The following is a 57,432-nucleotide window of genomic DNA, read 5'->3' on the forward strand; positions in this document are numbered from 1 at the left end:
GATTGATCCACAACGTGAAGTCGCAATAGCCAGCGTGTTGGTTGACGCAGCGATGCCGTTCAAGCCGAACCAGGGACTTCACAACCTGGATGCATTGTTGGGACATCCGGGCGAAGCATCACCCTGGCTGGCGATCGCCGCCGCAACGCAGAATCTTCAACGCGGCACTGGGCCGCAATTCATTTTCAGTGGTGGCAGCTGCGCAGAGGCAGGGCTCTGGAGCACGGTATTAACGCCTGTGCCAGCGCTTTCGAAGTAGGAAATTCGAATGTAATAATATTATTGTCGGGGTGATAAAACCTTCAAATTGTGCAGCGCCAGAACCGGCGCCCACACGGGTGGTACTCGATCAGGAAACCGGGGCGCTGCGGGTTCGGTCGGTATAGAGGTATTTACGCTCCGTTAGGAATTTCAACCGGCTAAGATCGATCACCGATACATCGGTGACGACCGAACTATAGTCCAGCCACTCACCCAATAGTCGCCGCTTTTACACCTTGAAATACGAGCCACTGCGGATGCCAGCAATGGCGATTTACCCGCCTTAGCCAACCCCCACCTGATTCCGCCCACTGTTCTTCGCCGAATACAGCCCCTTGTCCGCCGCCGAAATCAGATCGCGACAGTTGCTACCCTGCTGCGGTATCACCATGGACACCCCAATGCTGACCGTCAGCACCGAACCCTCGCCCGGCATATTGTGCGGGATCTTCAACCCCGCCACGGTCTGTCGCAGTTTTTCCGCCACCAGCCGCGCACCGCCTTGCGAAGTGTTCGGCAACACCAACGCAAACTCTTCGCCGCCATAACGCGCCGGCAGGTCCGAAGGCCGGCTGCTGGCCTCGCGGATTGTCTGCGCCACCTTGCGCAGAGCTTCATCGCCCTCCAGATGACCAAAGCTGTCATTGAAGGCTTTGAAATAGTCCACGTCGATCATCAGCAGCGACATCTGCGTCTGCTCGCGCTGCGCCCTCCTCCACTCCAACTCCAGGTACTCGTCGAAGTGCCGGCGGTTGGACAACCCGGTCAAACCATCGGAGTTCATCAAGCGCTGCAGCACCAGGTTGGTGTCGAGCAATTGCTGCTGACTGACCCGCAACGCCCGATACGCCGCATCACGCTGCAACAAGGTCATGTAGGAGCGCGAGTGATAACGAATACGCGCCACCAACTCGATATTGTCCGGCAACTTGACCAGGTAATCGTTGGCCCCGGCGGCAAACGCCGCGCTCTTGATCAGCGGGTCTTCCTTGGTCGAGAGCACGATGATCGGGATGTCCTTGGTCGCCGGGTGATTGCGGTACTCGCGCACCAGGCTCAGGCCATCGAGCCCGGGCATCACCAGGTCCTGCAGGATCACCGTCGGCTTGATGCGGATCGCCTGGGCAATCGCCTGGTGCGGATCGGCACAGAAATGGAAATCGATATTGCTCTCAGTGGCCAGCCCGCGCCGCACCGCCTCGCCGATCATGGCCTGATCGTCAACCAGCAACACCATCGCGGCGTTTTCGTCGGTGGTCTTGAAATCATACAGCTGTAAATCATTCATACGCGGTCACCTGAAGTACTGCTTTCAAACCAGGATTGCTGACGATAGGACTCATGTCGGAAATATCTCCAGCAAGCGTGGTGCGATTTTGTTCAGTGGGCGAATTTCGACAGCGGCATCGATAGCCGCCGCTGCCTTGGGCATGCCGTACACGGCACTGCTCAGTTGGTCCTGGGCGATGGTCAGGTAGCCGCGCTCGCGCATCAGCTTCAATCCCTGGGCACCGTCGCGCCCCATGCCCGTCAACAGAACGCCCACCGCATCGCCATTCCAGTAACTGGCGACACTCTCGAAAAACACATCGATGGAAGGCCGATAGATCTCGTTCACGGGCTCGGCGGTGTAGGCCAGGGTGCCGTTTTTCAACAAGCGGATATGGTGGTTGGTCCCCGCCAGCAGCACGGTACCGCGCTGCGGCGCTTCACCATCGCGGGCCAGGCGCACCGGCAGGCAGCAGGCGCTGCTCAACCATTCGGCCATGCCGGCGGCAAATACCTGGTCGACATGCTGGACCAGGACAATCGCGGCCGGAAAATGAGCAGGCAAACCTTTCAACAAGGTTTCCAATGCCGCCGGCCCCCCGGCCGAAGAGCCGATGGCCACCAGTTTCTGCCGTGGACTGTCGTCCCGAGCCGGCGCGGCCACGCTGCGCACCCGGCTGCCACGCTGGCCGATCAGCCAGCCGATATTGAGGATTTTGCGCAACAACGGCGCCGCGGCTTCCTTCGGGTTGCCAGCGCCGATGGCCGGGGTGTCGACCACATCCAGAGCGCCGTGGCCCATGGCCTCGAAAACCCGGTGGACGTTCTGCTGCCGGTCGACGGTGACAATCACAATGGCACACGGCGACTCGGCCATGATCCGCCGGGTGGCTTCGACCCCATCCATCACCGGCATGATCAGGTCCATCAGGATCAGGTCCGGGGTGTCCTCGGCGCAATGCTTCACCGCTTCGGCGCCATTGCCGGCGACCCAGATCACTTGGTGGGCCGGCTCGAACGCCAGGGCACGACGCAACGCTTCCACCGCCATGGGCATGTCGTTGACGATAGCAATCCTCATCCCTGGGCGCCCCCGATCAACTCGACCACGGCATCCAGCAAGGCATCATCATGAAAACTGGCCTTGGCCAGATAATAGTCGGCTCCGGCGTCCAGTCCACGCCGACGATCCTCTTCACGATCCTTGTAGGACACCACCATGACCGGCAGCGACTGCAAGCGCGTGTCTTTACGCAAGAGTGTGACCAATTCAATCCCGTCCATTCGTGGCATGTCGATATCGGTGATCAGCAGGTCGAAGTCTTCGGCGCGCAGGGCGTTCCAACCGTCCATGCCATCCACCGCGACCGCCACCTCATAACCCCGGTTGAGCAGCAGTTTGCGTTGCAGTTCGCGCACGGTGAGGGAGTCGTCGACCACCAGCACGCGCTTGCGCACGGCCTCGCTGGCATGACGATTGCGCCGGTCGATACGCTCCAGGCGACCGGTGTTTAGCAGCTTGTCCACCGAGCGCAGCATGTCCTCGACATCGACGATCAACACCGCCGAACCGTCGTCGAGCAAGGCCCCCGCGGAAATATCCTGGACCTTGCCCAGCCGTGGGTCCAGCGGTAATACCACCAGGGTGCGCTCGCCGACAAAACGCTCCACCTCGATACCATAGACCGCCTCGCGCTCGCGGATCACCACGACCTTGAGGTTGCCATCATGGTGTTCGCTGGCCGGGCGCTGCAACAGCTGGCTGGCCGCAACCAACCCGACATGCCGGCCTTCATGCCAGAAGTGCTGCCGCCCCTCGAGTTGCACAATGTCCTCGGGCGCCAGGTCGCACATGCGTTCGATGTGGGCCAGGGGAAAGGCGTAGGCCTCGCCGCCGACTTCCACCACCAGGCTGCGTACCACCGACAAGGTCAGCGGCACCTCCAGGTGGAAACGGCTGCCCTGCCCCGCCGCCTGCTCCAGCACCACGGCACCGCGCAACTGACGGACCATGTGCTGTACCGCGTCGAGGCCGACCCCGCGCCCGGACACTTCGGTGACCTTGTCCCGCAAGCTGAACCCCGGCAGAAAGAGGAAGCTCAGCAACTCCTCTTCGCTCAGTTGCGCAGCGGTCTCGACCGGGGACAACTGGCGCTCGATCACGCTGCGACGGACCCGCTCCAGATCCACGCCGGCGCCATCGTCGCTCAATTGCAGTACCAGCAGCCCGGCCTGGTGCGAGGCCCGCAGGCGAATCCGGCCTTCCGCCGGCTTGCCGGCCAGCACCCGCAGTTCCGGGCTTTCGATGCCATGGTCGACGGCATTGCGCAGCAAGTGGGTCAACGGCGCTTCGAGCTTTTCCAGCACATCGCGGTCGACCTGGGTTTTCTCCCCTTCGATTTCCAACCGCACCTGCTTGCCCAGGCTGCGGCCCAGGTCACGGACCATCCGCACCTGGCCGTTGAGGACATCGGCAAAGGGCCGCATGCGACAGGCCAGCGCGGTGTCATACAGTACCTGGGCACGCTGGCTGGCCTGCCAGCCGAACTCATCCAGCTCCAGGGTTTGCGCTGTCAGCATCAGTTGGGACTCGGCCAGCAGGCGTCGGGCATCAGCCAGCGCCTCCTCGGCCTCGAGGCTCAAGCCGACGCTCTTCAAGTGATCGCCGAGTTGGTCCAGGGCGCGCAGGCCTTTGTTCTGTATCCGCCGCGCCCGCTGCATGCTCGCCAGATAAGGCTTGATGCGCTGGGTTTCCACCAGGGATTTGCTCGACAGGTCGAGCAGGCTGTTCAAGCGTTCGGCGGTGACCCGCAACACCCGTTCACCGCCTTCGGCGACCCGGCGGCCTGGGGGCGTCAGCTCCGGTGACGGTGTTTGCGCCGGCACGGTTTCAGGAGACGGCATTTCAAGATCAAGGGCCAGAGGCGGCGCGAACGCGACTTGCGCCGGCTCAGCCGTCACGGGCGCCGTCAGCATCAGCCGGGCAGTAGCCGCCGCGGGATCGAGCAGGGCCTGCAACCGCAGGACATAGGCCTCGATCTCCTCCACCCCGACCTTGGCGCTGGGCGTGGCGATGCGCATCAGCAGGTCAGTGCCGTGCAGCAAGGCGTCGATATGTTCCGCTTGCAGGTACAGCCGACCTTCCTGGGCGCTGACCAGGCAATCTTCCATCACATGGGCGACGCTGACCCCGGCATCCACTCCGACAATCCGCGCCGCGCCCTTGAGGGAGTGGGCGGCACGCATACAGGCCTCGAGTTGATCGGCCTGGGTCGGATTGCGCTCCAGGGCCAGGAGGCCGGCGCTGAGCACCTGGGTCTGGGCCTCGGCCTCCAGGCTGAACAACTCCAGCAGCGACGAGTCGCGCATTTGATCGGGGGTCATGTGAAGCTCCGGGTCACGGCCGACAGCAATTGCTCTTCATCCAGCCAACGCAGGCTGCGCCCCCTGAACGGCAGTACACCACGGGTAAACCGCGCGCTGGCCTGGGGCCCGGCGGCGCTGGCGGTATCGAGCAGGCGCTGGTCGATGGCATGGATACCGTCGACCTCGTCCACCGGCAGCACCACCGGGCCGCCCTGGGCGCCGACGATCAGCATGCGCGGCATGACCCGGGCGCCCGGCGTGGCCGTGATCGAGGCGTCCAGCCCGAGCAACTCCACCAGCGACAGGCAGGCCACCAAGGCACCGCGCACATTGGCCACGCCGAGCAAGGCCCGCGAACGCTGATGTGGCAGGGAGTGAATCGGCTGCAACGGCGCGATTTCCACCAGGCAACGGGTGGCCAGGCCCAGCCATTCCTCGCCGACGCGGAACATCAGCAGCGAACGGGTGACCACGTCACTGTCAGCCTCGACCGCCGCGCCCTGCTCGGGACGTTCCTGTTGCAACGAGTAACGGTCCAGCAGGCGCGTGGCGGCCGCGGAATACACCGCACAGTTACGGCAATGGATATGTTCGACCAGCAGCGGGCAGGACTTGTCGCCGTGGATGCCGATGCGGTTCCAGCAATCGTCGATTTTCTCGGCGTCGTGGAGGGTCAGGTTCAAGTCTGTCAAACCGCTCATCGTTTACGCTCACTGTCAGCGGTACGCTCGTTACGGGCGGCGCGCTCCTGCAATCGCCGGGCGCCTGCCGCATCCCCCTGGGAGGCCAGCAACGCCGCCAGGTGGATGAGGGCCTCGGGGTGTTGCGGTTCCAGGTACAAGGCCTTGCGATAAAAGCCCTGGGCCTCCAGCGCACTGCCGGCCACGTCGCTCAACAGGCCCAGCCAGTAGAAGACCTGGGCCACCGGTTCGTGTTGTCGCAGGTAGGTTTCGCAGGCCTCACGCGCCTGGGCGCCATTGCCTGCGTTGGCCAGCGTGGCAATCCGTGCCAGCAGGCTGGCGGCGGCGTCCGGCGCCGCGGGTCTCGGCGTGGCTGCTGGCGCGCGGGGCACGAAGGCAGCGCGGGTGCTGAATGGTCGACGCAGGGGCAGCACCGACGCGCTGGCGGGTTGCGGCACACGCAGCGGCAAAGGCGGCGGCACGAACACCGGCAAGGGGGCGGGCTCCACGTCCGTCTGGCGGCGAAAAGCGAAGGACTGCGCCGCGCCGATGGAGCACATGCCCATCCGCCCCAGCAGGTTGCCCTCGGCCGGACCGATGAACAGCACGCCGTCCACATGGGTAAGACGCTTGAGAATGTCGAAGACCTGGCGTTGCGTCGCCAGGTCGAAATAGATCAACAGGTTGCGGCAAAACACGAAGTCATAGACCTCGCCGACCCGCAACTCGGGATCGAGCAGGTTACCGCTCTGCAAACGCACCTGTTCACGAACCCGCTCGCTGAGCCGGTAACCGTCCGCCAGCACGGTGAAGTGCCGCTCGCGAAACTCCAGCCCCTGCCCGCGAAAGGAGTTCTTGCCGTACACCGCGCGCCTGGCCCTTTCCACCGACAATGGGCTGACATCGATGCCGTCCACCTTGAACTGGTGCGGCGCCAGGCCCGCATCGAGCAGCGCCATGGCGATCGAATAGGGCTCTTCGCCGGTGGAACAGGGCAGGCTGAGGATCTTCAAGGCGCGCATGCCCTTGATCTGTGCCAACCGCTCGCTGGCCAGGCGCGCCAGGGTCGAAAATGACTCCGGGTAACGGAAGAACCAGGTTTCCGGGACGATCACCGCCTCGATCAACGCTTGCTGCTCGTCGCCGCTGGCCTGCAACCGGGTCCAGTAGTGATCCGCCGAAGGCATTTGCAACTGGGTGCAACGCTGACGCACGGCACGCTCGATAATCGCCGCGCCGACCGAGGCCACATCGAGGCCGATACGGTGCTTGAGGAAGTCGAAGAAGCGCTGGTCGTCACTCATGACAGCCCCTCGTCGGCCGCCGGAAACAGCAGCGCGCGCGCCTCGGCGTTGAGCAGGTCGTTGACCCGGATGCGTTGCAGCAGGCCCTGGGCATCTTCGCGTACCGGCCCCAGGTAGGGCGCCTCGCGGTTGTCCAGGCCATAGGGCTGGAAGTCCGCCGGGTTGCAGCGCAGGGTATCGGTAGCCTGTTCGAGAATCAGCCCGAGCAGCCGCCCGGGCACTTCGCCCGCGGGACGGTAGTGCACCAGCACCAGCCGCGTACTGGTACGGGCCGCCGCCGGCTGGCCGAAGGTCATGGCGCTGACGTCGATCACCGGCACCATCGCGCCACGGTGGGCCAACACGCCCGCGACCCAGGCCGGTGCCCGGGCAATCGGTTTGAGTTGCAGGCGCGGCAGCACTTCAGCCACCTCCACGGCATCCAGGGCATAGCGTTCGCCGTTGATGCGAAAGACCAGGAACAGGCTGCTCCTGGGCTGCGCGCTGGCGATGCGTTTAGCCACCCACTCGCTCATCAGACTTTGAAACGCGAGACGCCGCTGCGCAGGCCCACCGCGACCTGGCTCAGCTCGTCGATGGCGAAACTGGCCTGGCGCAAGGACTCGACGGTCTGGCTGCTGGCGTCGCCCAGTTGCACCAGGGCGAGGTTGATCTGTTCGGCACCGGTGGCCTGGGCCTGCATGCCTTCGTTGACCATCAGCACCCGCGGTGCCAGGGCCTGGACCTGATGGATGATCTGCGACAGTTGCTCACCGACCTGCTGCACTTCGAACATGCCACGGCGCACTTCCTCGGAGAACTTGTCCATGCCCATGACCCCGGCGGAGACCGCCGACTGGATCTCACGGACCATCTGCTCGATGTCGTAGGTGGCGACGGCGGTCTGGTCCGCCAGGCGCCGCACTTCGGTGGCGACCACGGCAAAACCGCGACCGTACTCGCCGGCCTTTTCCGCTTCGATGGCGGCATTGAGGGACAACAGGTTGGTCTGGTCGGCGACCTTGACGATGGTCACCACCACCTGGTTGATATTGCCGGCCTTCTCGTTGAGGATCGCCAGCTTGGAGTTCACCAGATCGGCGGCCCCCATCACCGAGTGCATGGTTTCTTCCATGCGCGCCAGCCCTTGCTGACCGGAACCGGCCAGCACCGAGGCCTGGTCGGCGGCGGTGGAGACTTCGGTCATGGTCCGCACCAGGTCGCGGGAGGTCGCGGCGATTTCCCGCGAGGTCGCGCCAATCTCGGTAGTGGTCGCGGCGGTCTCGGTGGCCGTGGCCTGCTGTTGCTTGGAGGTCGCGGCGATTTCCGTGACCGAGGTGGTGACCTGCACCGAGGAACGCTGGGCCTGGGAAACCAGGGCCGTGAGTTCGGTCATCATATCGTTGAAGCCGGTTTCCACCGCGCCGAACTCGTCCTTGCGTTCCAGGTTCAGGCGGCTGCTAAGGTCACCGGTGCGCATGATTTCGAGGATTTCGACAATTCGCTGCATCGGCGCCATGATCGCGCGCATCAACAGCAGACCGCAGAGGCCGGCAGCCACCAGCGCGATCAGCAAGGAAATGCCCATGCTGAGTTTCGCCGCGGACACGGCGGCGGAAATCGAGGCGGTGTCCTGGTCGGCGACATCCTTGTTCTGGTTGATGATGTCATTGAGTTGATTGCGACCGGAGGCCCAGGCAGGCGCCAGTTGCTCGTTGAACATCCGGATGGCCTGGTCGTTCTGCTTGTGCTGGTAGAGATCCAGCACGCTGGTCAGCAGCTTGTCGTAAGCCGCGTGATCACGCTTGAATACATCGAAGGCCGCTTGGTCTTCCTGGGTGAAAATGGTTTTCTGGTAGTTGTCGATCTGCGCGCTCAGACGGTTTTCAAAGTCCTTGAGCTGCGCCTGGTCGGCGGCACTGATGTTGCCGTCAGCGTTGAACCCCAGCAGCTGCTGGGTCAGCACATAGCTGTCAACCCAGGCGCTGCGGATCATGGTGCTGTAGTAAACCCCGGGAAGGGCGTCGGTGCGCACACTCTCCTCGCTGGACTCGATCGACAGCAGCCGGGAATACGAAGCGACGACCATCAGCAGCATGATCGCGATGATGACGGCAAAGCTTGCCAGTATTCGTTGGCGCAACGTCCAGTTCTTCACTCGCAGTCCTCTAGAGCCATTCAAATGAGGGGCAGTATAGCCGAGCGTGTGTCATCCTTGAGCCATCCATTCCAGGAACCTTGTTCATGCCCGCTCTGCCCAGCCTGCGCAGCCGTTTTGCGTTGATGATTGCCTTGTTGGTCGGCTTGCTGAGCTGGTTGCTGGGTTCGTTGATCAGCCACGACTCAAGTTCCCGGATGATTCGCGAAATTGGCCAGGATCTGGCCGAAAATGCCTACCAGATGTCCGATCGACTGGACCGCGACATGGCCAGCCGGATTCATCTGCTGAGCGTCATCAGTCGGCTCCAGGTCATCCAGCAAGCCTCGGACACCCGGCAGATCCGGCACCTGCTCGACCATTTACAGGCGCAGTTCCCGAGCCTCGCCTGGGTCGGTTTCGTCGCGCCCGACGGTGTGGTCAAGGCGGCGACCCAAGGCATTCTCGAACAGGCCGATATTGGCGAACGCCCGGTATTCAGCCAGGGCCGGGAGCAGTTGTTCGTCGGTGATGTGCATGACGCCAAGTTATTATCCAAACTGCTGCCCAACCCCAGTGGCGAGGCCATGAAGTTCGTGGACATCAGCTTGCCGGTGTTCAGCGACAAACTCAGTAACACATCATCACAAAATAAAGTCGGGGTCCTCGCGGCACACCTTTCCTGGGGCTGGGCCGAAGAGCTGCGTCAATCCTTGTTCGAACCTCAGCAGATCCGGCGTAAAGCGGAGTTTTTCGTGCTGGCCGCCAACCATCAGCTCATCCTCGGTCCCAAGGAGTCGATCGGCCAGGCATTGCCCCTGCCCTTGCTCGATGACCTCGGCGGCCAACAGACCCGCTGGGGTGTCCAGCGCTGGCCGGACGGCAAGGACTACCTTACGGGTATTGCCGTGAGTCGTGGCTACGGCAGCTATAGCGGGCTGGGCTGGACCGTGGTGGCGCGCCAGACGCTCGACGAGGCCTACGCTCCGGCCAAGGAGTTGCAGCGCGACATCCTGGTCTGGGGCATCGCCCTGGCGGTGGTTATCGCCTTTGTCGGCTGGTTGCTGGCGACCTGGTTTACCCGGCCGCTGCAGGCCATCGCCCGGGCCGCCGACCGTTTGAGCCTGGGTGAGTCCATGGAAATTCCCGAGGTCAGGGGCACCCGGGAAATCGCCCAACTGAGCCAGTCGATCCGCCATCTGGTGGACAGCCTGAGCAATCACCAGACCGCCTTGGGAATGATGGAAAGCCTGGCCCTCCATGATGCCCTGACCGGCCTGCCGAACCGCGCCGCCCTGGAGAAATACCTGCCTCGCGCGCAGCAGCGCAGCCTGGCGCAGAACCATTATCTGGCCTTGCTGTACCTGGACCTCGACGGTTTCAAACCGATCAACGACCAGTTCGGCCATGCCGGTGGCGATGAGTTGCTCAGGGAAGTGGCAAGCCGTTTGCGCGTCTGCCTGCGCGAAGGCGACCTGGTGGCACGCCTGGGGGGGGACGAGTTCCTGATGGTGCTGCAGGTGCCCCGCCATGATGCCATTGACCAGGCCCGCGGCATTGCCGAGCGCGTGCTCGCCAGCCTGGGGCAAGCATTTCGGGTCCACGACAGCCCGGCGCGGATCGGTTGCAGCATCGGCGGCGCGCTGTGGCCCCTGGATGCCCCGGACCTGAGCGACGTGCTCGGTCTGGCGGACCAGGCCTTGTACCGCGCCAAGCATGCGGGCAAGGGCCAGGCGCATTTTCATGAAGCGGCAGGGGATGGCGGTCCGCACTGAGGCCGGCGCTCGCACCCGCCACCGGCAAGGCCATCGATTAAAAAGATATACACTGGGTCACATCCATAAAAACAACCTGCCGGCTAACCGGCATCGGTGTGCCCTCCCATGATGACCCTGCGTCAGATCCGTCATTTTATCGCCGTGGCCGAGACCGGCTCGATCTCGGCTGCCGCCCAGGCGGTGTTCATTTCCCAGTCGACCCTGACCCTGGCGATCCAGCAGCTGGAGCAGGAGATCGGCGTCAGCCTGTTCAATCGCCACGCCAAGGGCATGACCCTGACCCACCAGGGCCACCAGTTCCTGCGCCAGGCCCACCTGATCCTGGCCACCGTCGACAACGCCAAGCGCAGCCTGCAACAGAGCACCGACCAGGTGGCCGGGCAACTGACCATTGGCGTGACCAGCCTGGTGGCCGGTTACTACCTGGCCGACCTGCTGACCCGTTTCCAGCGCGCCTACCCCAACGTGGAAATCCGCGTGATGGAAGACGAGCGTCCCTATATCGAGCACTTGCTGGTCAGCGGCGAGATCGATGTCGGCGTGCTGATCCTCTCCAACCTCGAAGACCGCCATGCCCTGCAGACCGAGGTCCTGACCCATTCCCCTCATCGCCTGTGGCTGCCGGCCCAGCATCCGCTGCTGGAACACGACAGCATCAACCTGGCCGACGTCGCCCGCGAGCCGCTGATCCAGCTCAATGTCGATGAAATGGACCGCAATGCCCAGCGCATGTGGCGCGGCGCCGGCCTGCAACCACGGATCACCTTGCGCACCGCGTCCACCGAGGCGGTACGGAGCCTGGTGGCGGCCGGGCTGGGGGTATCGATCCAGCCGGACATGACCTACCGGCCCTGGTCGCTGGAAGGCGACATCATTGAAGCCCGCCCGCTGGCCGACCTCAGCCAGACCCTCGACGTCGGCCTGGCCTGGCGCCGGGGCACCGCCCGACCGCCGCTGGTGGACCCGTTCCTGACCGTGGCCCGCGAACAACCCCACGGCGGGCGCAAGCCATCTATTTAATCGAACGCCGCATTCAGTATTTAGTATTTGTCGACCTCCCGTCCGCCCACTAGTCTCTTGCCATCCATCTAGAGAAAGGCCGGACTCCAGCGATAGGGGAAGCTCCATGGCCACACAAGAAGAGAGAACTCGCAAAATGGCTGGCGCGCACCCGACCCCACTGTTCACCGCTTTGCTGATTGACGGTGAGCTCGTTGCCGGCCAGGGTTTTGTCGAGCCGATCCTCAACCCGGCCACGGGCGAGGTGCTTACCCATATCGCCGAAGCCAGCCCCGAACAGGTCGAAAGCGCCATCCTCGCCGCCCACCGGGCCTTTGCCGGCTGGTCGCGGACCACTCCGCAGCAACGCGCCAATAGCCTCCTGGCCATCGCCGACGCGGTGGAGAAAAACGCCGACCTGCTGGCCCGCCTGGAATCGCTGAACTGCGGCAAGCCCCTGCACCTGGCCCGCCAGGACGACCTCAGTGCCACCGTCGACGTATTCCGTTTCTTCGCCGGTGCCGTGCGCTGCCAGACCGGCCAGTTGTCCGGCGAGTACCTGCCGGGCTACACCAGCATGGTCCGCCGCGACCCGATTGGTGTGGTGGCCTCCATCGCGCCCTGGAACTACCCGATCATGATGGCCGCGTGGAAAATCGCCCCGGCCCTGGCCGCTGGCAACACCCTGGTGTTCAAGCCCTCGGAACACACACCGCTGTCGATCCTGGCCCTGGCGCCGATGCTCGCCGAGCTGCTGCCGCCGGGGGTGATCAATATCGTCTGCGGTGGTGGTGAAGGGGTCGGCAGCCATCTGGTCAGCCACCCGAAAGTACGCATGGTGTCGCTGACCGGCGATATCGTCACCGGCCAGAAAATCCTCCAGGCCGCCGCCAAGAGTGTGAAACGCACCCACCTGGAACTGGGCGGCAAGGCCCCGGTGATTGTCTGCAACGACGCCGATCTGCAAGCCGTGGTTGAAGGCGTGCGCAGCTACGGCTACTACAACGCCGGGCAGGATTGCACCGCCGCCTGCCGGATCTACGCCCAGGCCGGGATTCACGACAAACTGGTGGCCGAGCTCGGTGCGGCGGTCAGCAGCCTGCGGTTTGCCGGCAAGCGCGACGCCGACAATGAAATCGGCCCACTGATCAGCACCCGCCAGCGCGACCGCGTCGCCAGCTTCGTCGAGCGCGCGCTCGGCCAGCCGCATATCGAACGGATCACCGGCGCCGCCGTGCATTCCGGGGCAGGCTTCTATTACCAGCCGACCCTGCTCGCCGGTTGCAGGCAGAGCGACGAAATCGTCCAGCGCGAAGTGTTCGGCCCGGTGGTCACCGTGACCCGCTTCGACGAGTTGAGCCAGGCGGTGGACTGGGCCAACGACTCGGAATATGGCTTGGCCTCGTCGGTCTGGACCCAGAACCTGGACAAGGCCATGCAGGTGGCTTCGCGCCTGCAATACGGCTGCACCTGGATCAACAGCCATTTCATGCTGGTCAGCGAAATGCCCCACGGCGGCCTGAAACGCTCCGGTTATGGCAAGGACCTGTCCAGCGATTCGCTTCAGGACTACAGCGTGGTGCGGCACATCATGGCGCGCCACGGCCAGCATCTGTAACACGCTCTACTCTAATAACCAGCCCGCAACGGCACGCTGCATCACGTTCAACTGCCCCGACCATAATTAAAGAAGAGGGAATCCCCATGTTCGTGCACAAGACCGCACTGCTCAGTGCAATGACCACCGCGCTGCTGGCCAGCGTCTCGATCCAGGCCGCCGAGCCGCTGAAAGCCGTCGGTGCGGGCGAAGGCCAGCTGGATATCGTCGCCTGGCCCGGCTACATCGAGCGTGGCGAAAGCGACAAGGCCTACGACTGGGTGACGGGCTTCGAGAAGGAAACCGGTTGCAAGGTCAGCGTGAAAACCGCGGCCACCTCCGATGAAATGGTCAGTCTGATGGCCAAGGGCGGTTATGACCTGGTCACCGCCTCCGGCGACGCCTCCCTGCGACTGATCGTCGGCAAGCGCGTGCAACCGATCAACACCGCGTTGATCCCGAACTGGAAGAACCTCGACCCGCGTCTCAAGGACGCGCCGTGGTATGTGGTCAACAAGCAGACCTACGGCACGCCCTATCAGTGGGGCCCGAACGTGCTGATGTACAACACCAACGTGTTCAAGCAGGCGCCGACCAGCTGGGGCGTGATCTTCGACGCGCAGAACCTGCCGGATGGCAAGCCGAACAAGGGTCGCGTGCAGGCCTATGACGGCCCGATCTACATTGCCGACGCGGCGCTGTACCTGAAGTCGGCCAAGCCGGAGCTGGGCATCCAGAACCCCTACGAACTGACCGAGACCCAGTACAAGGCCGTGCTCGACCTGCTGCGGGCGCAGCAGCCGTTGATCCACCGCTACTGGCATGACGCCACAGTGCAGATGAGCGACTTCAAGAATGAAGGCGTCGCCGCATCCAGTTCCTGGGGCTATATGGTCAACGGCTTGCAGGCGGACAAGCAACCGGTGGCCTCGACCATTCCGAAGGAAGGCGTCACCGGCTGGGCCGACACCACCATGCTGCACGCCGATGCCAAGCACCCGAACTGCGCCTACAAGTGGATGGACTGGTCGTTGCAGCCCAAGGTCCAGGGCGATGTCGCGGCCTGGTTCGGTTCGTTGCCGGCGGTACCGGCGGCGTGCAAGGAAAGCGAACTGCTGGGGGCCGAAGGTTGCAAGACCAATGGCTTCGACCACTTCGACAAGATTGCCTTCTGGACCACTCCGCAAGCCGCGGGTGGCAAGTTCGTGCCGTACAGTCGCTGGACCCAGGATTACATCGCGATCATGGGTGGTCGGTAATCACCCAGTTTGGAGGCTAATGATGAACCTGTGGGAGCGGAGCTTGCCGGGGCGCCGCATCGCCGCGAAGAGGCCCTTAAGGCCGCTAAAAGCTTCGCGGGCAAGCTCCGCTCCCACAGGGGACCTGTGTCGAACACCCAATTTGCGTAAGACATAGATCCTGTAGGAGCTGGCTTGCCAGCGATAAGGCCCTTGAGCCTGGCATCGCCTATCCGGACGCCATCGCCGGCAAGCCAGCGCCTACACGGGTTCGCGGTGTTAGTCAGACCACCATCCACCGTTTCGGATTTTTCAGAAGTCCAGGCCGGGCCGCTGCGGCCACCCACGCCCTCTCGGAGCACCGCATCATGACGCTTGCAGTCCAGTTCACCCACGTTTCCCGTCAGTTCGGCGAAGTGAAAGCCGTCGACCGGGTTTCCATCGATATCCAGGACGGCGAGTTCTTTTCCATGCTCGGCCCTTCCGGCTCAGGCAAGACCACCTGCCTGCGCCTGATCGCCGGTTTCGAACAACCCAGCGCCGGCTCGATCCGCATCCATGGCGAAGAAGCCGCCGGCCTGCCGCCGTATCAGCGCGACGTGAACACGGTGTTCCAGGACTACGCGCTGTTCCCCCACATGAACGTACGCGACAACGTCGCCTACGGTTTGAAAGTCAAAGGCGTCGGCAAGACCGAACGTCTGAAGCGAGCCGAAGAAGCCCTCGGCATGGTCGCCCTGGCCGGCTACGGCGAGCGCAAGCCGGTGCAGCTCTCCGGCGGCCAGCGCCAGCGCGTGGCCCTGGCCCGTGCCCTGGTCAACCGACCTCGCGTGCTGCTGCTCGACGAACCCCTCGGCGCGCTCGACCTCAAGCTGCGCGAACAGATGCAGGGCGAGCTGAAAAAGCTCCAGCGGCAACTGGGCATCACCTTCATCTTCGTCACCCACGACCAGACCGAAGCCCTGTCCATGTCCGACCGCGTGGCCGTGTTCAACAAGGGCCGCATCGAACAGGTCGACAGCCCGCGCAACCTCTACATGAAACCGGCCACCGTGTTTGTCGCCGAGTTCGTCGGCACCTCCAACGTGATTCGCGGCGAGCTGGCGAAACGACTCTGTGGCAGTGACCTGCCGCTGTCGATCCGCCCGGAACACGTGCGCTTCGCCGACGGTCCGGTGCAAGGCCATGAGGTCGAGATCAGCGGCCTGCTCCACGATATCCAGTACCAGGGCAGCGCCACCCGCTACGAACTGAAACTGGACAACGGCCAGACCCTGAACATCAGCCAGCCCAATACCCAATGGCAGACCAGCAGCCACGGATACCAGGCCGGCCAGCGCATCACCGCGCGCTGGGCGCGGGAAGCCATGACCGTGCTGGCGAGCGAGGCCTGAGATGAGCAGCCTCGCCCTCCCCCAGGCCAACTCGGCCGGCTCACCGATGCGGCGTTTCGCCAACCTGCTGTACCGCCGCCCCAATCTCTACCTGGCGCTGCTGCTGGTGCCACCGCTGATCTGGTTCGGCGCGATCTACCTCGGCTCGCTGCTGACCCTGCTCTGGCAAGGCTTCTACACCTTCGACGACTTCACCATGGCGGTCACCCCGGACTTGACCCTGGCCAACTTCGCCGCGCTGTTCGCACCGTCGAACTTCGACATCATCCTGCGCACCCTGGGCATGGCCGTGGTGGTGTCCATCGTCGCCGGCTGCATCGCCTTCCCCATCGCCTACTACATGGCGCGCTACACCACGGGCAAGACCAAGGCGTTCTTCTACATTGCGGTGATGATGCCGATGTGGGCCAGCTATATCGTCAAGGCCTACGCCTGGACTCTGCTGCTGGCCAAGGGCGGCGTCGCCCAGTGGTTCGTCCAGCACCTGGGGCTGGAGCCGCTGTTGCAGTTCGTGCTGGGGATTCCGGGGGTCGGCGGCAGTACCCTGTCGACCTCGCACCTGGGCCGTTGCCTGGTGTTCGTCTATATCTGGCTGCCGTTCATGATCCTGCCGATCCAGGCTTCCCTGGAACGCCTGCCGCCATCGCTGCTGCAAGCGTCCGCGGACCTCGGCGCCAAGCCGCGCCAGACCTTTATGCAGGTGGTCCTGCCGCTGTCGATTCCGGGCATCGCGGCGGGTTCGATCTTCACCTTCTCGCTGACCCTGGGTGACTTTATCGTGCCGCAACTGATCGGCCCGCCCGGCTACTTCGTCGGCAGCATGGTCTACGCCCAGCAAGGCGCCATCGGCAACATGCCGATGGCTGCGGCCTTCACCCTGGTGCCGATCGTGCTGATCGCCGTGTACCTGTCCATCGTCAAACGTCTGGGGGCCTTCGATGCGCTCTAATGCACAACAACACGGCGACCAGGCTTCACTCGGCCTGCGCCTGGCGGCCTGGGGCGGGCTGGTGTTCCTGCACTTCCCGATCCTGATCATCTTCCTCTACGCCTTCAACACCGAAGACGCGGCCTTCAGCTTCCCGCCCCAGGGCTTCACCCTGAAGTGGTTCAGCGTGGCCTTCGCCCGGACCGACGTGCTGGAGGCCATCAAGCTGTCGTTGCAGATCGCCGCGATTGCCACGCTGATCGCCATGCTGCTCGGCACCCTGGCCTCGGCCGCCCTGTATCGCCGCGACTTCTTCGGCAAGCAGGGCATATCGCTGATGCTGATCCTGCCCATCGCCCTGCCGGGGATCATCACCGGGATCGCCTTGCTCGCGACCTTCAAGACCTTGGGGATAGAGCCGGGGATGTTCACCATCATCGTCGGCCACGCGACTTTCTGCGTGGTGATCGTCTACAACAACGTCATCGCCCGCTTGCGGCGCACCTCCCACAGCCTGATCGAAGCCTCGATGGACCTGGGTGCCGACGGCTGGCAGACCTTGCGCTACATCGTCCTGCCGAACCTGGGTTCGGCGTTGCTGGCCGGCGGCATGCTGGCGTTCGCCCTGTCGTTCGACGAGATCATCGTCACCACCTTTACCGCCGGGCATGAACGGACCTTGCCGATCTGGCTGCTCAACCAGCTCAGCCGGCCACGGGACGTCCCGGTGACCAACGTGGTCGCCATGTTGGTGATGATGGTCACGATGCTGCCGATTCTCGGCGCCTATTACCTGACCCGCGGCGGTGAAAGCGTGGCCGGCAGTGGCGGTAAATAAGCGAAGACCGAGCCCGGCTACCGAAATCGAAAGCTAAAGCGACACTGGAACTGAGACTGAGACTGAGACTGTGACTGTGACTGTGACTGTGACTGTGACTGGAATTGGAATTGGAATTGGAATTAGGACTGTGGGAGCGGAGCTTGCCCGCGAAGGGGCCCTTGAGGGCACTAAAAGCTTCGCGGACAAGCCCCGCCCCCACAAGGAGACTCCCATCCATCCGAAGGCTCCCACAAGCTCCGAAAAATTCGGTGTCCACAGAACCACCTGATTGCTCCATGAGGACATGACCATGCAAACCAAACTGCTGATCAACGGCCAACTCGTCAACGGCGAAGGCCCGGCCCAATCCGTGTTCAACCCGGCCCTGGGCCGGGTCCTGGTAGATATCAACGAGGCCAGTGAAGCCCAGGTCGACGCCGCCGTGCGCGCCGCCGCCGGCGCCTTCGAAAGCTGGTCGCAGACCGCGCCGAAAGACCGCTCCCTGCTGCTGCTGAAACTGGCCGACGCCATTGAGGCCCACGGCCCGGAACTGGCGAAACTGGAATCGGACAACTGCGGCAAACCCCTGAGTGCCGCCCTCAACGACGAGATCCCGGCCATCGCCGACGTGTTTCGTTTCTTCGCCGGTGCCAGCCGCTGCATGAGCGGTTCGGCGGGGGGCGAATACCTGCCCGGCCACACCTCGATGATCCGCCGCGACCCGGTGGGCGTGATCGCCTCCATCGCGCCGTGGAACTACCCGTTGATGATGGTCGCCTGGAAAATCGCCCCGGCCCTGGCCGCCGGCAATACCGTGGTGCTCAAACCCTCGGAACAGACCCCACTGACCGCCTTGCGCCTGGCCGGGCTGGCCGCGGAGATCTTCCCGGCCGGCGTGCTCAACCTGGTCTTCGGCCGCGGCCCGACCGTGGGCAGTCCGCTGGTGACCCACCCGAAAGTGCGCATGGTCTCGCTGACCGGCTCCATCGCCACCGGTTCGCACATCATTTCCAGCACCGCCGACAGCGTCAAACGCCTGCACATGGAACTGGGCGGCAAGGCTCCGGTGATCATCTTCGACGACGCCGACATCGACGCCGCCGTGGCCGGCATCCGCACTTTCGGTTTCTACAATGCCGGCCAGGACTGCACCGCCGCCTGCCGGGTCTATGCCCAGGCCGGGATCTACGAGCAGTTTGTCGAGAAACTCGGCGCGGCGGTCAGCACCATCAAGTACGGGCTGCAGGACGATCCTGAAACCGAACTCGGTCCGCTGATCACCGCCCAGCACCGTGACCGCGTGGCTGGCTTCGTCGAGCGCGCGCTCGCCCAATCGCACATCCGCCTGGTCACCGGTGGCAAGGCGGTGCCCGGCAATGGCTTCTTCTTCGAGCCAACGGTCCTGGCCGATGCCCAGCAGGATGACGAAATCGTCCGTCGCGAGGTGTTCGGGCCGGTGGTGTCGGTGACCCGGTTCGATGATGAAGCCCAGGTGCTGGGTTGGGCCAATGATTCGGACTACGGCCTGGCGTCGTCGGTGTGGACCGCCGATGTCGGGCGCGCCCATCGCCTGGCGGCCCGCTTGCAGTACGGCTGCACCTGGGTCAACACCCACTTCATGCTGGTCAGCGAAATGCCCCATGGCGGGCAGAAGCTGTCCGGGTATGGCAAGGACATGTCGATGTACGGATTGGAGGACTACACCACCGTGCGTCATGTGATGTTCAAGCACTGACACAGCAATACCGGGGTTGTCCGCGAAGCTAGCGTCCGTCTTGAGGCCCTCTTCGCGGGCAAGCTCCGCTCCCACAGGTGATCGGTCGCCCGCGAAAAGCGGGTAAGAACCGATCATTGTGGGAGCGGAGCTTGCCCGCGAAGAGGCAGGCACAGACACCACAGGTGATCGGTCACCTGCGCAAAAGCAGGTAAGAACCGATCATTGTGGGAGCGGAGCTTGCCCGCGAAGAGGCAGGCACAGACACCATAGGTGATCGGTCGCCTGCGCAAAAGCAGGTAAGAACCGATCATTGTGGGAGCGGAGCTTGCCCGCGAAGAGGCAGGCACAGACACCATAGGTGATCGGTCGCCCGCGAAAACGTATGACCGTGGTACGGCGCCGGCGGGCGATGCCTGGAAGATCGGCCGGTAACGGTAAACGCTCGTTACACCGCAGGGGAAACCGCGCCAGGCAGCCCCCCAGCGTTGCAACACGAGCACACTCAGCACCACAGCCCAAATGATCCATATAAAGATCAAGTCTATCCGTGATCTTTATATGGATCATTTGGGCTGACGAGTACGCCGTACCGGTTTCAAAACCGCGAAACACCCTCCATCACGTTCAACAAGCAGCGCATCGCGTTGCGGTCCTCGTCCGACAGCGCGCGATAGCGTTCCAGCAGTTGTTGCTCTTCGGCGCTGAGCTTATGCACCCTGGGCCGGGATGAGGCCCTGAACGTCCAGAGGAACAGCATGAAACCGACAATGCTCCGCGCCTTTGCCATGACCACTTTCCTCGCTGGATAGACCTGTCCCGCCTGAACGAACCGCTCGGACTTATCCTAAGCGTAGGAACAGTCCGAATCAGGCTAAGAACATTTCGAAATTTCCAGCAAGAAACTCAAGTCATCCTGGCAAGAGCCCGTGATAAGCGCCTGGGGTGCGTCTATTCATAGCGCACCACCTCAAAGCCCTCCTCCAGCGCCGGAGCTTCGAAATAGCGGGAAATCACCTCGAACTCGGCCTCGGTGGCCTTGAACGGGTGCTCACCCGCCTCGTTGCGGGCCTTCAGGCGAGCCTTGCACAGCTCATCGCCGACATCGAGGAAGTGCAGCCGATGGGCAGCCCCAGCGTTTTCAAAGACTGAACGGGCCCAAAGCCGGCTGGCCACGGTATTGGAAGGAAAGTCGAGGACCACCGAGATCCCCGCGTTCAATAGTGCAACGAGATGCTCGGCCAAGGCCCCGCGCAAACGGGTAGCGCAGCGCACATAGTCGGCGATTTCGCTGATCTCCCCCGGATACAGCCGCGCGAGCCAGACGTCCTCACTGATCAACACCGTCGAAGGTGTCACCGCCAGGCGTTGTGCCAGCGTCGACTTCCCCGAGCCGATCTTTCCACAGACCAGGTGCAGGATCGGACCGGCATCGCCAGGGCCACGGGGTTCAGGTGGCGACATTTCAATCTCCTTTTGACGTCCAATACCCAGGAAGGCGGCCAGAAAAAACCCGCCTCGGTGGGCGGGTTTCGGGTGTTTACACAACACGCGTCAGCCCACCCTCGTATCGAGGGTGGGAATAATCGAGGTGTTCTGCCGTGAGTTCATGAAACTGACCTTATTCACTTAAACGTCCGACGACAAGCCTCAACCTTTCACTCACGTAAATCCGACTCGTGAATCGGCTGATCGCGATGGGTCGCCCGCTGATACTGCGCCGGCCAGATCGCCTTGCGCCCACCCAGATCATCATCGGCATGCAACGGCCAGTAAGGGTCACGCAACAACTCGCGGGCCAGCAGGATCATATCCGCCTGACCGGTGCGCAGGATGTGCTCGGCCTGGGCCGGCTCGGTAATCAGTCCGACAGTCCCAGTGGCGATATCGGACTCCTTGCGTACACGCTCGGCGAAACGGGTCTGGTAGCCGGGACCCGTGGGTATTTCCGCATTGGCGGCGGTGCCGCCCGAGGACACGTCGATCAGGTCGACGCCCAGGGCCTTCAGACGTCGCGCCAACTCCACCGTTTCGTCCGGATTCCAACCGTCCTCCACCCAGTCGGTGGCCGAAACCCGGACAAACAGCGGTAGTTCGTCAGGCCAGACCGCGCGCACCGCTTCGGTCACCTGCAACACCAGGCGGATACGATTTTCAAAGGAGCCACCGTATTGGTCACGGCGCTGATTGCTCAAGGGCGACAGAAACTGGTGCAACAGATAACCATGGGCGGCATGTATTTCGACCACCTTGAAGCCCGCGACCAACGCCCGTTTGGCGGCCACGACAAAGGCCTCGATCACCTCGGCGATCTGGCTCTCATCCAGTTGTACAGGCGGGGTGTGCTGCGGATCGAAGGCTATCGGCGATGGGCCGACCGGAGTCCAGCCACCGTCTTCGGGCCTGACGCTGCCCTGCTTGCCCAGCCAGGGTCGATGGGTGCTGGCCTTGCGCCCGGCATGAGCCAGCTGGATCCCCGCCACCGCGCCCTGGGCGCTGATAAAGCGGGTGATGCGTTGTAGCGGCTCGATCTGTTCGTCGTTCCACAGGCCCAGGTCCTGGGCGGTGATCCGGCCATCGGCGGCGACGGCGGTGGCCTCGGTGAAAATCAACCCCGCCCCGCCCACCGCCCGGCTGCCCAAGTGGACAAGGTGCCAGTCGTTGGCCAGCCCGTCGACGCTGGAGTACTGGCACATGGGTGAGACCGCGATGCGGTTGAGCAGGGTCAATTGGCGAAGGGTGTAGGGTTCGAGCAGCAGACTCATGGGGCACCTCTCAAATCAAGTGGGCTGGCTCCAGGGTTCTGTTAGAACGTCGGCAAGTGACAAGAGTGGTGGATAACCGCCCCCCAGCGGGTAAAAAAACAGGACGACGTCACAAGACCATTCAGACAGTGCTTACAGACTAGTCGACAACGGCACAGACAGGAGGGTTCAGCGGATTTAAACCGGCATAATCGCCTATAGCTCCCGCCTGGAGCCTGACCCGACAACATCAGCCAACGCCTGCAAGGGACCGCGTTGACCGCGGTTGCGAGTCAACGGTCAGGACGGTATCCACAAAGCACCCTCGAAATACCTCAGCGCGGCTCGATATGGGCAATCATCAGTTGCACACTTTCCTTGCCACGGAATTCGTTGAGGTCAAGCTTGTAGGCCAGTTCCACCCAATCGACCCGAGCGTTGGTCCATAGCTCCGGGTCGATACCGAAGGCAATGCCATCGAGCTTCAGCGAACCGCATTCGCTTTTCAGCACCACCTTCAGGTGACGCTCGCCGACAATGCGTTTTTCCACCAGTTGGAACACACCGTGGAACAGCGGCTCGGGGAAATGCTGGCCCCAGGGTCCGGCATTGCGCAGCGCCCGGGCCAGCTCCAGGTTGAACTCCTCGATGGCCAGCGAACCATCGGTCTGCAGGCGTCCGGTCAGGTCGTCTTCGGACAGCTGACGACGCACTTCGGCATCGAAGGCCTCGGCAAACAACGGGAAATTTTCCTGCGGCAGGCTCAGGCCGGCGGCCATCGCATGACCGCCGTACTTGCCCATCAGATCCGGGTGCTGCGCCGCCACCACACTCAACGCATCGCGGATATGGAATCCCGGCACCGAACGCCCGGAGCCCTTGAGCATGCCGTCGCCCGCCTCGGCAAAGGCAATGGTCGGACGGTGATAACGCTCTTTCATGCGCGAGGCGAGGATCCCGATCACCCCCTGGTGCCAGTCCGGCTCGAACAGGCACAGGCCGAAGGGCATAGACTCCAACGGCAGGTCCTTGAGCTGGGCCAGCGCCTCGCGCTGCATGCCCTGTTCGATGGACTTGCGGTCCTTGTTCATTTCATCGAGCTGGCTGGCCATTTCCAGGGCCAGGGCCGGGTCTTCGCAGAGCAGGCATTCGATGCCCAGGCTCATATCGTCAAGGCGCCCCGCGGCATTCAGACGCGGGCCGAGGATAAAACCCAGGTCGGTGGAGGTCAGCCGTGAATGCTCGCGCTTGGCCACTTCCAGGATCGCCTTGAGCCCCGGCCGTGCACGTCCCGCGCGAATCCGCTCGAGCCCCTGGTGCACCAGGATGCGGTTGTTGGCATCCAACGGCACCACGTCGGCGACGCTGCCCAGTGCCACCAGATCAAGCAGTTCACCGATATTCGGCTGTGGCGCGCTGGCGTAATGGCCCAGGCTGCGCAAACGCGCACGCAAGGCCATCAGCACATAAAAAATCACCCCGACGCCGGCCAGGGCCTTGCTCGGAAACTCGCAGCCCGGCTGGTTCGGGTTGACGATGGCATCGGCTGCCGGCAATTCGCTACCGGGCAAGTGGTGGTCGGTGACCAACACCTTGAGCCCTGCCGCCTTCGCCGCCTGCACGCCCTCGATGCTGGAAATTCCGTTGTCCACGGTGATCAGCAACTGCGGCTCGCGCTGCAAGGCCACCGCGACGATTTCCGGGGTCAGGCCATAGCCGTATTCAAAGCGGTTCGGCACCAGGTAGTCGACATGCGCCGCGCCCAGCAGGCGCAGACCCAGTACCCCGACTGTGCTGGCGGTAGCACCGTCGGCATCGAAGTCGCCGACGATGAGGATGCGCTGGCGCTGCTCCAGCGCCGTCACCAGCAGATCCACCGCCGCGTCGATGCCCTTGAGTTGCTGGAAGGGAATCAGCCGCGCCAGGCTCTTGTCCAACTCGTCCTCGGACACCACGCCGCGCGCGGCGTAAAGGCGGGTCAACAACGGCGGCAGATCACCGAGAAAAGGCAGTGTGGCGGGCAGCGGGCGGGGTTCGATACGCATGGCAATAATTAACCGCGCTCGCCCATCAGCCATTCCAGCTGGACTTCATGCTGGCCACGATCGTCGGTGACGAAGATCGTGCCTTCGCTGATCATCACGTCCCACTTGATCACCCGTGGCATGTCCTTGGCCAGGATCTCGAGGATTTCCTGCGGCACGGCGGCGATATTCACGTTCTTCAGGTTCTTCACCGCATCGACCACCTTGGTCTGCCAGACCCGCAGGCTGCCGTAGGCCAGCAGGCTGGTGCGCTCGGTGCGACGGGAGCACCAGGTCAGGCGATCGGCGTCCGGCTGGCCGACTTCGATCCAGTGCAGCACACGATCATCCAGGCTTTTTTCCCACAGTGCCGGCTCGTCCACTTCCGACAGACCCCGCCCAAAAGCCAACTGCTCGTTGTACCAGAAGGCGTAGGCCAGCAAACGCACGGTCATGCGCTCCTCGGTTTCCGACGGGTGGCGGGCGATGGTCTGGTTGACGCTCTCGTAGACCCCGCGATCCAGGTCGGTGAGGTTCAGGTTGAATTTGTAGGTCGTGGACGGCTGGGCCATGAACAGGGCTTCTAAGGACGAGGAAAGGCGGCCAGTCTAACCGATACGCAGGGCAAGCAACGACTGCTCGCAGTTATGCTGATGGCGCCAGCCATGATAAAAGGCTCCTATCGTCCCCGTGCTGCCCTACAGGATCTCCCATGCCGCTCACCGCCAAACCCCTTTCCGGCCTGAAGGTCATTGAGCTCGGTACCCTGATCGCCGGCCCTTTCGCTTCACGCATCTGCGCCGAATTCGGCGCGCAGGTGATCAAGGTCGAATCGCCGGACGGCGGCGACCCACTGCGCAAATGGCGCAAGCTCTACGAGGGCACCTCGCTGTGGTGGTTTGTCCAGGCGCGCAACAAGCAATCCCTGACTCTGAATCTGAAACACCCGGACGGCCTGGCCATCCTCAAGCAGTTGCTGGGCGACGCGGACATCCTCATCGAGAACTTTCGCCCTGGCGTGCTGGAAAAGCTCGGCCTCGGCTGGGAAACCCTGCATGCGCTGAACCCCAAGCTGGTGATGGTGCGTTTGTCGGGCTTCGGCCAGACCGGACCGATGAAGGATCAACCGGGTTTCGGCGCGGTCGGCGAGTCCATGGGCGGCTTGCGCTATATCACTGGTTTCGAGGACCGCCCACCGGTACGCACCGGCATTTCCATCGGTGACTCGATTGCCGCGCTCTGGGGCGTGATCGGCGCGCTCATGGCCCTGCGTCATCGCGAAGTCAACGGTGGCAATGGCCAGGTGGTGGACGTGGCCTTGTACGAGGCGATCTTCGCCATGATGGAAAGCATGGTCCCGGAATTCGACGTGTTCGGGTTTATCCGCGAACGCACCGGCAACATCATGCCGGGGATCACCCCCTCCTCGATCCACACCACGGCCGATGCCAAGCATGTGCAGATCGGCGCCAATGGCGACGCGATCTTCAAGCGTTTCATGCAGGCCATCGACCGCAACGACCTGGCGGACGACCCGCTGCTGAGCAGCAACGATGGCCGCGACAACCGGCGTGACGAACTCTATGGCGTGATCGATCGCTGGGTGAACAGCCAGTCGCTGGACGCGGTGCTCGCCACCTTGAACCAGGCCGAGGTGCCGGCCAGCCGGATCTACAGCGCCGAAGACATGTTCAGCGACCCGCAGTTTCTCGCCCGGGAAATGTTCATCCAGGCCAAGCTGCCCGACGGCAAGGCTTTCAAGATGCCGGGGATTGTGCCAAAACTGTCGGAAACACCGGGCTCCAGCGAATGGGTGGGGCCGGAACTGGGCGAGCACAACAGCCAGGTGCTGGGTAGCCTCGGCTATGACGCCGCGCAGATTGCCCGCTTGCGTGAAAACGGCGCTATCTAGCGTGCCTTGCTGGCAAGACTTTGACCTGACTGCGCAGAAGGTATGGACCCCATGAGTCCTCGATTTCTCTGGCAACACCTGCTCTGTCGAGGACCACTCCTCGCTCTGCTGGCGGCGCTGGCCTGGATGCTGCCAAGCAGTGCCGAGGCCAAGGACACGCTGATCTGGCTGCTTCGGGACCTGCCGCCGCTGACCATTTTCGAGGGTCCGCAAAAAGACCAGGGCGCCATCGACCAGTTGCGCCAGCTATTGGCCGCAGCCATGCCCGAGTACGAGCACACACCCTTCCGGGTCAACCGCGCGCGGGCCATGCAGATGCTCGCCGAACCTTCGTTCACCTGCGATCCGGTGCTGCTCTGGACCGCCGAGCGAACCAAGAAAATTGTCTTCTCCATTCCCAGCCTCGGTCTGAGCAGCAACGGACTGGTGGTCCGTCAGGAGGATCGCCGGCTGATCGAGCCGTTTGTCCAGGACGGCCAGGTCGACCTCGCCGCCCTACTGGCCAGTGACCAGCTCAAACTGGGGATTGTCGCCGGACGCAGCTACGGTCAGTCGGTCGACGATCTGTTGCAACGAACCCCCGCGACACACCTGGCGCCGCATTATGGTAACGATGCCCTTGGCAGCCTGTTGCAAATGCAGCGTCTCGGACGCCTGAGCGCACTACTCGGCTACTGGACGGAAGTCCGCTATCTGGCCCGGCAACAGGGTATCGCCGCCGAGGATCTGGCCTTCTATCGGCTCAAGGGCACCGCCAAGTATCAGTTCATCCGTGTCGGTTGCTCGGACACGGAACAGGGACGCACGGCCATCGCCCATATCAACCAGATCCTGCGGGAAGTGCGCCAGCACCAGTTGCTCGACTTCTATGTGCAATGGCTCGACCCACAGCAGCGGGACGCCTATCGGGAAGATGCCAAGCAGTTTTTCCTGGCGCCTGAGGACCAGTGACAAACGCCAGGCAAAAGAAACCCCGAGAAGTGGGGAAACAACTCGGGGTTAAACGTGGTCTATAAAGACCCGTACAACAAGCTACAAACACCGGAGCACAATGCTTGATCCTGCTGTTACAAATGTGACAAGCCTTTCGGAAAAAAGGTTCCCAAAAAGCATTACACGCGCGCCGAACGGAACATCTTGTCCTCCGCCGCGTGACGCAAGGCCGCGATCACACAGGGTTCCAGGCGCCCTTCGGCAATGCGCAGGTCGCGATGCAACCCATCAACGACATCGGTCAACAGGCGTTTGTCGTTGAGTTGCGCGTGACTGATTGCACGGCTCAGCAGGATCAGACCAGCACAGTTGTTCACGCTCAGCAGGCATTCTCCATGACTCCCCGATGGCGTCAGGGTGACGGGATAAGGCCTCAATGCTTCATTCAGCAACAGACTGATACTTTCCATCTCGATCACCACTCAATAGTCAGAACCCGACAGATCAAAAAACAAAGGGGCTGTAGTCACTGACTGCCAGTCAGAGAAGAAAGTTCGTCAAGCCAGCTAACCTGATATCGATAGAAGCCAAGCGTCAAGCCGCTGCGCCTGACGTTCCATTGCGAGCATGAACGAGAAAGATGACAGAGAGAAAACAGGCCAATGCGCCGTCCCGGCCGCCCTTGCGCATCATCCTCGCGGACGATCATCCGATCTTCCTGATCGGCCTGCGCGCCGTCCTCGAGCGCGATCCCGGCCTGAGCGTGGTCGGCGAGGCCAGTTCGCCGCAGGAACTGCTGGCGCTTCTGCAAAACGGTGCCTGCGAGGTACTGGTCACTGACTTCATGATGCCGGTCGAACAGCAAAGCGACGGCCTGCGCATGCTCGAAAACGTGACCCGGCAACACCCGCAGTTGCCGATCGTGGTGGTGACCATGCTCAACAACGCAGGGCTGTTCCGCTCCATTCTCGACCTCGGGGTCATGGGGCTCCTGAGCAAGGCCAGTCTGGCTGCCGAGCTGCCGGAGGCCATCGCCCAGGTACGCCGGCGGCGGCCCTATGTGGCCAACTCGATTCGCCAGACCCTGGCGCTGGCCGGCGAGGTCGGCGAACATCGCCTGGGCGACCAGGAGCAACTGTCGCCCCGGGAACTGGAGGTGACGCGCCTGCTGGCGGCCGGGCGCACCGTCGGCGAAATCGCCACGCAACTGTGCCGCAGCAAGCAGACGGTGAGTGCGCAGAAGGTCAGCGCCATGCGCAAGCTAGGCCTGTCCAACGATGCGGCGTTGTTTCTCTACCTGCAGGAACATGGCCTGGCCTGAACCGGCCGCTACAGGCTGACGCTGTTCACGGCGGCGTATTTCAACGGTCCGGACAACGGGTGGAGCGGACCGAACCCCGCCACGTCAAGCCAGGACATCAGTTCGACGCGACTCATGGACGCGGCGACGAAATCGCCCTGGATCAGCGATTCCCCCAGGGCCATGATCGCCCGATGATCGCTTTCGCTCTCAATCCCGCAGAGCACCACCTGCAAGTTCATGCCCCGCGCCATGCGCAACGCCCCGGCGACAATCGCCGACTTGCGCGGGTCCGTCGCCATGCCGGCCACGAAGGGTGAGGTGATCTTCAGTTCGGTGAAGGGCAACTCGAGCAAACGCTGAAGGCTGCCGCCGCCCATGCCGAAATCGCCGACGGACAGTTGGCAACCCAGCATGCGCAACCTCAGCAAGCCTTCGGTAAAGGCTACGGCGCTGCTGAATTCAGTCGTCTCCAGCACCTCGAGCGTCAAGCGCTCGGCCGGTAGTTCGAAGTGCTCGAGCAAGACCTTCAGTCGCTCGGCAAAGTCCAGCTGTTCCAGCAGGCTGCCCGGAATGCTCACGGCGACCGGCAAGGCTTCATCGGTGGCGAGACGCACCTCGGCCGACAGGCTGACGGCCAGCTCCAGCACCTGCCAGATCAGCGTCTGCGCCAGCCCGGCATACTCCAGCACCGGCATGAAACTACCGGGCAACAGCAGGCCCTGTTCCGGGTGCTGCCAGCGCGGCAGCACGTCGACCCCGGCGACGCGCCCGTCATGGGTCAGCCTGGGCTGAAAGTGCGCGGTCGCATATTTGTCGATGGCCGAAGCCCCGGCGCAGGCCTGGAGTTCGTGCAGCGACAGCAACTCGCAGACCTGGGCCAGCGGCAAACCGGCGCGCTGCCGGGCAAAGCGCTGCTGGTAGCTCGCCAGCAAGTCCGCCAGGACCGCGGCCGACGCCGGCTTGCGCAGGCAACCGAGGACATGCAAACCCTGCTGGCGGGCCATGTGCGCGGCGCCCTCCAGTACTTCCTGCTCGGCACTGCTGAGGATGATCAATGCCTGTGCCTCTCGTCCGTCGGCCAGGGAACGAATCAGTTCCAGACCGTCGCCCTCCTCCAACTGCAGGTCGCAGATGGCCACGTCGATCGGACCGCGGTTGGCCAACGACTGCTGGGCGCTCTCGACACTCTCAGCCGTCAGCACATCAAAGACGCCGGTGGCATTGAGCATCTGGTGCAGGGCCATCAGTTGAAAGGGGTTGTCTTCAAGAATCAGGACTTTGAGTGCGCGCATCGAGGGTCTCCGCAAATGAGGCGGCCGTGGTCCGCAATGACCCTCGACCTTACCCACCGCCCGGGCGACGCCCCATAGGACAAGTCCTAAAATGCCGGAATATCCGCCTGCAGATGCGGCTCGATATCGTCCAGTACACGTTCGATGGCCTGTTTAAGGGTCTGCCAGTCCGCTGCCACCCGCTCGTCGGACTTGAGCCGCACGCAGCTGTCCAGGTCGGCGCAGGCACGGGCCAGGGCGATGGCATCGATCAGGCAGGCGATGCCCTTGAGCCGATGGATCGCCACCGCCAAGCCTTCCCAGTTGCCCAAGCCGACCGCCACCTCCAGCGCGCCGCTCTCCTGTTCGAGGTTCTTGCGCAGCTCCAGCAGCATGCGCCGCATGACCTCGGCGTTGGCGCAGGTCATGGCGCTCAGGGCCTGAATATCAAAGGAACGTTCGGGCACGATGCTCGCCAGCAGTTGCGCCAGCTCATCCAGGGAGACCGGCTTGACCAGCAGTTCGGTCATCCCCGCCTCCAGGCAACGCTGGCGTTCATCACTCATGGCATTGGCCGTGCAACCAACCACCGGACACGGCGGACGCTGCTCCCCGGCCTCGATCCGGCGTATCGCCTCGGCCAGCGCATAGCCGCTCATGTCCGGCATATTGCAATCGGTAATCACCAGATCGAACCGTTCCTGTTCCAGGGCTTGCAGCGCCGCCTCGCCACTCTCGCAGGCGACGACCTGCTGGCCGAGAAAACGCAATTGCTGGTTGAGCACCAGGCAGTTGGCGGACAGGTCGTCGACAATCAACACCTTGAGCGACGCCAGTCGAGGCCTGGAGCCCTCCGCTACGGGCAGCACGGTCGGGGCCAGCTCCACGGGCTTGAGCGCCAGCTCGATACGCACCCGCGTGCCTTCTCCCGGTTGGCTCAACAACACAATGCTGCCGCCCATCAACTCCACCAGTTGCTTGCAGATACTCAAGCCCAGGCCGGTACCGCCATATTCGTCATCGGTCTGACTACGGACCTGGACAAAGGGCGCGAAGAGCGTCTTCTGCTGTTCAAGGCCGATCCCCTTGCCGCTGTCTTCGATACTGATGCACAGGATTTCCTGGTCCGCTGTGCACGACACACTGCGCACATGAATATGCACAAAGCCCTCGGCGGTGAACTTCAGCGCGTTGCCGATCAGGTTGTTCAGCACCTGGCGCAAACGCAGCGGGTCGAACCAGTAGTCCCCCGCCAGTCCCGGCTCGATCTCCAGGCCCAGCTCGACGCCCTTTTCCCGCGCCGCGGCCTCGAACATTTGCCGCACGCCTTCCAGCAGCGCGACCAGGGAGCCGGCACGCAAGGCCAGGTGCATGCCACCAGCCTCGATCTTGGCCAGATCGAGGCTATCGCCGATCAAGGCCGTCAGTTCCTGCGCCGATTGATAGGCCACCTGTAGCGCCTGGGAGAAAACCTGCCCATTGGCGCGGACCTGTTCTCGCTCAAGTTCGAGCAGGCCGATAATGGCCACCATGGGGGTGCGAATCTCATGGCTCATGGTCGCCAGGAACGCGCTCTTGGCCTGGTTGGCCTGCTCCGCCTGCTGGCGTGCTTCCATCAACTGGGCTTCGAGCTGCTTGCGTTCGGTAATGTCGATCCATCCGCCGAGCAGTCCCTGCAACTGCGCCTCCGCCGAGTAGAACGGCACCATCCACTGGTAGATATCAATCCGGCCGCTGGCGAAATCGAGCTGGCGGTCCTGGAACAGCGGCCGCTGGGTCTCGAACAATTGGATAAACTCGGCATGCAGTTGCTCCGCGGTCGCCTGGGGCAAGATATCCACTTCGGTGATCCGTCGGCCCTGGACTTGCTCCAGCGTGGTGGCAAAGCGCTCCTCGTAACTGCGGTTGCAGGTCAGCAAGCGACCGTCCAGATCGCGCACGAAAATCGGATTGGGAATACCGTCGAGCAAAGCGCGCTGGAAAGCCAACTGATCGCTGAGTTCCTGTTCAGCCCGGCGGCGCTGGCGAATCTGGATGTTCAGCCGGCGGTTCCAGGCCAGGGACACGCCCCCCAGCAGGATCATCACCGCCGTCAGGCCGTAGACCCAGCGCGGTACGCGCTCCCACACCGGGCGCATTGGCGCCAGGCCGATCGCACCGTGCCATTTGATGCGCAACGCGCGCAGCTCGGCCACCGGAAACGCCTCCAGCGCCTTGTTCAGGATGCTCAGCAGTTCAGGGGCGGTCTTGACCACCGAAAAGCTGTCCGCCGACCAGAGCCCCTCGACACTGCGCCCGACCTTCAGCCGCCCGGGTGGATACAGGTAGGCCCGAGTATCACTCTGGATCGTCGCAGTCGCTTCACCGCGCTCGACCATCGCCCTGGCCTCCTCGGGCGTCTTCACCGTGCGCAGGTCAATGTCCGGATAGCCCCGGCGGATCATCGGCTCCAGGGCGTGTTTCTCCGGCAGCACCAGCACCCGCCCGGACAACTGCGAGAGCGAGCCGAGGGGCGAGTCGTGCACCCGCACCACGAACACCCAGGCACTGCCGCCAAAGGCATAGGTGAAATTCAGGAAAGCCTTGCGTTCGACACTCTCGGCCAGTGTCGTGCTCATCAGCGCCTTGCCGTCGTGAAGCTGGTCGACACTCTCGGCGGTGGAGCCGGTTTCCTTGTACTCGAACTGCAGGCCGGTCATGCGCGAGATGCGTGCCAGCAGGTCCGGGTTGAGGCCGACCCAGCGGTTGTGGCCGTCCTTGTAGATATGCGGCGGATACGGCTGGGCCACCACCGTGACCCGCGGATGGCGGTCGATCCAGGCCAGCTCCGCGGCGGTGAGGCTGATGCGCTGCTGGGCGATGTCGGAGCCAAAGCCGGTGGTCCAGCGCGCCAGGATTTCCCGCCGCGTGGCGTTGTCGATGCTGTCCAGCACACGCTCCACCAGACCACTGAGCACGGGATCGGACTGCCGTGTGGCAAAGGCGAAGCCAATCGGCGGCAAGTCGCTCTTGTCCTTGATGTGCACGCCCATGTAGGGCCGCAGGCTCTTGTAGGCACGGACAATCACTTCGTTGCCGATAAACGCCTCGACCTCGCCCTGGGACAATGCTTCGAGGGCACTGTAGAGGGTCGGGGCGAGAATGATCTCGCTCTGCGGGTAAGTAGCGTGCACCACCTGGGCATCGGCATAGCCATCGAGCAACACCACCTTCTTGCCGTTGAGATCGTGAAAGCCGTGACCGCCGGCGCGGCCGACGATCACCGAGCGGTCCGGCATGTAGTCGCTGGAGAAGCTCAGTCCGGGCACGCCGCGCTCATAGCCGTTGGCACTGGTGAGAATATCGATCTGCCCGCTGCGCAGGGCCTCGACCGCCTGGTCGCGCTCGCCGAAGCCGAGCACCTGGACCTGCACCCCCAGACGATCGCGGATCAGCCCGACGTAATCGGCACTGATGCCCTGGTAGCGGTTGCGGTCATTGGTGATATCGACGGGTTCATAGTCGGCGACCGAAATCCCCACCCGCAAGGTCCGCTCGGGCCCCAGCCATTGCTCCTCCTCCGGGCTCAGGGGCAGGCGGTCGACCTCGACGAACGAGGGCGGCAGGCTGAACGGCAGGCCCTGGGCCGCCATCGCGCCGAGCGGCAGGCACAGCAGCACGCAGCCCAACAGACTGGCCAGAACGGATTGTATGGAACGACCCAAAAACACCATGACGAACTACCTGCTCCCTTCGATCCATTTCAGGAAATGGCAAAAAAACAGGGCAAGTTTGACATGCGAAAACGATAAAGCCCGCCAAGGGGCGGGCTTTATTGTGTGACCGTTCTAGTCTGTCAGAGCGGTTTACCGCGGTTGCCATGCTGGCTGACAAAGGCCTGGACGACTTTCAAGTCATTGGCCAGGACAGTGCAACGCTCATCTCGCTCAAACAAATCGGAAAGGTGCGCAGGTAGTTCGAGCGCTTTTCCTACGCCCGCCTTCTCCACTGCCTCAGGGAACTTGACCGGATGCGCGGTCCCCAGGATCACCATCGGGGTGTCCAGGCTACGTCGGCACTCACGGGCCGCGCGGACACCGATGGCGGTATGCGGATCGAGGACTTCACCGCTCTGGGCGAAGACTTCGGCGATGGTCTCGCAGGTCTGCGCATCGTCCACGGCCAGGGAGTCGAACAGCTTGCGCGCTTCGCTCCAACGGTCCTGGTCGACACTGAAACCACCGCCTTGCTTGAAGGTGTCCATCAACCCGGCGATGGCTGCGCCGTTGCGTCCGTGCAGGTCGAACAGCAGGCGTTCGAAGTTCGACGAGACCATGATGTCCATGGACGGCGACAAGGTCGCGTGCAGGGTATCCTTGACGTACTGGTTACCGCTCATGAAGCGGTGCAGGATGTCGTTGCGGTTGGTCGCGACGATCAGCTGGCTGATCGGCAGGCCCATGTTGCGCGCCAGGTAGCCGGCGAAAATGTCGCCGAAGTTGCCGGTCGGCACCGAGAACGCCACCGAACGGGCCGGGCCACCCAACTGCAGGGCCGCGTGGAAGTAGTAGACGATCTGGGCCATGATCCGCGCCCAGTTGATCGAGTTCACCGCCACCAGGCGCGTGCCCTTGAGGAAGCTCTGGTCGGCGAAGCTGTTCTTGACCATTTCCTGGCAGTCGTCGAAGTTGCCTTCGATGGCGATGTTGTGGATGTTGTCGCCGAACAGGGTGGTCATCTGCCGACGCTGCACCTCGGACACCCGGTTGTGCGGGTGGAGGATGAAAATGTCGACGTTCTCGCAGTGCTTGCAGCCTTCGATGGCGGCCGAGCCGGTGTCACCGGAGGTCGCGCCGACGATCACCACGCGCTCGCCACGTTTCGCCAGCACGTAGTCCAACAGGCGACCCAGCAGTTGCAGGGCGAAGTCCTTGAATGCCAGAGTCGGGCCGTGGAACAGCTCCAGCACCCATTCGTTACCGTTCAGTTGGCGCAATGGCGCCACGGCACTGTGGGAGAAAGCGCCGTAGGTTTCCTCGAGAATCTTCTTGAAATCGGCATCCGGAATGCTGCCCGTGACGAACGGGCGCATGACCCGGAACGCCAGCTCGTGATACGGCAGGCCGGCCCAGGAAGCGATTTCTTCCTGGGTGAAACGCGGCAGGTTTTCCGGCACGTACAGGCCGCCGTCGCTGGCGAGGCCCGCCAGCAGCACGTCTTCGAAGTTCAGGGCCGGTGCCTGGCCGCGGGTACTGATGTAACGCATGAAAAATTCCTCTCTGATCGGCGGCGCCGGCTTAGTTCAAATGCTCGACGCGGATCCGCACGACAGGGCCGACCACGCCTTGCAGGGCCTCAAGCGCCGCGATGGCGTCGTTGATATGCTGTTCCCGCACGCGATGGGTCAGCAGGATCATCGGCACCAGGCCGTCGTGTTCTTCGACTTCCTTCTGCATGATCGATTCGATATTGATGCCGCGCTCCGACAGGATGCTCGCGACCTGGGCCAGCACGCCCGGATGGTCCTTGGCCTGGATGCGCAGGTAGTAGGCGCTTTCGCACTCTTCGATCGCCAGGATCGGGTGGGCCGACAACGAGTCCGGCTGGAAGGCCAGGTGCGGTACGCGGTTTTCCGGGTCGCTGGTCATGGCACGTACCACATCCACCAGGTCGGCGATGACCGACGAGGCGGTCGGTTCCATACCGGCACCGGCGCCGTAGAACAGGGTCGAACCGGAAGCGTCGCCGTTGACCATCACCGCGTTCATCACGCCGTTGACGTTGGCCAGCAGGCGATCGGCCGGGATCAGCGTCGGGTGTACCCGCAGCTCGATACCGGCGGCGGTGCTACGGGCCACGCCCAGGTGCTTGATGCGATAGCCCAAGGCTTCGGCGTAGTTGACGTCGGCGGTGGTCAGCTTGGTAATGCCTTCGGTGTAGGCCTTGTCGAATTGCAGCGGGATACCGAACGCAATCGAAGCCAGGATCGTCAGCTTGTGCGCGGCATCGATGCCTTCGACGTCGAAGGTCGGATCGGCTTCGGCGTAACCCAGGGCCTGGGCTTCGGCCAGCACGTCTTCGAAGGTACGGCCCTTCTCGCGCATTTCGGTGAGGATGAAGTTGCCGGTGCCGTTGATGATACCGGCGACCCAGTTGATGCGGTTGGCCGAGAGGCCTTCGCGAATCGCCTTGATCACCGGGATACCACCAGCCACGGCGGCTTCGAACGCAACGATCACGCCCTTCTCGCGGGCCTTGGCGAAGATTTCGTTACCGTGCACGGCAATCAGCGCCTTGTTCGCGGTGACCACGTGCTTGCCGTTTTCGATCGCGCTGAGCACCAGCTCGCGGGCAACGGAGTAGCCGCCCATCAGTTCGACGACGATATCGATTTCAGGGTTGCTCGCCACTTCGAAGACATCGTGGGTAATCGCAATACCGGTGGTCTGGAACTGAGGCTTTGGCGTACGCATGGCAATTTGCGCCACTTCGATTCCACGCCCGGCACGGCGGGCAATCTCCTCGGCGTTACGCTGAAGTACGTTGAAGGTGCCGCCACCGACGGTACCTAACCCACAGATGCCTACTTTGACCGGTTTCACTCTGAACTCCCCATGAAACGGCCGACACGAGGTCGGCCGTGGAAAACAGCCGCTGGACTGCCAGCGGCTCGCTATTGATGACCCGGAAACCCTGTTCCGCGGGCCATGCTCGTCAAAGGTTGAACATGACGAGGCTGGATTACTTGGCGGACAGTGCCAGTTTGGCAACTTGTGCCGCCGGCTGGTAGCCCGGAATTACCTGACCATCGGCCAAAACAATTGCCGGCGTGCCATTGACACCAATGGATTGACCGAGGGCGAATTGCTTGGAAACCGGGTTGGCGCACTTGGCGGCCTTGATGTCATCGCCTTCGACCATCTTGTCCATCGCCGCTTTCTTGTCGGCCGAGCACCAGACCGCCTGCAACTGCTCGTCGCCCGGCGAGCCGAGACCCTGGCGCGGGAACGCGACGTAGCGCACTTCAATGCCCATCTTGTTCAGCGCCGGCACTTCGGCATGCAGCTTGTGGCAGTACGGGCAGGTGGTGTCGGTGAACACGGTGATATGCGACTTGGTTTCGCCGATGGCCGGGTAGACCACGGTTTCGGCCACCGGAATACCGTTGATCAGCTTGGACACGCCCAGGCGTTCGGTTTTCTCGGTGAGGTTGACCGGCTTGCCGTCCTTGAGCTGGAACAGGTAGCCCTGCATGACGAACTGGCCGTCGGCGCTGGCGTAGAGCACGCGGCTGCCCTTGAGCCGGACTTCATAGAGACCGGCCAGGGGGCTGGCGCTGATGCTCTCCACCGGGGTTTCCAGTTGAAGGCTTTCGAGGCTCTTGCGAATCGCCTGCTCGGCGGTGTCGTCGGCCAAGGCCAGGGAGCTGACCAGGGCGAGGGCAGCAGCGGCGAAAATCTGGGTCAAACGCATGGGAACTCCTGAAGGCGGGCCACTGGTGAGACGGGAAACACCGATCAGCAGATTCGGGTTCCGAGCGCCCACCGTGCAAACGGGTCAAGCCTACCACATAAGGTCGGCATGACCGACTCCCGGCGATGCAAGGGGTCGTGGAGTTTGATGCTTTTTTTGCGTACCCGCCTGCTCGCGAACAGACGACTTCCTCGAAGGAAAAATGATTGGCGCTGTCGCTACATAGGCCAATTCTATACGCGGCGTCGGACTCATCTGATTTTGATACCCATTAAAATTTTGCGATCTCGACTCACCTAACATCCTGCATACCAGACACACGGAGAACGTCGTCATGCAAGAAAAGGATCTGCCTACCGCAATCATGCAGACCGCACTTGAGCTCAAACGTCATAACATTGATTTAGGCCCTCATACACGCATCGCCTTCGACATCAATAGTTCGCTGACGAGCTGCCCTGCCGTCATGCTATTGCCAGCACCGATAGGCAGCATCAACAGTACCCACTACCAAATACTTAGAGCAACCCACTCAGCGCCAAGGGTTCCCGACACGACCCTAGATGATTTATGGGCGTGCACACAAGAACACTACGGCCTGACAGCGGCGGCGGCCATCACGGGAGCAGCGGGAATCCCCATAAGCAAAACAGCGGTAGGGGCCTGGGTTCATGTCGGATCGAGCAAAACAACCAACTTGGCAAGTTACATTGGCTGGAGATTTTTTCCACGGGCCCTGATCAGACAACCGACTGCCGCCAGGATGGCAAAAGCGACCTTCGGTACCGTACACGTATTTGGCATTATTGGTCGGGGCATTCCCTTCGTCGCAGCGGGCCTGGCCGTCTTCGACCTGGTCAGTATCGGCCTATGCGCCTACGAGGCAAAGCATGGAAAATAGCCTGAATCGAGATGAAATCACCGAAAAGGTTATCCAATTGTTTGTCGACACCATTGGTTTTATCGAACGAGACCAAGTGACGGAACAAACCGATTTCATTCACGATTTCAAGATCATTGACGACGACCTTGCCTGCTTCGTGATGCAAGTGGAATGGCAGTTCAAGCTGCATTCATCCCAGAAAGACTGGAACTCCATTACAACAATCAAGCAAATCGTAGACCTCATCACCCACCGATCCGACTGACAGCATATGATCGCTGCCACGCACGGAATGCTTGTGCAACAAGCTCAGCCGCGCGGGTGGTGTTTGGCATGCATATCCTGCAACCGCGCACGGGCCACATGGGTGTAGATCTGCGTGGTCGACAGGTCGCTGTGGCCGAGCAACATCTGCACCACCCGCAGGTCGGCGCCATGGTTGAGCAGGTGCGTGGCGAAGGCATGACGCAAGGTGTGCGGCGACAACGATTTACCGATCCCGGCGACCTTGGCCTGGTGCTTGATCCGGTGCCAGAAGGTCTGGCGGGTCATCTGTTCGCCGCGCTGGCTGGGAAACAGCACATCGCTGGGGCGTCCGCCGAGCAGTTCGACGCGGGCGTCACGCATATAACGCTCGACCCAGACAATCGCCTCCTCGCCCATGGGCACCAGGCGTTCCTTGCTGCCCTTGCCCATGACCCGCAACACGCCCTGGCGCAGATTGACCTGCTCCAGGGTCAGGCTGATCAGTTCGGTGACCCGCAGCCCGCAGGCGTAGAGCACTTCGAGCATGGCACGGTCGCGCTGGCCGATGGCCTCGCTCAGGTCCGGGGCGGCCAGCAGCGCGTCCACATCCGCCTCCGACAGGGATTTGGGCAATGGCCGGCCCAATTGCGGCATCTCGACCTGCAAGGTCGGGTCGACGGCAATCAGCCTTTCGCGCAACAGATAACGATAGAAGCCCCGCACACCCGAAAGAAAGCGCGCAGTAGAGCGTGGTTTGTAGGCCTGTTCCAGGCGCCAGGCCAGGTGATCGAGGATCAGTTCGCGGCCGGCATCGGCCAACTCCAGGCCTTTTTCCTGCAACCAGCCGTTGAACAGCGCCAGGTCGCTGCGATAAGCATCCCGGGTGTTGTCGGACAGACCTTTTTCCAACCACAGGGCGTCGAGAAACTGGTCGATAAGCGGGTGATCGATGGCGGGCATAAGGGCTCGAAAAGCAAAAGGCGATAAGCAGATCAACTGTGACAGCGCGCCACGGCTTTTTCAAAACCGAAATGCAAAAAAGCAGCCCGTAGGCTGCTTTTTTCTGCATCGGAAGCTGGACTTAAGCCAGTTTTTCCTTGATGCGAGCTGCTTTACCCGACAGGTCGCGCAGGTAGTACAGCTTGGCCTTACGTACATCACCGCGACGTTTGACAGCCATGCTGTCGATTTGCGGGCTGTAGGTCTGGAAAGTACGCTCTACGCCAACACCGTTGGAGATTTTACGTACGGTGAACGCGCTGTTCACACCGCGGTTACGCTTGGCAATTACCACGCCTTCGAACGCTTGCAGACGCGAACGGTCGCCTTCCTTCACTTTCACCTGAACGACAATGGTGTCGCCCGGGGCAAAGGTAGGGATCTCTTTGGTCATCTGCTCGGCTTCGAGTTGCAGAATGATTTTGTTAGTCATGCTGTGCTCCTAAGGTAAATCGTCCGATCTACCATCGATACGTTGTTAACTATCGTCCCGCTCGCGGATATATTCCTCGAGCAGCTTCTTCTCTTCTCCAGAAAGCGAGCGGCTTTCCAGAAGATCGGCGCGTCGTTCCGAGGTCCTGCCAAGGGACTGCTTCAGACGCCAACGCCGGATATGTGCGTGGTTGCCACTGAGCAACACGTCGGGAACACGCTGATCCGCATACACCTCCGGACGGGTGTAGTGCGGGCAATCCAGCAAACCATCCGTGAAGGAATCTTCCTCCGCGGAGTCCGCATGCCCTAAAGCTCCGGGCAGCAGCCGTGTAACCGCATCTATCAGGACCATCGCCGGCAGCTCGCCACCGGAAAGAACATAGTCCCCAATCGACCACTCTTCATCGACATGAGCTTCTATAAAGCGCTCGTCAATGCCTTCATAACGACCTGCAATGAGGATCAAGGCTTCCTCTTTCGCCAGGTCGCGTACCGCCAACTGATTGAGTTGCCGGCCTTGGGGCGACAGGTAAATCACCTTCGCCGCCTCCCCTGCTGCTGCCTTGGCCTGGACCAGGGCATCCTCAAGGGGCTTGATCTTCATCACCATGCCCGGACCACCGCCAAATGGGCGATCATCCACAGTGTGATGTCGATCCGTCGTGTAGTCCCGCGGATTCCAACAGGTCAGCTGCAAGAGCCCCTGTTTCACCGCACGACTGGTGATGCCGTAGTCGCTGATGGCGGAAAACATTTCGGGAAACAAACTGATCACTTCTACGCGCAGGCTAGCCATCGCTTAGAAGTCCGCGTCCCAATCCACCTTCATCTCGCCAGCGGCTAGGTCGACAGCCAACACGCATTGCTCGGTATAGGGCAACAGGCGTTCGCGATCATCCAGGCTGCCCGGGCAAGGCTTGACCACCATGACATCATTCGAGCCCGTCTCAAGCAGGTGATCGATTTTCCCGAACAGTTGTCCGAGGGTGTCGATGACCTTGAGACCTTCCAGCTGGTACCAGTAGTACTCGCCGTCGGTCAGTTCAGGAAACAGGTTGCGCGGCACGCAGATCTCATAACCGGCCAGAAGACGCGCTTCTTCACGATCATCGAGATCCTTGAGCTTTGCGACCAGGAACTTGTCGTTCCCGCGTCCGCTGACCAGCTCTACCTGTTTCACGCTACCTTCGCGCCGAAGCGTCCAGGTTTTGTACTCCAACAGGTTTTTAATTGGATCAGTAAAGGAATAAACCTTCACTTCGCCGCGAACGCCATGGACAGAATAGATCTTGCCGATAACGATCAAATCATCGGTAGAAGCCGGCGTCGCGTTCATATTGCTCAGGCCGCAACCTTAGCGTTTTCCTTCAGCAACTGAGCAACACGCTCAGAAGGTTGTGCACCAACGCTCAGCCAGTAGGCTACGCGCTCTTGGTTCACGGACAGACGAACTTCCTGACCACGAGCAACTGGGTTGAAGAAACCCACTTGTTCTTTGTGCGAACCGTCACGAGCGTTGCGGCTGTCGGTTACGGTCAGGTGGTAAAACGGGCGCTTTTTGGAGCCGCCAAGGGCAAGACGGATTGTTAGCATGTGAACATCGTTCCTGTAGTCGGTGCTGCAAATCTAAATGCACAGCGGGCATGGGTGCCCGAAAGGCCGCATATTCTAAGGAATATACGGACTTTTGCAAATGACTTTTTCCGGCGCCCGGCGCCGTGCAATCTGGATTTGCCATAGAGCCGTCGTCAAGACGGCAGGTCAGCTCCCGCTAAACGCGGGTTTACTGGCGATCCCCCGCATCCCTGCGGGGGGTAGCGCCGACCGTCAGGTCGACGCGAATTCCTTACATTTTCGGCATGCCGCCGCCGGGCAACATACCGCCCATGCCGCGCATCATCTTGGCCATACCGCCTTTGGCGGAGAACTTCTTCATCATTTTCTGCATCTGCTTGTGCTGCTTGATCAAGCGTCCGATGTCCTGCACCTGGGTGCCGGAGCCCAGGGCGATCCGACGTTTGCGCGAACCGCTGATCAACTCAGGGTCGCGGCGCTCGGCCGGGGTCATGGAGTTGATGATCGCTTCCATCTGTTTGAACTGTTTCTCGGCCGCGCCCTGGGCATTGCCCATCTGCGCCAGGTTGACCCCACCGATATTCGGCAGCTTGTCCATCAGGCCACCGAGGCCGCCCATGTTTTTCATCTGTTGCAGCTGGTCGCGGAAGTCTTCGAGGTCGAAGCCTTTGCCTTTCTTCAGCTTTTTAGCCAGCTTGTCGGCTTTTTCCTTGTCGAGGGTCTGTTCGGCCTTCTCGATCAGGCTGAGCACGTCGCCCATGCCGAGGATGCGCGAAGCGATCCGCTCCGGGTGGAACGGCTCGAGCGCTTCGCTCTTCTCGCCCATACCAATGAACTTGATCGGCTTGCCGGTGATGGCCCTTACCGACAGGGCGGCACCACCACGGGCGTCGCCGTCGACCTTGGTCAGGATCACCCCGGTCAGCGGCAGCGCATCGCCAAAGGCCTTGGCGGTGTTGGCGGCGTCCTGGCCGGTCATGGCGTCGACCACGAACAGCGTCTCCACCGGCTTGATCGCCGCGTGCAGCTGCTTGATCTCGGCCATCATCTGGTCGTCGATGTGCAGACGACCAGCGGTGTCGACGATGACCACGTCGATGAATTTGAGGCGGGCCTCCTTGATCGCTGCTTCGGCGATGTCCACCGGCTTCTGGCTGAGGTCGGACGGGAAGAAGGTCACGCCGATGTCGCCAGCCAGGGTTTCCAGCTGCTTGATGGCTGCCGGACGGTAGACGTCGGCCGAGACCACCATCACGCTTTTCTTCTTGCGCTCCTTGAGGAAGCGCGCCAGCTTGCCGACGGTGGTGGTTTTACCCGCCCCCTGCAGACCGGCCATCAGCACCACCGCAGGCGGCACGGCGCTGAGGTTGAGGTCTTCGTTGGCGGCGCCCATCAGGCTTTCGAGCTCGGCCTGGACGATCTTCACGAACGCCTGGCCCGGGGTCAGGCTGCGCGACACCTCGGTGCCGACCGCGCGGTCCTTGACCGAATTGACGAAGTCCTTCACCACCGGCAGGGCGACGTCGGCTTCGAGCAACGCCATGCGCACTTCACGCAGGGTGTCTTTGATGTTGTCCTCGGTCAGCTTGGCCTTGCCGGTGACATGGCGCAGCGTCTGCGAGAGACGGTCGGTCAGGTTTTCAAACATGCGCGATCCTTTGAGGCCCTTATGGAGACCGAAGTGATGGCTGCCGGAACAAGGAAAAACAGCGCCTGGCGAGCCTGCGGCGTGGGCAGGTCGCGGATTATAGCGGAGACTGCATGCCGCCACTAGCGCCACGGTCTTTCGTGGACCGGGGGTTCTATGCCAAACTCAGCGTCTTTCGGGCTTGCCTAACAGGACTTATGCTCCCTTTGTCACCCAGTATGCTGACCAGCCTCGCCGCCGCCTTCATCTACGCCGCTGCGACCCTCTATCAGGGCACCCGCCTGCGCCAAGGCGCCAAGGCGAACAAACGCCTGCTGGTCGGGCTCGGCGTGATCGCCGTGATCGCCCACGCGGCGAGCCTGATCACCCATCTGATGACCCCGATCGGCCTGGGCCTGGACTTTTTCAACGCCGCCAGCCTGATCGCCGTCGCCGTGATCGCCCTGACCCTGGCGGCCTGCTCGCGCATCCCCGTGGAAAACCTGCTGCTCCTGCTGTTTCCGCTGGGCCTGCTGACGGTGCTGCTGGCGCAGTTCGCGCCGTCGGGCACGGTACAGGTCATCGACGAGGAACCGGGCATCCTCGCCCATATCCTGCTGTCGATCCTGGCCTACGGCATGTTCACCATCGCGGTGTTCCAGGCCCTGCTCCTGCTGCTGCAGGACCACCAGCTGAAAAACAAGCACCCTTCCGGGCTGATCCGCAACTTCCCGCCGCTGCAAACCATGGAAAGCCTGCTGTTCGGCTTCCTCTGGGCCGGCTGGAGCCTGCTGTCGCTGTCGCTGATCTCCGGCTGGCTGTTCGTCGAGAACCTGTTTGCCCAGCACCTGGTGCACAAGACCCTGCTGGCCTGCCTGGCCTGGGTGGTGTTCAGCGTGCTGCTGTGGGGGCGCAATCGTCTTGGCTGGCGCGGGCACAAGGCGATCCGCTGGACCCTGGCCGGTTTCTGCCTGCTGATGCTGGCCTATTTCGGCAGCAAGCTGGTCCGTGAATACATCCTGCACATCTGACGGGCATACAAGACCATGGACAACCTGCCCGCCGGGCCAATGCTCGCCGTATTGGCCCTGCTGATTCTCTGGTCGGCGCTGTTTACCGCCATTGAAGTCGCGCAACAACAACTCGCCGCCCTGCGCCCGGCCTCACGCTCGGGTGAAAAGCCGGCAGCCAGGCTGAAATTCCCCCGCGACAGCCTGATCCTGTGCAATACCCTGTGCCGGGTCGTGATCGTCATCCTCGGCACCCTGTTGTCGATCCTGTTGTGGGGCCAGCACGGGCCCTGGCTGGCCTGCCTGGGGGCCACGGTGCTGCTGCTGGTCTTCGCCGACTACCTGCCGCGCCTGCTCGCCGTCCGTTATCCCGAACCGATCCTGGCCACCGGCAATGCCTTGCTGGGGATTCCGCTGAAAATCCTCTACCCCGTGGCCTGGCTGCTGAACGGTATCGCCCAACTATTGCTGCGCCCCTTTATCAGCAAGGCCGATGCGGTCAAGCAGAGCGATGAGGACCAGCCGCCCCTCGACCCGGAAGACGAACCGGAACACCCGCCGCGCAGCCCGTCGCTGTCGAGTATCAAGGCGCTGGACAACATCACGGTCAACGACATCCTGGTGCCTCGCAGCGAAGTGGATGGGATCAACCTCGACGACTCTATCGAGGAAATCACCGCGCAGTTACTGAAGAACCGCCGTACCCGCCTGCCGGTGTTCCACAGCGATATCAACCAGGTCGAGGCGGTGATCAATACCCGCCAGATCCTCAATCTGCTGTTCGATGCCAGCCTGACCAAGGACGCCCTGCTCGCCGCCTGCCACGAGCCGTACTTCGTCCCGGAAAGCACACCGCTGCAACTACAATTGCTGAACTTCCACAAGCAGCAACGGCGCCTGGGCATGGTGGTGGACGAATACGGCGAAGTGCTGGGCATTGTCACCCTGGAAGATATCCTGGAAGAAATCGTCGGCGAATTCGAAAGCGAACACAGCCTCGACAACCCGCATATCCATCCGCAGGCAGACGGCCGACTGGTGATCGAAGGCGCCGCGTCGATTCGCGAACTGAACAAGAGCCTGGGCTGGCACCTGCCCTGCGACGGTCCGAAAACCCTCAACGGCCTGGTCACCGAAGCGCTGGAAACCATCCCGGAAAGCGCCGTGTGCCTGAAGATCGGCCGTTACCGCCTGGAAATCCTCGAAACCGAGGACAATCGGGTCAGCCGGGTGCTGGTCTGGCACACCAGCACTACCCCAGCGATAAAGCCATCCACGTAATTCAACATCGCCGCACAGCCCTGTAGGCGCCTGGTTTGCCAGCGATGGCGCCCGCAAGATCAATGCAAGACTTACCGGCCTCATCGCCAGCAAGCCGGCTCCCAAAATATGGCGTTTCAACCTGTTGCCTTGCCCAGCTCAGGCTGGCCACACAAACCGTATGACCTTCGCTCTTGTTTGATCCGGCGGCGCCTTCCTATAATCGGACCGGCTTACCCAGCCCCGTCGGAACGCCTGCCTACCCGCATCCGCCCCTCCGGCCAGAAGCACCTTGTGATCGCCGCCGATACTTACAGCCTGTCGTGCGGGAACCCGCCCTTATCCCTGGGCGCTCAATACTAATAATTCGCACGTGCAAGACTTTCAGGGACGCCCGCAATGACTTCCAGCAGCACCTTTGACACTGCCACGCCGAGCAAACCGCTGAACTCGACCTCGCGAGTGGCGACCGCCAGCTTTATCGGCACGGCCATCGAGTTCTACGACTTCTACGTCTACGCCACCGCCGCCGCTCTGGTGATCGGTCCGGTGTTTTTCCCGCAGACCGACAGTACCGCGCAGATGCTCTCGGCGTTCCTGACCTTCGGCATCGCCTTCCTCGCCCGCCCGCTGGGCTCGATCCTGTTCGGCCACTTCGGTGACCGTATCGGGCGTAAATCGACGCTGGTCGCTTCGCTGCTGCTGATGGGCGTGTGCACCACGCTGATCGGCGTGCTGCCCGGCTACGCGAGCATTGGTGCCTGGGCACCGATCCTCTTGTGCCTGCTGCGCTTCGGCCAGGGCCTGGGGCTTGGCGGGGAATGGGGCGGAGCCGCGTTGCTGGCCACCGAAAACGCCCCCGAAGGCAAGCGCGCCTGGTTCGGCATGTTTCCGCAATTGGGCCCGTCCATCGGTTTTCTCGCCGCCAACGGTTTGTTCCTGATCCTGGCCATGACCCTGAGCGACGAACAGTTCCGCTCCTGGGGCTGGCGCATTCCATTCCTGCTCAGCGCCGCGCTGGTGATGGTCGGCCTGTATGTGCGCCTCAAGCTCGAGGAAACGCCGATCTTCGCCAATGCCATGGCCCGCCAGGAACGGGTGAAAATGCCCCTGGTCGAGCTGTTCAGCCGCTATTGGGCACCGGTGTTGCTCGGTTCGCTGGCCATGGTGGTGTGTTACGCGTTGTTCTATATCTCGGCGGTGTTTTCCCTGAGTTACGGCGTGGCCAACCTTGGCTACAGTCGCGAGACTTTCCTCGGGTTGCTGTGTTTCGCCGTGCTGTTCATGGCTGCGGCCACCCCGCTGGCAGCCTGGGCCAGTGATCGCTTCGGGCGCAAGCCGGTGCTGATTCTTGGCGCTGTGCTGGCCTTGCTGTCGGGCTTTACCATGGAGCCGCTGCTGGGCCATGGCTCGACCGCGGGCGTCGCGCTGTTCCTGTGCCTTGAGCTGTTCCTGATGGGGATTACTTTCGCGCCGATGGGGGCGTTGCTGCCGGAGCTGTTTCCTACCCATGTGCGTTATACCGGCGCATCGGCGGCGTATAACCTGGGCGGTATCGTCGGCGCCTCGGCGGCACCGTTCTTTGCCCAGAAACTGGTGGCGATGGGCGGTTTGAGCTGGGTCGGCGGGTATGTATCAGGAGCGGCGGCGTTGAGTCTGATTGCGATTTTCTGCTTGAAGGAAACGCGCTACAACGATTTGAACAAGGTGGGCTGATCAGCGCGGGCTTGCCTGTTGCTCTTCTGGTGATCTTGAGGCCACCTTCGCGGCGGTGCCGCGAAGGGCGCGCCACAATTTACAGCTCTACCACAACCGCCTGAGCAGCACGGGTCGCCTTGGCCCGCGCGGCCTCGATCGACTCGTCCCGCGCCAGGGCCACACCCATGCGGCGCTGGCCGTTGACTTCCGGCTTGCCGAACAGGCGCAAGGCGGTATCCGGCTCGCTCAACGCCGCACCGAGGTTGGCGAACGCGGTCTGGGTCGACTGCCCTTCCACCAGGATCACCGCCGACGCCGATGGACCGAACTGACGGATCAACGGGATCGGCAAGCCGAGAATCGCCCGGGCATGCAGCGCGAACTGCGACAGGTCCTGGGAAATCATGGTCACCATGCCGGTGTCATGGGGACGCGGCGACACTTCGCTGAACCAGACCTGGTCACCCTTGATAAACAACTCAACGCCAAACATGCCGCGCCCGCCCAGGGCCTCGGTCACCGCCTTGGCGACCCGCTCCGACTCGGCCAGAGCCAACGGACTCATGACCTGCGGCTGCCAGGACTCCTGGTAGTCGCCCTTCTCCTGACGGTGGCCGACCGGCGCGCAGAAGGTGGTGCCACCAATATGACGAACGGTCAGCAGGGTGATTTCGTAGTCGAAGTCGATAAAGCCTTCGACAATCACCCGGCCTTTACCGGCACGCCCGCCTTCCTGGGCGTAGGCCCAGGCCTTCTGTACGTCGTCGGCGCTGCGCAACAGGCTCTGGCCCTTGCCCGAGGAACTCATCACCGGCTTGACCACGCAGGGGAAGCCCAGGTCTTCGACCGCCTTGCTATAGGCTTCGAAGGTGTCGGCGAAGTGGTACGGCGAGGTCGGCAGCTTCAGCTCTTCGGCGGCCAGACGACGGATGCCTTCACGGTTCATGGTCAGTTGCGCGGCACGGGCGGTCGGCACCACGGTAAAGCCTTCGGCTTCCAGCTCCACCAGGGTGGCGGTGGCGATGGCTTCGATTTCCGGGACAATGAAATGCGGCCTCTCGGCCTCGATCACCGCCCGCAGGGCCGCGCCGTCGAGCATGTTGATCACGTGGCTGCGATGGGCCACCTGCATGGCCGGCGCATCGGCGTAACGGTCAACGGCGATCACTTCGACGCCCAGGCGTTGCAGCTCGATCACCACTTCCTTGCCCAGCTCACCACAGCCACAGAGCAATACGCGAGTCGCGGTCGACGACAGTGGAGTTCCGATACGGGTCATTTCAGGTCCTCAAGGAAGCAGATCAACGACGGCGCCTGGACAATCCGGCACCTGTCGGGAAGAAAGGCCGACATTTTACATGAACTGAGCGGGACATGAACCGAACGGGCCTGGTTTCAGCCGGAAAGCGCCGCCTTGCGCATCCGCCAGACCATGGCCAGCCAGACGCAGGTCACGCCGGCGAATTTCGAGCCCAGGGCGGTGAGGATCACCCCCGGGGTCAGCGCGCCGATCAGACCGAAGAAGATAAAGGTGTCCAACGGGATGCTCAGCGCCGAACTTATCCACAGGCGATCGTGAAGCGGGCGCTTGGTGATGCTGAAGACCAGCCAGTCGATACACTCGGAGATGGCGAAGGCCGTGGCGATGGCCGGCTCGGAGGTGAAGTAGGACAGCAGCAGCGCGGCGATCATCGCGACAATCGCGCCGTGGCCGAAGCGGGTCTGCACCATGTCGCGCAGGATGAGCACCAGTCCACCCCAGGCCGACCAGATGATGTCCAGGTGCGGCGCGGCGGAGAAGGCGAAATTGATCAGCACGACGCTGGCGATGTAGGCGATGAGAAAGAGCATGGGGCACGGACTACCTTGTCTATGTAGCCATATAGGTTACCCCAAAGCAGTAAAGGGATCACACCAGAGCCACTGGGCCAGGCTCTGCTGATTGATGCTGAATCAGGGCTTGGCGTTCGGTATCCACAACAAGCCGCTGGCCTTGGCCCGCCCATGGCAACGCGCCAGCACCTCGCGGCGCTCAGTGTTGTCCATGCGGCTCCAGCGGGTGATCTCCTCGACCGTGCGCTGGCAACCGATGCAGATGTCCTGCTCATCCAGCGCACAGACACTCACACAAGGCGAAGCCAGCGGACGCTCGACCGTGCTCATGCTTCGTCGACCGCCAGGTCGCGGGCATAACGCTGGGCGTTGTGCACATAGTGGGCGGCGCTGGCTTCGAGCATTTTCTTCTGCGCCTCGGTCAACTCGCGGACCACCTTGCCCGGCGAGCCCATCACCAGCGAACCGTCAGGGATTTCCTTGTTCTCGCCGATCAGGGCATTGGCGCCGATGATGCAGTGCTTGCCGATCTTCGCACCGTTGAGGATCACTGCGTTGATACCAATCAGGCTGTAGTCGTCCACGGTGCAGCCATGGAGCATGGCGTTATGGCCGATGGTCACCCCGGTACCAATGGTCAGCGGGTAGCCCATGTCAGTGTGCATCACCGCGCCGTCTTGGACATTGCTGTTACGGCCGATCAGGATCAGTTCATTGTCGCCGCGCAACACCGCGTTGAACCAGACACTGGCGCCCTCCTCCAGCCGGACCTTGCCGACCAGGGTCGCATTGGGCGCTACCCAGCTCTGCGGATGCGTCTCGACCCGGGCATCGCCCAGACGGTATTTCATAGGGTTGTCCTCAAGGCTCACGGCCACCTGAACGGCAGCTCTAGATGTTGATAAAGCGTTCAGGGGGATTGTGCAGGCTGATCTGGGCGTCATACAACAGGTTGACCAGCTCGACGATCATGATCGCCGTCAGCCCCCAGATCTTGTACTCGCCAAAACGGTAGCTGGGTACGTACCAGCTGCGACCCTGGTAGTCGATACGATGGGTATGCTCGCGCGGGTCCTGGCGGAAAAACTCCAGCGGCACATTGAACACCGCGGCGATCTCGGCGTCATTGGCCCGATAGTCGACAAAGTCCGGCACCACCCCGACGTAAGGCGTGACCTTGATTCCATGCAGGGAGATCAACGGGCTGAGGGGCCCGATGATTTCCACCAGCCCCGGCGCCAGGCCGATTTCCTCTTCGGCTTCGCGCAAGGCGGTGAAGATCAGGTCCGGATCCTCCGGGTCGCGGCGCCCGCCGGGAAAGGCCACCTCGCCGCCGTGGGTCGACAAACCGCTGGCACGCAGGGTCAGCACCAGCTCCGGTTCGTCACTGCGTGTAATAGGCACCAGTACCGCCGCCTCGGGAAAACGACGGTCCGTTTCCAGGGGGCGGGGTGTATGGCTGCTTACCCGTCGAAGTAACTCATCCAGCATGGCTGATCTCGATTTGCGGCTTACCCGGCATCATGCACCAAAAGAAGTGGCTGGCCCAAGCCCCGGACGTTGCCATGTCGCGAAAGCACAACTTGCCGACAGACCGTCACCCACGCGAAGATAGGCGCATTGCCAAGAGAATCCAGCATGAAGTTCTGCAGCCAGTGCGGCAAACCGGTGAGTCAACGCATACCCGAGGGCGACACGCGCCTGCGTTTCGTCTGCGAGCACTGCGACACCATTCATTACCAGAATCCCAATATCGTCGCCGGCTGCCTGCCGGTCTGGGGCACCCGGGTCCTGCTCTGCCGCCGCGCCATCGAGCCGCGCCGGGGTTACTGGACCCTGCCCGCCGGTTTTATGGAGAACGGCGAGACCGTGGAACAGGCCGCTCGCCGGGAAACCCTGGAAGAGGCTTGCGCGCAGGTGCGCAACCTGAGCATCTATACGCTGATCGACGTCCCCCATATCAATCAGGTGCACGTGTTCTACCGCGCCGAACTGGTGGACCTGGAATTTGCCGCCGGCGAAGAAAGCCTGGAAGTACGGCTGTTCGAAGAACACGAGATCCCGTGGTCCGAGCTGGCATTCAGGACCGTCGGACGGACCCTGGAATGCTTCTTCGCCGACCGCCCGACCGAGCAGTACCCGGTTCGCAGCGAAGCCGTGCCGCCCATGGCGCCACGCGGCAGCGCCCAATAACCCCATAATCAGAAACGCTTCACCTTCAGGGATACCGTTTTAATGCGCTGGTTGTTAGTAGTCTTCTGCCTGTCGTTCGCCGCTCTGTCCCAGGCCTCTGCCGCCGACCCCTTGAGTGGCAAGGTCATCGAGAAGGTCCTTGTCCTCAAGTCCGCCCGCCAACTGCAACTGATCAGTGATGGCAAACCACTGAAGACCTACCGCATTTCCCTGGGAAGAAATCCCAAGGGACAGAAACTCATCGCCGGCGACCGACGCACGCCCGAAGGTTTCTACTGGATCGACTGGCGTAAGACCAGTGACAAATACAACCTGTCGCTGCACCTGTCCTACCCCAATATCAGCGACTCGGCCCGCGCCCGCCGCGAAGGCGTGGACCCCGGCAACATGATCATGATCCACGGTACCCCGGACTCCGAGGACTACCCGGAACAGCTGTTCCACACCCTGGACTGGACCGATGGCTGCGTGGCCATGCGCAATGTCGATATGCGCGAGGTCTGGGGCCTGGTCAAGGACGGCACCATGGTGGAAATTCGCCCCTGAGCCGAACCACCCTGATACCACTGATTCATCCGACGCCCGTCATGCTTCCCATGACGGGCGTTTTTATTGCACTCTCACGAAACCACTGGCATTGACATGGTATTCAAGTGGTATTACTTTCATCATCACTGTCCGAGTGCAAAACCTCTAACAAACGCACAGGAAAAAACCCTACATGAATGACATTCTCGCCCTGCGACCCGACGAGTCCCAGCCGACCCCGCTGTACCTGCAACTGGCACGCAACCTGGAAGCGGCGATCCATGCCGGCCAGTGGAAAGCCGAACAGGCACTGCCCTCGGAACGCAACCTGAGCGAGCTGTTGAGCATTTCCCGGGTCACCGCGCGCAAGGCCCTGGAAGTCCTCCTGGAACAAGGGCTGATCCGCCGCAGCCAGGGCTCCGGAACCTTTATCACCCCGCGCCTGGAACAACCGCTTTCCCGCCTGTCGAGTTTCAGCGAACGCCTGCGGGCCAAGGGTTTTGTCCCCGGCTCGCGCTGGCTGGAACGCGAGATCGCCCTGCCGAGCCACGAAGAACTGATCCGCCTGGCCTTGTCGCCACGGGACCAGGTCACCCGGCTCAAGCGCCTGCGCACCGCCGACGACACCGTCATGGCCATCGAGATGAGCACCCTGCCCGCCGCCCTGCTGCCTGACCCCGAGGCCGTCGGCGATTCGCTCTACGCCTTCCTCGACAGCATCGGCCGTCCCGTGGTGCGAGCCCTGCAACACATTCGCGCGATCAACGCCTCGGCCGAATTCGCCGCGCTGGTGGGCATCGAGCCCGGCACCGCGATGCTGCTGATGACCCGTGTCGGCTACCTCGAGGACAACACCCCGATCGAGCTGACCGACACCTACTGCCGTAACGATTACTACGACTTCGTCGCCGAACTGCGGCGTTAGCCTGTTCAGAGAGCCTGCCATGTCCGAAGACAACATCCTCACCCCGCAAGGCTGGATTCGCGGTCGCCTGCTGCACCAGCATGGCAAGGTCACGCAGATCGAGGGCACGCCCTGCGATCCGAGGGAAAACGACCTGCCGTACCTGCTGCCCGGTTTTATCGACCTCCACGTCCACGGCGGCGGCGGCAAGGACATCATGCAGGGTGGCGATGCCTTCGAGACCATCGCCCGCACCCACCTGCGCTTCGGCACCACCTCGCTGCTGGCCACCACCATGACCGCGCCGCCCGAGGAAATCAGCCTGATCCTCGGCCAACTCGGGGCCTATTGCGAACAGCGCCAACCCGGTACCGCCCGGGTCCTCGGCGTGCACCTGGAAGGTCCGTTCATCAATCCCGGCAAGCTGGGGGCGCAACCGAACTTCGCCCATACCGCGGTCAGCGCCGAAATCGAGGACTATCTGCGCCTGGCCCCCATCCGGGTAATAACCATCGCCCCGGAAATCGCCGGCCACGCGCCGTTGATCCGTGACCTGAGCTCACGGGGCATCCGCATGCAGATCGGTCATACCCTGGGCAGCTACGAGGAAGGCGTCGCCGCCCTCGAGGCCGGGGCCACCAGCTTCACCCACCTGTATAACGCCATGAGCCCGCTGCATCACCGCGAGCCCGGCATCGTCGGTGCCGCCCTGGCCCACGCCCGCTACGCCGAACTGATCCCAGACCTGCTGCATGTTCACCCCGGAGCCATGCGCGTGGCCCTGCGCTCGATTCCCTGTCTGTATTGCGTCACCGATTCGACGGCGGCGGCCGGCATGCCGGACGGCGAGTACAAGCTGGGCAGCCACACCGTGACCAAATGCCTGGGTGGCGTACGCCTGGCCGACGGCACCCTGGCCGGCAGCACCCTGACCATGGACCAGGCCCTGCGCAACCTGGTGAAGATCGGCCTGCCGCTGGCCGAAGCCTCGCAACGCCTCTCGCAATTCCCCGCCGACTACCTCGGCCTGCCTGAGCGCGGACGCCTGCAAACCGGCAGTTGGGCCGACTGCGTGCGCCTGGACCGTTCACTGACACTGACCTCGATCATGGTCGAAGGAGAAGCCGTTGACTTCCAGAATGCTTGAAGAGGCGCTGTCGGCCCACGAGGCGGTCAGCCGCCAATTGCAGCAGCTCGATACCCGGCTGATGGCGCTGGGCGCACGGCTGCGCGAGCAACCGCCGCAGGTGGTGATGACCGTCGCCCGCGGCAGCTCCGACCACGCCGCCAGCTACTTCGCCTATATCGCCATGCAGCAGACCGGGGTTCCGGTGGCCTCGTTGCCGATGTCGGTGGTGACCCTGCAACACTCGCCGCTGCGGGTCAGCGGCCAGGCAGTGCTGGCTTTCTCCCAGTCCGGCCAGAGCCCCGACCTGGTGGACAGCCTGCGCCTGCTGCGCGAACGCGGCGCCTTGACGGTAGCCCTGGTCAACGCAACGGATTCCCCACTGGAAGCCGCCTGCGAATATGCGATCCCGCTGCTGGCCGGGCCGGAGCAAAGCGTGGCCGCGACCAAAAGCTTTATCGCCACCCTCAGCGCCAGTGCGCGGCTGCTCGGCCACTGGCACCAGGACCCGGCCCTGCTCGCCGCCGGAGAAGCCTTGCCTGAAGGCCTGCGCCAAGCCGCGACCCGCGACTGGAGCCAAGCCATCGAGACCTTGCGCGATTGCGAACGGCTGATGGTGATCGGTCGGGGTGCCGGTTTCGCCATCGCCCAGGAAGCGGCGTTGAAATTCAAGGAAACCTCGGCGATCCAGGCCGAAGCCTTCAGCAGCGCGGAAGTCCGCCACGGCCCCATGGCGCTGATCGACGCCGGCTACCCGTTGCTGGTCTTCGCCCCACGCGGCGCCGAACAGGCCGGGCTGCTCACGCTCGCCGCCGAGATGCGCCAGCGCGGTGCCCGGGTGCTGCTGGCGGCGCCTGCGGACGTGGCCGAGCGCGACCTCGACCTGTGTTGCGCCGAACACCCGGCCCTCGACCCGATCCTGGCAATCCAGAGTTTCTACGTGATGGCCGCCCACCTGGCCGTGGCCCGTGGCATGGACCCCGACCAACCGCGCCACCTGAGCAAAGTCACCCGTACCCACTGACGACTACAGCGCCATGCATAACAAGAACAACATCACCCTCAGCGCTCCGCTGAGCGGTCCCGTGTTCCCGCTTGCCGAGGTCGACGATGCGGTATTCGCCAGCGGCGCCATGGGCCCGGGGCTGGCGATCGACCCGCTCAACGATTGCCTGTATGCACCCTGTGCCGGCGAGATCATTCACATCGCCCGCACGCGGCACGCCCTGACCCTGCGCGCCGACAACGGCGCCGAACTACTGTTGCACCTGGGCCTGGATACTGTAGAGCTGCAAGGCGAAGGTTTTGCCCTGCTGGTCGAGGCCGGCGCCCGGGTGCGGGACGGCCAGGCCTTGCTGCGTATCGACCTGGACCGGGTCGCCCGCCAGTGCAAAAGCCTGGTGAGCCTGGTGGTCCTGACCAACGGCGAGCATTACGACCTGCAGCCCGTGGCCCGGGGCCAGGTCAAGGTCGGTGAGCCCTTGTTGCGTATCGTCCCGCGCCAGAACGTCGGGCAGCCCGCGCCTTGCGCAAGCACCGACACCGACGAGGTCTGCGGCAGCGCTCGGGTCGCCCATCACGGTGGCCTGCATGCGCGCCCGGCGGCCTTGCTGCGCCAGACCGCGCAAGGCTTCAGCTGTACCGCGCGCCTGCATCTGGATGACAGATCCGCGCCCCTCGACAGCCTGATCGGCATCATGGGACTCAGCGTCGGCGAACAACAGGAAGTGCAGATCAGCTGCCGCGGCCCGGACCGCGAAGCGGCACTGCAGGCCCTGCTGAACGTGCTGCGCACACCCATGAACGAAGCACACCATGCGGCACCGCCGCCGGTCAGGACGGCCCCGCTCCAGCCGAGCGAAGACGGGGTCCTCCAGGGGGTCTGCGCCGCCCCCGGACTGGTCAGCGGTCCGCTGGTACGCCTGGCCGCCATCAGCCTGGCGCCGGACGCCGGCCAGTACCTCGCCGATGAACAGCTGCAAGCGCTGGACAGCGCCCTGGAAAAGGTCCGCGCGGACATCCACGGCACCCTGTTGCGCGCCCGCCAACGTAAAGACGTCGACGAAGAAGCGATCTTCAACGCCCACCTCGCCTTGCTCGAAGACCCTGTTCTGCTGGATGCCGCCAGCCAGGCCATCAAGACGGGCCAGGCGGCCACCCACGCCTGGGACCGTTCGATCGAGAGCCAATGCCAGGTCCTGCTCAATCTCGGCAATCCGCTGCTGGCCGAGCGCGCCAACGACCTGCGCGACCTCAGGCAACAGGTGCTGCGAGCCCTGCTGGGTGAAGCAGCGCACTACGACCTGCCTCCCGGCGCCATCGTCGCCGCGCAAGAACTGACACCCTCCGACCTGCTGCTGCTCAGCCAGCAACAGGTTGCCGGACTATGCATGGCCGCCGGCGGCGCGACTTCCCATGTGGCGATCCTCGCCCGGAGCAAGGGCCTGCCCTGTCTGGTCGCGCTGGGCTCAGGCCTGCTGGAGATTGCCCCCGGCCAGGTGGTGGTCCTCGACGCCGATCATGGCCGCCTCGAACTGAACCCCGACGCGAGCCGCTGCGAAGGCGTTGCCCTGGCCCACGGGCAACAGCAACTGCGCCGCCGGCAACAAGAGTCCCAGGCCCAGTTGCCGGCTGACACCCGCGATGGCTTGCGCATCGAGGTCGCGGCCAATGTCGCCTCGGCCGCCGAAGCCGCTGAGGCCCATCGACGCGGCGCCGATGGCGTCGGCCTGTTGCGCACCGAGTTCCTTTTCGTCGAACGCCGCAGCGCGCCGGATCAGGAGAAACAGCGCAGTGCCTACCAGGGCGTGCTGGATGCCATGGGCTACCAGCCGGTGATCATCCGCACCATCGATGTCGGCGGTGACAAGCAACTCGACTACCTGCCGCTGCCGGTGGAAACCAATCCGGTACTGGGCCTGCGCGGCATCCGGCTGGGCCAGGCCCAGCCGGAACTGCTCGACCAGCAATTGCGCGCCCTGCTGCAAGTCAGCCCGCTGCAACGCTGCCGGATCCTGCTGCCGATGATCAGCGAAGTCGACGAACTGCTGCAGGTGCGTCGGCGCCTGGACGAGTTGGCCGACGAGATGGGGATTAACCTGCGCCCGCAACTGGGGGTAATGATCGAAGTGCCTTCCGCCGCCCTGCTGGCCGAACAGCTGGCAGAGCATGCGGACTTCCTCTCCATCGGCACCAACGACCTCTCGCAATACACCCTGGCCATGGACCGCGACCACGCCGGCCTCGCCGCCAGGGTCGATGCCCTGCACCCGGCCCTGCTGCGATTGATGGCCCAGACCTGCGCCGGTGCCGCCGTGCATCAGCGTTGGGTCGGAGTCTGCGGCGCGCTGGCCTCCGATCCGCTGGCGACCCCGGTGCTGATTGGCCTGGGGGTCAGCGAGTTGTCCGTGAGCCCCCCACAAATTGGCGAAATCAAGGCGCGGGTACGCAGTCTGGATGCAACCGAATGTCGGCGGATCGTGCCGTCGCTGCTGCAACTGGGCAGCGCCGCGCAAGTCCGCGAAGCCTGTCGCCAACACTGGCCGCTGGGCTGATTGATCCAAGGCTTGCACACAACAACAAAAAGGAGACACGTCATGTACCAGTTCTTCATCGAAGGTCTGCAACGCCTGGGACGGGCGTTGATGCTCCCCATCGCCATCCTGCCGATTGCCGGTCTGTTGCTGCGCCTGGGCGATACCGACCTGCTGAACATCGCGATCATCCACGATGCCGGCAATACCATCTTCGCCAACCTGGCGCTGATCTTCGCCATCGGCATCGCCGTCGGTTTCGCCCGCGATAATAACGGCACCGCCGGGCTGGCCGGGGCCATCGGCTACCTGGTGCTGATCGCTACCCTCAAGGTCCTCGACGCAAGCATCAACATGGGCATGCTCGCCGGGATCATCAGCGGCTTGCTCGGCGGCGCCCTGTACAACCGTTTCAAGGACATCAAGCTACCGGAATACCTGGCCTTCTTCGGCGGGCGCCGCTTCGTGCCGATTGTCAC

General features: G+C 62.9%; 52 protein-coding genes and 1 pseudogene (1 of these 53 only partly in view). 24 read left to right on the forward strand and 29 right to left on the reverse strand.

Annotated elements, in window-relative coordinates; genetic code table 11:
- Positions 1-259 (forward strand): annotated as a pseudogene (locus M5B99_RS08595) (hypothetical protein); the annotation flags it as partial.
- A gap of 285 nt (positions 260-544) precedes the next feature.
- Here M5B99_RS08595 and M5B99_RS08600 read toward each other — a convergent pair.
- From M5B99_RS08600 to M5B99_RS08630, 7 genes are read right to left on the reverse strand one after another with little or no spacing between them, the layout of a single operon-like run.
- Positions 545-1,549, reverse strand: a complete 1,005-nt coding sequence (locus M5B99_RS08600) for a response regulator (protein WP_248803628.1) — start codon at positions 1,547-1,549, stop codon at positions 545-547.
- Between the two features lie 51 nt (positions 1,550-1,600).
- The gene (locus M5B99_RS08605) at positions 1,601-2,611 is read right to left on the reverse strand and encodes a chemotaxis response regulator protein-glutamate methylesterase (protein ID WP_248803629.1); all 1,011 of its coding nucleotides are present in this window, start codon (positions 2,609-2,611) and stop codon (positions 1,601-1,603) included.
- Positions 2,608-4,914, reverse strand: coding sequence for a hybrid sensor histidine kinase/response regulator (locus tag M5B99_RS08610; RefSeq protein WP_248803630.1), 2,307 nt, complete (start codon positions 4,912-4,914; stop codon positions 2,608-2,610). Before M5B99_RS08610 ends, M5B99_RS08605 begins: the two co-directional genes overlap by 4 nt.
- Positions 4,911-5,597 carry a chemotaxis protein CheW gene (locus tag M5B99_RS08615; protein ID WP_248803631.1) on the reverse strand — a complete coding sequence of 229 codons (687 nt, stop codon included), beginning with the start codon at positions 5,595-5,597 and terminating at the stop codon, positions 4,911-4,913. Before M5B99_RS08615 ends, M5B99_RS08610 begins: the two co-directional genes overlap by 4 nt.
- A complete protein-coding gene (locus M5B99_RS08620) occupies positions 5,594-6,880 on the reverse strand; it encodes a CheR family methyltransferase (RefSeq protein WP_248803632.1) in 1,287 nt (428 codons plus the stop codon). Before M5B99_RS08620 ends, M5B99_RS08615 begins: the two co-directional genes overlap by 4 nt.
- Positions 6,877-7,395, reverse strand: a complete 519-nt coding sequence (locus tag M5B99_RS08625; protein ID WP_248803633.1) for a chemotaxis protein CheW — start codon at positions 7,393-7,395, stop codon at positions 6,877-6,879. Before M5B99_RS08625 ends, M5B99_RS08620 begins: the two co-directional genes overlap by 4 nt.
- A complete protein-coding gene (locus M5B99_RS08630) occupies positions 7,395-9,017 on the reverse strand; it encodes a methyl-accepting chemotaxis protein (RefSeq protein WP_248803634.1) in 1,623 nt (540 codons plus the stop codon). The genes M5B99_RS08625 and M5B99_RS08630 overlap by 1 nt, the downstream gene beginning before the upstream one ends.
- A gap of 86 nt (positions 9,018-9,103) precedes the next feature.
- Between M5B99_RS08630 and M5B99_RS08635 the strand changes: the two genes are divergently transcribed.
- From M5B99_RS08635 to M5B99_RS08670, 8 genes are all read left to right on the forward strand, one after another.
- A complete protein-coding gene (locus M5B99_RS08635; RefSeq protein WP_248803635.1) occupies positions 9,104-10,771 on the forward strand; it encodes a diguanylate cyclase domain-containing protein in 1,668 nt (555 codons plus the stop codon).
- Between the two features lie 108 nt (positions 10,772-10,879).
- A complete protein-coding gene (locus M5B99_RS08640) occupies positions 10,880-11,794 on the forward strand; it encodes a LysR family transcriptional regulator (RefSeq protein WP_100942371.1) in 915 nt (304 codons plus the stop codon).
- Between the two features lie 106 nt (positions 11,795-11,900).
- Positions 11,901-13,391: a gamma-aminobutyraldehyde dehydrogenase gene (locus M5B99_RS08645; RefSeq protein ID WP_248803636.1), complete on the forward strand. Its 1,491-nt coding sequence runs from the start codon at positions 11,901-11,903 to the stop codon at positions 13,389-13,391.
- 86 nt (positions 13,392-13,477) lie between these two features.
- Positions 13,478-14,629: a putative ABC transporter substrate-binding protein YdcS gene (gene ydcS / locus M5B99_RS08650; protein WP_121137058.1), complete on the forward strand. Its 1,152-nt coding sequence runs from the start codon at positions 13,478-13,480 to the stop codon at positions 14,627-14,629.
- A 347-nt stretch (positions 14,630-14,976) separates the two neighbouring features.
- Positions 14,977-16,002, forward strand: a complete 1,026-nt coding sequence (locus tag M5B99_RS08655; protein ID WP_248803637.1) for an ABC transporter ATP-binding protein — start codon at positions 14,977-14,979, stop codon at positions 16,000-16,002.
- Between the two features lies 1 nt (position 16,003).
- A complete protein-coding gene (locus tag M5B99_RS08660) occupies positions 16,004-16,951 on the forward strand; it encodes an ABC transporter permease (RefSeq protein ID WP_248803638.1) in 948 nt (315 codons plus the stop codon).
- Positions 16,941-17,768 carry an ABC transporter permease gene (locus M5B99_RS08665; protein ID WP_248803639.1) on the forward strand — a complete coding sequence of 276 codons (828 nt, stop codon included), beginning with the start codon at positions 16,941-16,943 and terminating at the stop codon, positions 17,766-17,768. The genes M5B99_RS08660 and M5B99_RS08665 overlap by 11 nt, the downstream gene beginning before the upstream one ends.
- 292 nt (positions 17,769-18,060) lie before the next feature.
- The gene (locus M5B99_RS08670) at positions 18,061-19,485 is read left to right on the forward strand and encodes a gamma-aminobutyraldehyde dehydrogenase (RefSeq protein ID WP_248803640.1); all 1,425 of its coding nucleotides are present in this window, start codon (positions 18,061-18,063) and stop codon (positions 19,483-19,485) included.
- Positions 19,486-20,062: 577 nt separating this feature from the next.
- Here M5B99_RS08670 and M5B99_RS08675 read toward each other — a convergent pair.
- The 5 genes from M5B99_RS08675 to M5B99_RS08695 all read right to left on the reverse strand — a co-directional run bounded on the left by M5B99_RS08675 (position 20,063) and on the right by M5B99_RS08695 (position 24,804).
- Entirely contained in the window at positions 20,063-20,254 is a 192-nt protein-coding gene (locus M5B99_RS08675; RefSeq protein ID WP_248803641.1) for a hypothetical protein, read from the reverse strand.
- Between the two features lie 161 nt (positions 20,255-20,415).
- Positions 20,416-20,928: an AAA family ATPase gene (locus tag M5B99_RS08680; RefSeq protein WP_248803642.1), complete on the reverse strand. Its 513-nt coding sequence runs from the start codon at positions 20,926-20,928 to the stop codon at positions 20,416-20,418.
- Between the two features lie 194 nt (positions 20,929-21,122).
- The gene (locus M5B99_RS08685) at positions 21,123-22,229 is read right to left on the reverse strand and encodes an NADH:flavin oxidoreductase/NADH oxidase (RefSeq protein WP_248803643.1); all 1,107 of its coding nucleotides are present in this window, start codon (positions 22,227-22,229) and stop codon (positions 21,123-21,125) included.
- Positions 22,230-22,543: 314 nt separating this feature from the next.
- Complete coding sequence (recJ, locus tag M5B99_RS08690) at positions 22,544-24,253, reverse strand: single-stranded-DNA-specific exonuclease RecJ (RefSeq protein WP_248803644.1); 1,710 nt, start codon at positions 24,251-24,253, stop codon at positions 22,544-22,546.
- 8 nt (positions 24,254-24,261) lie between these two features.
- Positions 24,262-24,804 carry a YaeQ family protein gene (locus M5B99_RS08695; RefSeq protein WP_248803645.1) on the reverse strand — a complete coding sequence of 181 codons (543 nt, stop codon included), beginning with the start codon at positions 24,802-24,804 and terminating at the stop codon, positions 24,262-24,264.
- 140 nt (positions 24,805-24,944) lie between these two features.
- On the opposite strand from M5B99_RS08695, the gene M5B99_RS08700 reads away from it, so the two are divergent.
- Both M5B99_RS08700 and M5B99_RS08705 read left to right on the forward strand, forming a co-directional pair.
- Positions 24,945-26,144, forward strand: a complete 1,200-nt coding sequence (locus tag M5B99_RS08700) for a CaiB/BaiF CoA transferase family protein (protein WP_248803646.1) — start codon at positions 24,945-24,947, stop codon at positions 26,142-26,144.
- Between the two features lie 51 nt (positions 26,145-26,195).
- On the forward strand, positions 26,196-27,095 hold the full coding sequence (locus tag M5B99_RS08705) for a TIGR02285 family protein (RefSeq protein ID WP_248803647.1): 900 nt from the start codon (positions 26,196-26,198) through the stop codon (positions 27,093-27,095).
- 161 nt (positions 27,096-27,256) lie between these two features.
- Here M5B99_RS08705 and M5B99_RS08710 read toward each other — a convergent pair whose 3' ends face one another.
- The gene (locus M5B99_RS08710; RefSeq protein WP_248803648.1) at positions 27,257-27,547 is read right to left on the reverse strand and encodes a DUF3509 domain-containing protein; all 291 of its coding nucleotides are present in this window, start codon (positions 27,545-27,547) and stop codon (positions 27,257-27,259) included.
- 170 nt (positions 27,548-27,717) lie between these two features.
- On the opposite strand from M5B99_RS08710, the gene M5B99_RS08715 reads away from it, so the two are divergent.
- Complete coding sequence (locus M5B99_RS08715) at positions 27,718-28,398, forward strand: response regulator transcription factor (RefSeq protein ID WP_248803649.1); 681 nt, start codon at positions 27,718-27,720, stop codon at positions 28,396-28,398.
- A gap of 8 nt (positions 28,399-28,406) precedes the next feature.
- Here the strand turns inward: M5B99_RS08715 and M5B99_RS08720 are convergent, their stop codons facing one another.
- From M5B99_RS08720 to M5B99_RS08740, 5 genes are all read right to left on the reverse strand, one after another.
- Positions 28,407-29,672 (reverse strand): EAL domain-containing protein, encoded by a 1,266-nt coding sequence (locus M5B99_RS08720; protein ID WP_248803650.1) that lies wholly within the window; start codon positions 29,670-29,672, stop codon positions 28,407-28,409.
- Positions 29,673-29,758: 86 nt separating this feature from the next.
- On the reverse strand, positions 29,759-33,364 hold the full coding sequence (locus M5B99_RS08725) for an ATP-binding protein (RefSeq protein WP_412548714.1): 3,606 nt from the start codon (positions 33,362-33,364) through the stop codon (positions 29,759-29,761).
- Between the two features lie 122 nt (positions 33,365-33,486).
- The gene (thrC, locus tag M5B99_RS08730; RefSeq protein ID WP_248803651.1) at positions 33,487-34,896 is read right to left on the reverse strand and encodes a threonine synthase; all 1,410 of its coding nucleotides are present in this window, start codon (positions 34,894-34,896) and stop codon (positions 33,487-33,489) included.
- Between the two features lie 31 nt (positions 34,897-34,927).
- The gene (locus M5B99_RS08735; protein ID WP_248803652.1) at positions 34,928-36,232 is read right to left on the reverse strand and encodes a homoserine dehydrogenase; all 1,305 of its coding nucleotides are present in this window, start codon (positions 36,230-36,232) and stop codon (positions 34,928-34,930) included.
- Between the two features lie 139 nt (positions 36,233-36,371).
- Positions 36,372-37,103, reverse strand: a complete 732-nt coding sequence (locus M5B99_RS08740) for a DsbC family protein (protein ID WP_103494910.1) — start codon at positions 37,101-37,103, stop codon at positions 36,372-36,374.
- A 334-nt stretch (positions 37,104-37,437) separates the two neighbouring features.
- Here M5B99_RS08740 and M5B99_RS08745 point away from each other — a divergent pair, with 334 nt between their 5' ends.
- Together M5B99_RS08745 and M5B99_RS08750 are read left to right on the forward strand one after the other, a co-directional pair.
- Positions 37,438-38,004: a hypothetical protein gene (locus M5B99_RS08745; protein WP_248803653.1), complete on the forward strand. Its 567-nt coding sequence runs from the start codon at positions 37,438-37,440 to the stop codon at positions 38,002-38,004.
- Complete coding sequence (locus M5B99_RS08750) at positions 37,994-38,251, forward strand: acyl carrier protein (protein WP_248803654.1); 258 nt, start codon at positions 37,994-37,996, stop codon at positions 38,249-38,251. Before M5B99_RS08745 ends, M5B99_RS08750 begins: the two co-directional genes overlap by 11 nt.
- 44 nt (positions 38,252-38,295) lie before the next feature.
- Here the strand turns inward: M5B99_RS08750 and xerD are convergent, their stop codons facing one another.
- The 6 genes from xerD to ffh all read right to left on the reverse strand — a co-directional run bounded on the left by xerD (position 38,296) and on the right by ffh (position 42,889).
- Positions 38,296-39,192 carry a site-specific tyrosine recombinase XerD gene (gene xerD, locus M5B99_RS08755; protein WP_248803655.1) on the reverse strand — a complete coding sequence of 299 codons (897 nt, stop codon included), beginning with the start codon at positions 39,190-39,192 and terminating at the stop codon, positions 38,296-38,298.
- 121 nt (positions 39,193-39,313) lie between these two features.
- Positions 39,314-39,664: a 50S ribosomal protein L19 gene (rplS, locus tag M5B99_RS08760; RefSeq protein WP_100944697.1), complete on the reverse strand. Its 351-nt coding sequence runs from the start codon at positions 39,662-39,664 to the stop codon at positions 39,314-39,316.
- A 45-nt stretch (positions 39,665-39,709) separates the two neighbouring features.
- A complete protein-coding gene (gene trmD, locus M5B99_RS08765; RefSeq protein WP_248803656.1) occupies positions 39,710-40,462 on the reverse strand; it encodes a tRNA (guanosine(37)-N1)-methyltransferase TrmD in 753 nt (250 codons plus the stop codon).
- Positions 40,463-40,465: 3 nt separating this feature from the next.
- Positions 40,466-41,002 (reverse strand): ribosome maturation factor RimM, encoded by a 537-nt coding sequence (rimM, locus tag M5B99_RS08770; RefSeq protein WP_248803657.1) that lies wholly within the window; start codon positions 41,000-41,002, stop codon positions 40,466-40,468.
- A 5-nt stretch (positions 41,003-41,007) separates the two neighbouring features.
- The gene (rpsP, locus tag M5B99_RS08775; RefSeq protein ID WP_017124058.1) at positions 41,008-41,259 is read right to left on the reverse strand and encodes a 30S ribosomal protein S16; all 252 of its coding nucleotides are present in this window, start codon (positions 41,257-41,259) and stop codon (positions 41,008-41,010) included.
- Positions 41,260-41,512: 253 nt separating this feature from the next.
- Positions 41,513-42,889, reverse strand: coding sequence for a signal recognition particle protein (gene ffh / locus M5B99_RS08780; RefSeq protein ID WP_248803658.1), 1,377 nt, complete (start codon positions 42,887-42,889; stop codon positions 41,513-41,515).
- Between the two features lie 197 nt (positions 42,890-43,086).
- On the opposite strand from ffh, the gene M5B99_RS08785 reads away from it, so the two are divergent.
- The 3 genes from M5B99_RS08785 (at position 43,087) to M5B99_RS08795 (ending at position 46,854) form a co-directional block, all read left to right on the forward strand.
- Entirely contained in the window at positions 43,087-43,899 is an 813-nt protein-coding gene (locus M5B99_RS08785; protein ID WP_248803659.1) for an inner membrane protein YpjD, read from the forward strand.
- 15 nt (positions 43,900-43,914) lie between these two features.
- A complete protein-coding gene (locus tag M5B99_RS08790) occupies positions 43,915-45,159 on the forward strand; it encodes an HlyC/CorC family transporter (RefSeq protein ID WP_248803660.1) in 1,245 nt (414 codons plus the stop codon).
- Between the two features lie 378 nt (positions 45,160-45,537).
- A complete protein-coding gene (locus M5B99_RS08795) occupies positions 45,538-46,854 on the forward strand; it encodes an MFS transporter (RefSeq protein ID WP_248803661.1) in 1,317 nt (438 codons plus the stop codon).
- A 79-nt stretch (positions 46,855-46,933) separates the two neighbouring features.
- Here the strand turns inward: M5B99_RS08795 and purT are convergent, their stop codons facing one another.
- The 5 genes from purT to M5B99_RS08820 all read right to left on the reverse strand — a co-directional run bounded on the left by purT (position 46,934) and on the right by M5B99_RS08820 (position 50,160).
- On the reverse strand, positions 46,934-48,115 hold the full coding sequence (gene purT, locus M5B99_RS08800) for a formate-dependent phosphoribosylglycinamide formyltransferase (protein WP_248803662.1): 1,182 nt from the start codon (positions 48,113-48,115) through the stop codon (positions 46,934-46,936).
- Positions 48,116-48,231: 116 nt separating this feature from the next.
- Positions 48,232-48,687: a preQ0 transporter gene (locus M5B99_RS08805; protein WP_248803663.1), complete on the reverse strand. Its 456-nt coding sequence runs from the start codon at positions 48,685-48,687 to the stop codon at positions 48,232-48,234.
- 102 nt (positions 48,688-48,789) lie between these two features.
- Entirely contained in the window at positions 48,790-48,999 is a 210-nt protein-coding gene (locus M5B99_RS08810; protein WP_248803664.1) for a DUF1289 domain-containing protein, read from the reverse strand.
- Positions 48,996-49,520 carry a gamma carbonic anhydrase family protein gene (locus M5B99_RS08815; protein ID WP_248803665.1) on the reverse strand — a complete coding sequence of 175 codons (525 nt, stop codon included), beginning with the start codon at positions 49,518-49,520 and terminating at the stop codon, positions 48,996-48,998. Before M5B99_RS08815 ends, M5B99_RS08810 begins: the two co-directional genes overlap by 4 nt.
- A gap of 40 nt (positions 49,521-49,560) precedes the next feature.
- Positions 49,561-50,160: a CoA pyrophosphatase gene (locus M5B99_RS08820; RefSeq protein ID WP_248803666.1), complete on the reverse strand. Its 600-nt coding sequence runs from the start codon at positions 50,158-50,160 to the stop codon at positions 49,561-49,563.
- 147 nt (positions 50,161-50,307) lie between these two features.
- Here M5B99_RS08820 and M5B99_RS08825 point away from each other — a divergent pair, with 147 nt between their 5' ends.
- The 7 genes from M5B99_RS08825 to nagE form a co-directional block, all read left to right on the forward strand.
- Entirely contained in the window at positions 50,308-50,862 is a 555-nt protein-coding gene (locus tag M5B99_RS08825) for an NUDIX hydrolase (RefSeq protein ID WP_248803667.1), read from the forward strand.
- Positions 50,863-50,904: 42 nt separating this feature from the next.
- Complete coding sequence (locus tag M5B99_RS08830; protein ID WP_248803668.1) at positions 50,905-51,408, forward strand: L,D-transpeptidase family protein; 504 nt, start codon at positions 50,905-50,907, stop codon at positions 51,406-51,408.
- 175 nt (positions 51,409-51,583) lie between these two features.
- A complete protein-coding gene (locus M5B99_RS08835; RefSeq protein ID WP_100944711.1) occupies positions 51,584-52,315 on the forward strand; it encodes a GntR family transcriptional regulator in 732 nt (243 codons plus the stop codon).
- Between the two features lie 19 nt (positions 52,316-52,334).
- Positions 52,335-53,441, forward strand: coding sequence for an N-acetylglucosamine-6-phosphate deacetylase (gene nagA / locus M5B99_RS08840; protein WP_248803669.1), 1,107 nt, complete (start codon positions 52,335-52,337; stop codon positions 53,439-53,441).
- Complete coding sequence (locus M5B99_RS08845) at positions 53,422-54,444, forward strand: SIS domain-containing protein (protein ID WP_248803670.1); 1,023 nt, start codon at positions 53,422-53,424, stop codon at positions 54,442-54,444. Before nagA ends, M5B99_RS08845 begins: the two co-directional genes overlap by 20 nt.
- A 13-nt stretch (positions 54,445-54,457) precedes the next feature.
- On the forward strand, positions 54,458-56,974 hold the full coding sequence (gene ptsP / locus M5B99_RS08850; RefSeq protein ID WP_248803671.1) for a phosphoenolpyruvate--protein phosphotransferase: 2,517 nt from the start codon (positions 54,458-54,460) through the stop codon (positions 56,972-56,974).
- 42 nt (positions 56,975-57,016) lie between these two features.
- Positions 57,017-57,432 carry the 5' portion of an N-acetylglucosamine-specific PTS transporter subunit IIBC gene (gene nagE, locus M5B99_RS08855; protein WP_248803672.1) on the forward strand. It continues 1,300 nt past the right edge of the window, so the window shows 416 of its 1,716 coding nt (coding positions 1-416); it begins with the start codon at positions 57,017-57,019; its stop codon lies off the right edge, out of view.

This window comes from Pseudomonas sp. MWU13-2100 (assembly GCF_023242365.1).
Lineage (GTDB): Bacteria > Pseudomonadota > Gammaproteobacteria > Pseudomonadales > Pseudomonadaceae > Aquipseudomonas.

Bases quoted from the DNA above. Each gene is read 5' to 3' on its own strand.
- M5B99_RS08705 (WP_248803647.1), top strand. From the start codon at position 26,196: ATGAGTCCTCGATTTCTCTGGCAACACCTGCTCTGTCGAGGACCACTC.
- ffh (WP_248803658.1), bottom strand. From the start codon at position 42,889: ATGTTTGAAAACCTGACCGACCGTCTCTCGCAGACGCTGCGCCATGTC.
- M5B99_RS08740 (WP_103494910.1), bottom strand. From the start codon at position 37,103: ATGCGTTTGACCCAGATTTTCGCCGCTGCTGCCCTCGCCCTGGTCAGC.
- M5B99_RS08620 (WP_248803632.1), bottom strand. From the start codon at position 6,880: ATGAGTGACGACCAGCGCTTCTTCGACTTCCTCAAGCACCGTATCGGC.
- M5B99_RS08600 (WP_248803628.1), bottom strand. From the start codon at position 1,549: ATGAATGATTTACAGCTGTATGATTTCAAGACCACCGACGAAAACGCC.
- M5B99_RS08615 (WP_248803631.1), bottom strand. From the start codon at position 5,597: ATGAGCGGTTTGACAGACTTGAACCTGACCCTCCACGACGCCGAGAAA.
- M5B99_RS08640 (WP_100942371.1), top strand. From the start codon at position 10,880: ATGATGACCCTGCGTCAGATCCGTCATTTTATCGCCGTGGCCGAGACC.
- ptsP (WP_248803671.1), top strand. From the start codon at position 54,458: ATGCATAACAAGAACAACATCACCCTCAGCGCTCCGCTGAGCGGTCCC.
- rplS (WP_100944697.1), bottom strand. From the start codon at position 39,664: ATGACTAACAAAATCATTCTGCAACTCGAAGCCGAGCAGATGACCAAA.
- M5B99_RS08645 (WP_248803636.1), top strand. From the start codon at position 11,901: ATGGCCACACAAGAAGAGAGAACTCGCAAAATGGCTGGCGCGCACCCG.
- M5B99_RS08720 (WP_248803650.1), bottom strand. From the start codon at position 29,672: ATGCGCGCACTCAAAGTCCTGATTCTTGAAGACAACCCCTTTCAACTG.
- M5B99_RS08790 (WP_248803660.1), top strand. From the start codon at position 43,915: ATGGACAACCTGCCCGCCGGGCCAATGCTCGCCGTATTGGCCCTGCTG.
- M5B99_RS08805 (WP_248803663.1), bottom strand. From the start codon at position 48,687: ATGCTCTTTCTCATCGCCTACATCGCCAGCGTCGTGCTGATCAATTTC.
- M5B99_RS08635 (WP_248803635.1), top strand. From the start codon at position 9,104: ATGCCCGCTCTGCCCAGCCTGCGCAGCCGTTTTGCGTTGATGATTGCC.
- M5B99_RS08715 (WP_248803649.1), top strand. From the start codon at position 27,718: ATGACAGAGAGAAAACAGGCCAATGCGCCGTCCCGGCCGCCCTTGCGC.
- M5B99_RS08695 (WP_248803645.1), bottom strand. From the start codon at position 24,804: ATGGCCCAGCCGTCCACGACCTACAAATTCAACCTGAACCTCACCGAC.
- ydcS (WP_121137058.1), top strand. From the start codon at position 13,478: ATGTTCGTGCACAAGACCGCACTGCTCAGTGCAATGACCACCGCGCTG.
- M5B99_RS08725 (WP_412548714.1), bottom strand. From the start codon at position 33,364: ATGGTGTTTTTGGGTCGTTCCATACAATCCGTTCTGGCCAGTCTGTTG.
- M5B99_RS08670 (WP_248803640.1), top strand. From the start codon at position 18,061: ATGCAAACCAAACTGCTGATCAACGGCCAACTCGTCAACGGCGAAGGC.
- rpsP (WP_017124058.1), bottom strand. From the start codon at position 41,259: ATGCTAACAATCCGTCTTGCCCTTGGCGGCTCCAAAAAGCGCCCGTTT.
- M5B99_RS08815 (WP_248803665.1), bottom strand. From the start codon at position 49,520: ATGAAATACCGTCTGGGCGATGCCCGGGTCGAGACGCATCCGCAGAGC.
- trmD (WP_248803656.1), bottom strand. From the start codon at position 40,462: ATGGCTAGCCTGCGCGTAGAAGTGATCAGTTTGTTTCCCGAAATGTTT.
- M5B99_RS08745 (WP_248803653.1), top strand. From the start codon at position 37,438: ATGCAAGAAAAGGATCTGCCTACCGCAATCATGCAGACCGCACTTGAG.
- M5B99_RS08825 (WP_248803667.1), top strand. From the start codon at position 50,308: ATGAAGTTCTGCAGCCAGTGCGGCAAACCGGTGAGTCAACGCATACCC.
- M5B99_RS08835 (WP_100944711.1), top strand. From the start codon at position 51,584: ATGAATGACATTCTCGCCCTGCGACCCGACGAGTCCCAGCCGACCCCG.
- rimM (WP_248803657.1), bottom strand. From the start codon at position 41,002: ATGAACGCGACGCCGGCTTCTACCGATGATTTGATCGTTATCGGCAAG.
- M5B99_RS08625 (WP_248803633.1), bottom strand. From the start codon at position 7,395: ATGAGCGAGTGGGTGGCTAAACGCATCGCCAGCGCGCAGCCCAGGAGC.
- M5B99_RS08675 (WP_248803641.1), bottom strand. From the start codon at position 20,254: ATGGCAAAGGCGCGGAGCATTGTCGGTTTCATGCTGTTCCTCTGGACG.
- M5B99_RS08750 (WP_248803654.1), top strand. From the start codon at position 37,994: ATGGAAAATAGCCTGAATCGAGATGAAATCACCGAAAAGGTTATCCAA.
- M5B99_RS08665 (WP_248803639.1), top strand. From the start codon at position 16,941: ATGCGCTCTAATGCACAACAACACGGCGACCAGGCTTCACTCGGCCTG.
- M5B99_RS08660 (WP_248803638.1), top strand. From the start codon at position 16,004: ATGAGCAGCCTCGCCCTCCCCCAGGCCAACTCGGCCGGCTCACCGATG.
- recJ (WP_248803644.1), bottom strand. From the start codon at position 24,253: ATGCGTATCGAACCCCGCCCGCTGCCCGCCACACTGCCTTTTCTCGGT.
- M5B99_RS08685 (WP_248803643.1), bottom strand. From the start codon at position 22,229: ATGAGTCTGCTGCTCGAACCCTACACCCTTCGCCAATTGACCCTGCTC.
- M5B99_RS08655 (WP_248803637.1), top strand. From the start codon at position 14,977: ATGACGCTTGCAGTCCAGTTCACCCACGTTTCCCGTCAGTTCGGCGAA.
- M5B99_RS08610 (WP_248803630.1), bottom strand. From the start codon at position 4,914: ATGACCCCCGATCAAATGCGCGACTCGTCGCTGCTGGAGTTGTTCAGC.
- M5B99_RS08710 (WP_248803648.1), bottom strand. From the start codon at position 27,547: ATGGAAAGTATCAGTCTGTTGCTGAATGAAGCATTGAGGCCTTATCCC.
- xerD (WP_248803655.1), bottom strand. From the start codon at position 39,192: ATGCCCGCCATCGATCACCCGCTTATCGACCAGTTTCTCGACGCCCTG.
- M5B99_RS08785 (WP_248803659.1), top strand. From the start codon at position 43,087: ATGCTCCCTTTGTCACCCAGTATGCTGACCAGCCTCGCCGCCGCCTTC.
- M5B99_RS08680 (WP_248803642.1), bottom strand. From the start codon at position 20,928: ATGTCGCCACCTGAACCCCGTGGCCCTGGCGATGCCGGTCCGATCCTG.
- purT (WP_248803662.1), bottom strand. From the start codon at position 48,115: ATGACCCGTATCGGAACTCCACTGTCGTCGACCGCGACTCGCGTATTG.
- M5B99_RS08795 (WP_248803661.1), top strand. From the start codon at position 45,538: ATGACTTCCAGCAGCACCTTTGACACTGCCACGCCGAGCAAACCGCTG.
- thrC (WP_248803651.1), bottom strand. From the start codon at position 34,896: ATGCGTTACATCAGTACCCGCGGCCAGGCACCGGCCCTGAACTTCGAA.
- M5B99_RS08605 (WP_248803629.1), bottom strand. From the start codon at position 2,611: ATGAGGATTGCTATCGTCAACGACATGCCCATGGCGGTGGAAGCGTTG.
- nagA (WP_248803669.1), top strand. From the start codon at position 52,335: ATGTCCGAAGACAACATCCTCACCCCGCAAGGCTGGATTCGCGGTCGC.
- M5B99_RS08700 (WP_248803646.1), top strand. From the start codon at position 24,945: ATGCCGCTCACCGCCAAACCCCTTTCCGGCCTGAAGGTCATTGAGCTC.
- M5B99_RS08830 (WP_248803668.1), top strand. From the start codon at position 50,905: ATGCGCTGGTTGTTAGTAGTCTTCTGCCTGTCGTTCGCCGCTCTGTCC.
- M5B99_RS08810 (WP_248803664.1), bottom strand. From the start codon at position 48,999: ATGAGCACGGTCGAGCGTCCGCTGGCTTCGCCTTGTGTGAGTGTCTGT.
- M5B99_RS08820 (WP_248803666.1), bottom strand. From the start codon at position 50,160: ATGCTGGATGAGTTACTTCGACGGGTAAGCAGCCATACACCCCGCCCC.